This window comes from Waltera intestinalis (assembly GCF_009695995.1).
In the GTDB taxonomy this organism is placed as follows: domain Bacteria; phylum Bacillota; class Clostridia; order Lachnospirales; family Lachnospiraceae; genus Acetatifactor; species Acetatifactor intestinalis.
On the sequence record NZ_VUMU01000002.1, the window covers coordinates 57,672 to 115,342 of the forward strand.

Annotated in this window: 54 protein-coding genes, 2 tRNA genes and 2 pseudogenes (2 of these 58 cut by a window edge); 56 read left to right on the plus strand and 2 right to left on the minus strand. The window is 47.5% G+C overall.

The window, feature by feature from the left end:
* The 7 genes from nifS to FYJ59_RS02030 all read left to right on the plus strand — a co-directional run.
* Positions 1-63, plus strand: partial view of a cysteine desulfurase NifS gene (gene nifS / locus FYJ59_RS02000; RefSeq protein ID WP_022154151.1) — the final stretch only. 1,116 nt of this gene lie to the left of the window's left edge; the window shows 63 of its 1,179 coding nt (coding positions 1,117-1,179); its start codon lies beyond the left edge, outside the window; the stop codon is at positions 61-63.
* 26 nt (positions 64-89) lie between these two features.
* Positions 90-527, plus strand: a complete 438-nt coding sequence (gene nifU, locus FYJ59_RS02005; protein WP_022154150.1) for a Fe-S cluster assembly scaffold protein NifU — start codon at positions 90-92, stop codon at positions 525-527.
* Positions 528-532: 5 nt separating this feature from the next.
* Entirely contained in the window at positions 533-1,612 is a 1,080-nt protein-coding gene (gene mnmA, locus FYJ59_RS02010) for a tRNA 2-thiouridine(34) synthase MnmA (protein WP_154495064.1), read from the plus strand.
* 116 nt (positions 1,613-1,728) lie between these two features.
* Positions 1,729-2,268, plus strand: coding sequence for a hypothetical protein (locus FYJ59_RS02015; RefSeq protein WP_154495065.1), 540 nt, complete (start codon positions 1,729-1,731; stop codon positions 2,266-2,268).
* 376 nt (positions 2,269-2,644) lie between these two features.
* Positions 2,645-4,225, plus strand: coding sequence for a cardiolipin synthase (cls, locus tag FYJ59_RS02020; protein ID WP_154495066.1), 1,581 nt, complete (start codon positions 2,645-2,647; stop codon positions 4,223-4,225).
* Positions 4,226-4,256: 31 nt separating this feature from the next.
* Complete coding sequence (locus FYJ59_RS02025) at positions 4,257-4,673, plus strand: DUF523 domain-containing protein (protein WP_154495067.1); 417 nt, start codon at positions 4,257-4,259, stop codon at positions 4,671-4,673.
* A complete protein-coding gene (locus FYJ59_RS02030) occupies positions 4,673-5,041 on the plus strand; it encodes a DUF3783 domain-containing protein (protein ID WP_154495068.1) in 369 nt (122 codons plus the stop codon). Before FYJ59_RS02025 ends, FYJ59_RS02030 begins: the two co-directional genes overlap by 1 nt.
* Positions 5,042-5,054: 13 nt before the next feature.
* On the opposite strand, the gene FYJ59_RS02035 is transcribed toward FYJ59_RS02030, so the two are convergent.
* Positions 5,055-5,876, minus strand: a complete 822-nt coding sequence (locus FYJ59_RS02035; RefSeq protein ID WP_154495069.1) for a histidinol-phosphatase HisJ family protein — start codon at positions 5,874-5,876, stop codon at positions 5,055-5,057.
* A 251-nt stretch (positions 5,877-6,127) separates the two neighbouring features.
* Here FYJ59_RS02035 and gap point away from each other — a divergent pair, with 251 nt between their 5' ends.
* The 7 genes from gap (at position 6,128) to FYJ59_RS02070 (ending at position 13,640) form a co-directional block, all read left to right on the plus strand.
* Positions 6,128-7,141 (plus strand): type I glyceraldehyde-3-phosphate dehydrogenase, encoded by a 1,014-nt coding sequence (gap, locus tag FYJ59_RS02040; RefSeq protein ID WP_022154143.1) that lies wholly within the window; start codon positions 6,128-6,130, stop codon positions 7,139-7,141.
* A gap of 93 nt (positions 7,142-7,234) precedes the next feature.
* A complete protein-coding gene (locus tag FYJ59_RS02045) occupies positions 7,235-8,458 on the plus strand; it encodes a phosphoglycerate kinase (RefSeq protein ID WP_154495070.1) in 1,224 nt (407 codons plus the stop codon).
* 124 nt (positions 8,459-8,582) lie between these two features.
* Positions 8,583-9,332: a triose-phosphate isomerase gene (gene tpiA, locus FYJ59_RS02050; RefSeq protein WP_022154141.1), complete on the plus strand. Its 750-nt coding sequence runs from the start codon at positions 8,583-8,585 to the stop codon at positions 9,330-9,332.
* A 277-nt stretch (positions 9,333-9,609) separates the two neighbouring features.
* On the plus strand, positions 9,610-10,908 hold the full coding sequence (locus tag FYJ59_RS02055; protein ID WP_154495071.1) for an amidohydrolase family protein: 1,299 nt from the start codon (positions 9,610-9,612) through the stop codon (positions 10,906-10,908).
* An 11-nt stretch (positions 10,909-10,919) separates the two neighbouring features.
* On the plus strand, positions 10,920-11,456 hold the full coding sequence (locus FYJ59_RS02060) for a DUF3877 family protein (RefSeq protein ID WP_154495072.1): 537 nt from the start codon (positions 10,920-10,922) through the stop codon (positions 11,454-11,456).
* Between the two features lie 132 nt (positions 11,457-11,588).
* Entirely contained in the window at positions 11,589-12,683 is a 1,095-nt protein-coding gene (locus tag FYJ59_RS02065; protein ID WP_154495073.1) for a hypothetical protein, read from the plus strand.
* Between the two features lie 27 nt (positions 12,684-12,710).
* Complete coding sequence (locus FYJ59_RS02070; protein ID WP_154495074.1) at positions 12,711-13,640, plus strand: TPM domain-containing protein; 930 nt, start codon at positions 12,711-12,713, stop codon at positions 13,638-13,640.
* A 112-nt stretch (positions 13,641-13,752) separates the two neighbouring features.
* Here the strand turns inward: FYJ59_RS02070 and rpsT are convergent, their stop codons facing one another.
* Complete coding sequence (gene rpsT, locus FYJ59_RS02075; RefSeq protein WP_205839428.1) at positions 13,753-14,031, minus strand: 30S ribosomal protein S20; 279 nt, start codon at positions 14,029-14,031, stop codon at positions 13,753-13,755.
* A gap of 172 nt (positions 14,032-14,203) precedes the next feature.
* On the opposite strand from rpsT, the gene gpr reads away from it, so the two are divergent.
* From gpr to flhF, 42 genes and pseudogenes are all read left to right on the plus strand, one after another.
* The gene (gene gpr, locus FYJ59_RS02080; RefSeq protein WP_022154135.1) at positions 14,204-15,127 is read left to right on the plus strand and encodes a GPR endopeptidase; all 924 of its coding nucleotides are present in this window, start codon (positions 14,204-14,206) and stop codon (positions 15,125-15,127) included.
* A gap of 43 nt (positions 15,128-15,170) precedes the next feature.
* Positions 15,171-16,343: a stage II sporulation protein P gene (locus tag FYJ59_RS02085; protein ID WP_154495075.1), complete on the plus strand. Its 1,173-nt coding sequence runs from the start codon at positions 15,171-15,173 to the stop codon at positions 16,341-16,343.
* Positions 16,344-16,437: 94 nt separating this feature from the next.
* Complete coding sequence (gene lepA / locus FYJ59_RS02090) at positions 16,438-18,255, plus strand: translation elongation factor 4 (protein WP_022154133.1); 1,818 nt, start codon at positions 16,438-16,440, stop codon at positions 18,253-18,255.
* Between the two features lie 23 nt (positions 18,256-18,278).
* A complete protein-coding gene (gene hemW, locus FYJ59_RS02095; RefSeq protein WP_154495076.1) occupies positions 18,279-19,433 on the plus strand; it encodes a radical SAM family heme chaperone HemW in 1,155 nt (384 codons plus the stop codon).
* Positions 19,434-19,511: 78 nt separating this feature from the next.
* A complete protein-coding gene (gene sigK, locus FYJ59_RS02100) occupies positions 19,512-20,147 on the plus strand; it encodes an RNA polymerase sporulation sigma factor SigK (protein ID WP_154495077.1) in 636 nt (211 codons plus the stop codon).
* A gap of 78 nt (positions 20,148-20,225) precedes the next feature.
* Positions 20,226-21,299 (plus strand): HD domain-containing protein, encoded by a 1,074-nt coding sequence (locus tag FYJ59_RS02105; protein ID WP_154495078.1) that lies wholly within the window; start codon positions 20,226-20,228, stop codon positions 21,297-21,299.
* A 16-nt stretch (positions 21,300-21,315) separates the two neighbouring features.
* Entirely contained in the window at positions 21,316-22,368 is a 1,053-nt protein-coding gene (locus FYJ59_RS02110) for a type IV pilus twitching motility protein PilT (RefSeq protein ID WP_154495079.1), read from the plus strand.
* Positions 22,369-22,595: 227 nt separating this feature from the next.
* Positions 22,596-24,140 (plus strand): YifB family Mg chelatase-like AAA ATPase, encoded by a 1,545-nt coding sequence (locus FYJ59_RS02115; protein ID WP_154495080.1) that lies wholly within the window; start codon positions 22,596-22,598, stop codon positions 24,138-24,140.
* A 15-nt stretch (positions 24,141-24,155) separates the two neighbouring features.
* Complete coding sequence (gene dprA, locus FYJ59_RS02120) at positions 24,156-25,304, plus strand: DNA-processing protein DprA (protein ID WP_154495081.1); 1,149 nt, start codon at positions 24,156-24,158, stop codon at positions 25,302-25,304.
* 61 nt (positions 25,305-25,365) lie between these two features.
* Positions 25,366-26,433, plus strand: a complete 1,068-nt coding sequence (gene ispG, locus FYJ59_RS02125) for a flavodoxin-dependent (E)-4-hydroxy-3-methylbut-2-enyl-diphosphate synthase (protein WP_154495082.1) — start codon at positions 25,366-25,368, stop codon at positions 26,431-26,433.
* A gap of 5 nt (positions 26,434-26,438) precedes the next feature.
* The gene (locus FYJ59_RS02130) at positions 26,439-31,040 is read left to right on the plus strand and encodes a PolC-type DNA polymerase III (RefSeq protein ID WP_154495083.1); all 4,602 of its coding nucleotides are present in this window, start codon (positions 26,439-26,441) and stop codon (positions 31,038-31,040) included.
* Positions 31,041-31,122: 82 nt separating this feature from the next.
* A tRNA-Glu gene (locus FYJ59_RS02135) sits at positions 31,123-31,194 on the plus strand.
* An 88-nt stretch (positions 31,195-31,282) separates the two neighbouring features.
* Positions 31,283-31,354: transfer RNA gene (locus FYJ59_RS02140), tRNA-Glu, on the plus strand.
* 208 nt (positions 31,355-31,562) lie between these two features.
* Positions 31,563-33,639, plus strand: a pseudogene (gene topA, locus FYJ59_RS14415) (type I DNA topoisomerase).
* Positions 33,640-33,762: 123 nt separating this feature from the next.
* Complete coding sequence (gene codY / locus FYJ59_RS02150) at positions 33,763-34,551, plus strand: GTP-sensing pleiotropic transcriptional regulator CodY (RefSeq protein ID WP_118546103.1); 789 nt, start codon at positions 33,763-33,765, stop codon at positions 34,549-34,551.
* A 182-nt stretch (positions 34,552-34,733) separates the two neighbouring features.
* Positions 34,734-35,123 (plus strand): flagellar basal body rod protein FlgB, encoded by a 390-nt coding sequence (flgB, locus tag FYJ59_RS02155; protein ID WP_022153890.1) that lies wholly within the window; start codon positions 34,734-34,736, stop codon positions 35,121-35,123.
* 11 nt (positions 35,124-35,134) lie between these two features.
* Positions 35,135-35,578: a flagellar basal body rod protein FlgC gene (gene flgC / locus FYJ59_RS02160; protein ID WP_022153891.1), complete on the plus strand. Its 444-nt coding sequence runs from the start codon at positions 35,135-35,137 to the stop codon at positions 35,576-35,578.
* A 63-nt stretch (positions 35,579-35,641) separates the two neighbouring features.
* On the plus strand, positions 35,642-35,989 hold the full coding sequence (gene fliE / locus FYJ59_RS02165; RefSeq protein ID WP_235897887.1) for a flagellar hook-basal body complex protein FliE: 348 nt from the start codon (positions 35,642-35,644) through the stop codon (positions 35,987-35,989).
* A gap of 43 nt (positions 35,990-36,032) precedes the next feature.
* Positions 36,033-37,637 carry a flagellar M-ring protein FliF C-terminal domain-containing protein gene (locus FYJ59_RS02170; RefSeq protein WP_154495084.1) on the plus strand — a complete coding sequence of 535 codons (1,605 nt, stop codon included), beginning with the start codon at positions 36,033-36,035 and terminating at the stop codon, positions 37,635-37,637.
* A 14-nt stretch (positions 37,638-37,651) separates the two neighbouring features.
* Positions 37,652-38,671, plus strand: coding sequence for a flagellar motor switch protein FliG (gene fliG, locus FYJ59_RS02175; protein ID WP_022153894.1), 1,020 nt, complete (start codon positions 37,652-37,654; stop codon positions 38,669-38,671).
* 103 nt (positions 38,672-38,774) lie between these two features.
* Positions 38,775-39,422: pseudogene (locus FYJ59_RS02180) on the plus strand (hypothetical protein); the annotation flags it as partial.
* 102 nt (positions 39,423-39,524) lie between these two features.
* Positions 39,525-40,847 carry a flagellar protein export ATPase FliI gene (gene fliI / locus FYJ59_RS02185; RefSeq protein WP_154495086.1) on the plus strand — a complete coding sequence of 441 codons (1,323 nt, stop codon included), beginning with the start codon at positions 39,525-39,527 and terminating at the stop codon, positions 40,845-40,847.
* A 5-nt stretch (positions 40,848-40,852) separates the two neighbouring features.
* Positions 40,853-41,308 carry a flagellar export protein FliJ gene (fliJ, locus tag FYJ59_RS02190; protein ID WP_154495087.1) on the plus strand — a complete coding sequence of 152 codons (456 nt, stop codon included), beginning with the start codon at positions 40,853-40,855 and terminating at the stop codon, positions 41,306-41,308.
* Between the two features lie 17 nt (positions 41,309-41,325).
* Positions 41,326-42,201 carry a MotE family protein gene (locus tag FYJ59_RS02195; protein WP_022153898.1) on the plus strand — a complete coding sequence of 292 codons (876 nt, stop codon included), beginning with the start codon at positions 41,326-41,328 and terminating at the stop codon, positions 42,199-42,201.
* 101 nt (positions 42,202-42,302) lie between these two features.
* Entirely contained in the window at positions 42,303-43,655 is a 1,353-nt protein-coding gene (locus FYJ59_RS02200; protein ID WP_154495088.1) for a flagellar hook-length control protein FliK, read from the plus strand.
* Between the two features lie 24 nt (positions 43,656-43,679).
* Positions 43,680-44,381, plus strand: coding sequence for a flagellar hook assembly protein FlgD (locus tag FYJ59_RS02205; RefSeq protein ID WP_154495089.1), 702 nt, complete (start codon positions 43,680-43,682; stop codon positions 44,379-44,381).
* Between the two features lie 39 nt (positions 44,382-44,420).
* Entirely contained in the window at positions 44,421-44,810 is a 390-nt protein-coding gene (locus FYJ59_RS02210; protein WP_118550918.1) for a TIGR02530 family flagellar biosynthesis protein, read from the plus strand.
* A gap of 78 nt (positions 44,811-44,888) precedes the next feature.
* Positions 44,889-46,595: a flagellar hook protein FlgE gene (locus FYJ59_RS02215; RefSeq protein WP_154495090.1), complete on the plus strand. Its 1,707-nt coding sequence runs from the start codon at positions 44,889-44,891 to the stop codon at positions 46,593-46,595.
* 144 nt (positions 46,596-46,739) lie between these two features.
* Positions 46,740-46,925, plus strand: a complete 186-nt coding sequence (locus FYJ59_RS02220; RefSeq protein WP_118546123.1) for a flagellar FlbD family protein — start codon at positions 46,740-46,742, stop codon at positions 46,923-46,925.
* Between the two features lie 22 nt (positions 46,926-46,947).
* Positions 46,948-47,745 (plus strand): motility protein A, encoded by a 798-nt coding sequence (locus FYJ59_RS02225; protein WP_328597191.1) that lies wholly within the window; start codon positions 46,948-46,950, stop codon positions 47,743-47,745.
* Positions 47,745-48,575: an OmpA/MotB family protein gene (locus FYJ59_RS02230; protein ID WP_154495091.1), complete on the plus strand. Its 831-nt coding sequence runs from the start codon at positions 47,745-47,747 to the stop codon at positions 48,573-48,575. The genes FYJ59_RS02225 and FYJ59_RS02230 overlap by 1 nt, the downstream gene beginning before the upstream one ends.
* Positions 48,576-48,603: 28 nt before the next feature.
* Positions 48,604-49,122 carry a flagellar basal body-associated FliL family protein gene (locus tag FYJ59_RS02235; RefSeq protein ID WP_154495092.1) on the plus strand — a complete coding sequence of 173 codons (519 nt, stop codon included), beginning with the start codon at positions 48,604-48,606 and terminating at the stop codon, positions 49,120-49,122.
* Between the two features lie 37 nt (positions 49,123-49,159).
* Positions 49,160-50,140 (plus strand): flagellar motor switch protein FliM, encoded by a 981-nt coding sequence (gene fliM / locus FYJ59_RS02240; protein WP_328597192.1) that lies wholly within the window; start codon positions 49,160-49,162, stop codon positions 50,138-50,140.
* 2 nt (positions 50,141-50,142) lie between these two features.
* A complete protein-coding gene (gene fliY, locus FYJ59_RS02245) occupies positions 50,143-51,594 on the plus strand; it encodes a flagellar motor switch phosphatase FliY (protein ID WP_154495093.1) in 1,452 nt (483 codons plus the stop codon).
* A gap of 35 nt (positions 51,595-51,629) precedes the next feature.
* Complete coding sequence (locus FYJ59_RS02250; RefSeq protein ID WP_022153909.1) at positions 51,630-51,992, plus strand: response regulator; 363 nt, start codon at positions 51,630-51,632, stop codon at positions 51,990-51,992.
* Positions 51,992-52,357, plus strand: a complete 366-nt coding sequence (locus FYJ59_RS02255; protein ID WP_022153910.1) for a flagellar biosynthetic protein FliO — start codon at positions 51,992-51,994, stop codon at positions 52,355-52,357. Before FYJ59_RS02250 ends, FYJ59_RS02255 begins: the two co-directional genes overlap by 1 nt.
* Complete coding sequence (gene fliP, locus FYJ59_RS02260; protein ID WP_118550922.1) at positions 52,338-53,213, plus strand: flagellar type III secretion system pore protein FliP; 876 nt, start codon at positions 52,338-52,340, stop codon at positions 53,211-53,213. The genes FYJ59_RS02255 and fliP overlap by 20 nt, the downstream gene beginning before the upstream one ends.
* A 20-nt stretch (positions 53,214-53,233) precedes the next feature.
* A complete protein-coding gene (fliQ, locus tag FYJ59_RS02265) occupies positions 53,234-53,506 on the plus strand; it encodes a flagellar biosynthesis protein FliQ (protein ID WP_154495094.1) in 273 nt (90 codons plus the stop codon).
* A gap of 12 nt (positions 53,507-53,518) precedes the next feature.
* Positions 53,519-54,301 carry a flagellar biosynthetic protein FliR gene (gene fliR / locus FYJ59_RS02270; RefSeq protein WP_154495095.1) on the plus strand — a complete coding sequence of 261 codons (783 nt, stop codon included), beginning with the start codon at positions 53,519-53,521 and terminating at the stop codon, positions 54,299-54,301.
* Positions 54,298-55,410, plus strand: a complete 1,113-nt coding sequence (flhB, locus tag FYJ59_RS02275; RefSeq protein WP_328597194.1) for a flagellar biosynthesis protein FlhB — start codon at positions 54,298-54,300, stop codon at positions 55,408-55,410. The genes fliR and flhB overlap by 4 nt, the downstream gene beginning before the upstream one ends.
* A 50-nt stretch (positions 55,411-55,460) precedes the next feature.
* Positions 55,461-57,494, plus strand: a complete 2,034-nt coding sequence (flhA, locus tag FYJ59_RS02280; protein ID WP_154495267.1) for a flagellar biosynthesis protein FlhA — start codon at positions 55,461-55,463, stop codon at positions 57,492-57,494.
* A 36-nt stretch (positions 57,495-57,530) separates the two neighbouring features.
* Positions 57,531-57,671, plus strand: the 5' portion of a protein-coding gene (flhF, locus tag FYJ59_RS02285; protein WP_154495096.1) for a flagellar biosynthesis protein FlhF. 1,089 nt of this gene lie beyond the right edge of the window; the window shows 141 of its 1,230 coding nt (coding positions 1-141); the start codon lies at positions 57,531-57,533; its stop codon lies off the right edge, out of view.

Below are 57,671 nucleotides of genomic sequence, written 5' to 3' on the forward strand. Positions count from 1 at the left end.
CAGAGACTGCGGGATATGTCTCCTTTATATGAAGATTTTCTGAAGAGTCAGAAGAACAACTAAGCAAGAAAGAAGAGGATAACAGATACATGTACAGTGAAAAAGTAATGGATCACTTTCAAAACCCCAGAAATGTCGGGGAGATCGAGGATGCCAGCGGCGTAGGTACTGTGGGTAACGCCAAGTGCGGAGATATTATGAGAATGTTCCTGGACATTGACGAGAACGGGATCATCAGAGAGGCAAAGTTCAAGACTTTCGGCTGCGGTGCTGCCGTAGCTACCAGCTCCATGGCTACCGAACTGGTAAAGGGCAAGACCATCCAGGAAGCTTTGCAGGTAACGAACAAGGCGGTAATGGAGGCGCTGGACGGACTGCCTCCCGTAAAGGTACACTGCTCACTTTTAGCAGAGGAAGCCATCCATGCAGCTCTGTGGGATTATGCGGAGAAGAACCACATCACCATCGAGGGCCTGCAGAAGCCCAAGAATGATATCAGTGAGGGCGAAGAAGAGGAAGACTATTAAGATCTATGAAGAAAAAAGTAGTGGTTGGCATGTCCGGAGGCGTGGATTCCTCCGTGGCAGCCATGTTATTAAAGGAACAGGGCTATGATGTGATCGGTGTCACCATGCAGATCTGGCAGGACGAGGAGGAAGCAGCGAAGGAAGCCAATGGCGGATGCTGCGGATTGTCTGCGGTGGATGATGCCAGAAGAGTGGCAGAGAGACTGGAAATTCCTTATTATGTCATGAATTTTAAAAAAGAGTTCAAATGTCATGTCATGGATTATTTTGTGGACGAGTATTTAAGAGGGCATACACCGAATCCCTGCATCGCCTGCAACCGTTACGTGAAATGGGAATCCCTGTTACAGAGGAGCTTAGAGATCGGCGCGGACTATATTGCCACGGGGCATTATGCGAGGATCGACAGACTGCCAAACGGCCGTTTTGCTATCCGCAATTCCGTTACGGCGGCGAAGGACCAGACCTATGCGCTGTATAATCTGACCCAGGATCAGCTTTCACATACTCTGATGCCGGTGGGAGAATACACTAAGGATGAGATCCGTGCCCTGGCAGAGGAGGCGGGACTTCCGGTGGCACATAAGCCGGACAGTCAGGAGATCTGTTTCGTGCCGGACAATGATTATGCTTCCTTTATTGACAGAGAAGCCGGAGAAAAGGTGCCGGGACCGGGCAATTTTGTCACGGAGGACGGCAGGATACTGGGGCATCATAAGGGGATTACTCATTATACCCTGGGGCAGCGCAGAGGACTGGATCTTCCCATGGGAGAGAGGGTGTTTGTTACAGCCATCCGCCCCGAGACCAATGAGGTGGTGATCGGTTCCAATCAGGAACTTTTCACGGATAAAGTATTATGTGAAAATGTGAATTATATGGCAGTGGAGAATATCACAGAACCCGTCAGAGTACTGGCTAAGATTCGCTATAATCATAAGGGCGAGCATGGAACACTTACAAAACAACCGGATGGCAGAGTACTCTGTACCTTCGATGTACCTGTGCGTGCCGCTACACCGGGACAGGCTATGGTGTTCTATCAGGGCGAACATGTACTGGGCGGCGGGACCATTGTCCTGTAGGAAAACAGGGATCACTATTTTACATAGTGGTCCTATATTTTTATCACGACACGTAACATCAATAGCGGGGGCGTGCATATAATAGAAGAAAGCTTTTATAATTCACAGGAGAGACTATGGATTATCGATTTTCGTTTCAGAGACCTATGAGAAGAAACAGCTTCTGTTCCATGAAGGGAACGATCGTGGATCTGGTGCCGGCAGGGCAGGGCGGTCGCAGAGCTGATGGATGCCTGCTATTTGCCGCTATCGAGGATACGGATGGCAATACCGTGAACTTTTTTATCAACCCCGATACCTATGTGGTGGATTTTACTACGTTGTCAGTGGGAATGATGGCAACCTTCTGGTATCGCAACGATGCGCCCATGCCCCTGATCTATCCGCCTCAGTATACGGCAGTGGTAGTGGCTGAAGAGAGAAGCGACCGGAATGTGGATGTGAGCTACTACAGCAATTCCCTGGTCAATGAGGAGCAGACATTGCAGCTGAATCTGGATGGCTCAGTGGATGTGCGTACCGTGAACAACCAGTATTTCCAGGCGAGTCCCGCGAACCATAATCTGGTGGTCATCTATTCCTCTTCCACGAGAAGCATTCCTGCCCAGACCACGCCGTCTACAGTGGTGGTACTGTGTGACAGAAACTGTGGTTAGGCAGACAAAAGAGGACAGTTGTAGTCCATAGACCTATTGAGATTTTTGCAAAAATGTTATACCATAAAACAATCCCCCATAGAATGATGTCGGGAGCAAAAGCCCCCGACTTTGATGCCTACGGATTGTTCCGTGCTGCGCACTCCCACAATCCACCCCAATATTCGCATATCGTGGGATTATCATCCCACTTTTATGCTCATATCGGGGCGGGTCCTAAGGTCTTTCGCCCACATATGAGCAAGCTCATGTGGGCTTAGACCTTTTGACCCTGGCATCATAGAATATACCCATGGCTGTCTGTGCGCAGTGCAGGCAGTCTGTGAGGGGGGAGATTACTTATGATCTGGCAGAACGAAAGAGAAAAGAGGACATTATGGGTAAGAAAAAGCAGATACGTTCTGAAGTAAAAGGGAATGTGAAAAACAGTATAGGAAGAATTGCGTTTGCAGCATTGGCTGTGCTCTTACAGATCGGTTGGATATTGATATTGATGATCAAACTGTATCAGTATTCTTCAGTGATCTCTCTGCTGACCAGCCTGTTTGCACTGGTAGTGGCGCTCAGGATTTATGGGAAACATACCAATGCCGCATTTAAGATGCCCTGGATCATTGTAATATTGGCATTTCCTGTGTTCGGTCTGTGTATTTACGGATTGTTCGGACATAAAGAGGCTATGCATAAAATCATCCGGAAATTTGAGGATGTGGATGCACAACTGATTCCTCTGAATGTTCAGGATGAGACAATATTGCAGCAGCTGGAGCAGGAAGATCCTTTGCTGGCAAATCAATGCCATTATATCTGGAAGTATGGTAATTATCCGGTGTATGACACGACAGCTGTGAAATTCTATCCGGAAGCTTATCTGGGATACGAGGAACAGCTTAAGGAGCTGGAGAAGGCAAAGCACTTTATATTCCTGGAATATCATGCCATAGAGGAGGCGGAGGCTTTTGCACGGCTGAAGGATGTATTGGCAAGAAAGGCTGCCGAGGGCGTGGAAGTCCGTATTCTGTACGACGATGTGGGCTGTATCGGCTTTTTGGATAAAAGCTTTATAGACCGCATGAATGCCATCGGTGTACAGTGCCGGGTATTTAACTATGTAGTGCCCTTTTTAAATATTTTCATGAATAACCGCGACCATCGTAAGATCATGGTCATCGACGGAAAAGTAGGATTCACCGGTGGATATAATCTGGCAGATGAGTATTTTAATATCACGCATCCTTACGGTTACTGGAAGGATACCGGTGTGAAGCTGACCGGCAGAGCGGTACAGAATTTTACCATGATGTTTTTGGAAATGTGGAACGTTATGGGACAGGCGGATACAGATTATGAAAAGTATCTGCAGGCATCGCAGGAAGGTGCGGAAGATGGAAATGTGCAGAAGGCATCCGGCTATGTACAGCCCTATGCGGATTCTCCACTGGACGGAGAGCCGGTGGGTGAGAATGTCTACCTGAACCTGATCAAGACGGCGAAGAAACGCCTCTATGTGGCAACTCCTTATCTGATCATCAGTGATGAGATGACGAGAGAGCTGGGACTGGCGGCAAAACGTGGCGTGGATGTACGGGTATTTACCCCGGGTATTCCGGATAAAAAAATCATTTACGGTGTGACCAGATCCTATTATTCCGGACTGGTGCGTCAGGGTGTGCGGGTTTATGAATATACCCCGGGCTTTTTGCATGCGAAGCAGATGCTGTGTGATGGGGATACGGCGACCGTCGGTACTATCAATATGGATTACCGGAGCCTGTATCATCATTTTGAAAACGGTGTGTGGATGCACGGCTGTGATGCCATCCGGGATATTGAGGCGGATTTTGATAAGCTGTTACAGGATAGTGAGGAAGTCACCGATAAATACCGGGATGGAAGGAAAAATAGGGCAGTGAGAGGCTGGCAGTGTATCATGCGCCTGATCGCGCCGTTGCTGTAACACACATAATAACGGAAAGCTGGAGATTACGATGAAAATACTGGTCAGTGCCTGTCTGCTGGGCGAAAACTGTAAATATAACGGGAAAAATAATTACAGCGAGCGTGTGGCAAAATATCTGGAAGGGCATGAGGTAATCCCGGTATGTCCTGAGGTGCTGGGAGGACTTCCGACCCCGAGGGATCCGTCGGAGATCGTGAGCGGCGAGGTCATAAACTGTAAAGGCATAAATGTGGACAGGCAGTTTCGGGAAGGCGCAGAGGAGGCTCTGCGGATCGCCAAAGAGAATGGCATCGATCTGGCAATCTTACAGTCACGAAGTCCCAGCTGCGGTGTAAAGCAGATTTATGATGGAAGCTTTACCGGTAAACTCATCCCCGGACAGGGGGTATTTGTACAATTGCTGGAAAAGAACGGCTTCCGGGTGATGGACTGTGAGGAAATATAATGGCAAAAATATTATTGTTTGGCGTGAGTACACAAAAAGACCGGGCTGTGCGTATGGCAGCGGAGAAAATAGGTGTGGATGTGACGGCGGTGAACCGCAGGGACTATGGACAGAAGATCGGAACACTGGCGGAAATCAGCGGTTTTCATAAGAATGGAAAAATATATAACGGTCCTGATTTTGCAATGGAAATGCTGGTGTTTTCCGGAATGGATTCGCAACAGGTGGATGCATTCCTGGCAGAATATAAGGCAACCGGCTTACCACCGGTTGCCCTGAAGGCGATTGTGACACCGTATAATGTCTCATGGACAGCGGATGCGTTGCTTCGCGAGCTGATGAAGGAACACATTCAGCTTGGAGGATAGGGAATAAAGAAAATTACAGCTTGTGATATTCCGGGCTGCGTTTTTCATAGATCGTATAATATTTGAAACCGCACAGCTGCAGAATCTCGGAGGCGAGATCCAGATAGGATCCTACATCCTGTGCTTTGTGTGCATCGCTGCCAACGGTAATGATCTCACCGCCAAGCTCGTGATAGCGGCGCAGAATATCGGTACAGGGATGGGGCTGTCTGAGACCGTAGCGGAAGCTACCGATGTTTAATTCCAGACCTTTGCCGCTGTGAACCAACAGCTCCAGAATCGGATCAATGGCATCCTTATATTTGTCATAGGAATAATTTTTATCTTTGTTCGGCGCCACACGGACGATATAATCCAAATGCCCTAAGACGTCATAATCGTCATGGCATTTCAGATTTTCCAGCGTCTCTGCAAAATAAGCACGGATGGCTTCCTCCTCGGAGGAAAACTTCTCAAAATATTCGGGGTAATAGGGATCCATTCCCCGGCACAGGTGGGTAGAGCCAATGACGAAATCAAAATCATAGGCGGAAGTAAAATCTTCGTCTCGGTCGGCCAGATGCGGCTGCAAGCCTAATTCCACACCGAAGAGAACCCGCATTTTCCCTTCGTATTTGGCGCGACAGCGGAGGATGTCATACAAATAAGAATCTGTATTCAGCAAAAAGATGCTGCCGGGTCCCTCCTCAGTATTTGGATAATCAAAATCGTTATGCTCGGTGAAACACATGGTTTCCAGTCCCAGAGAGATCCCTTTATCGATCATCTCCGGCATGGGAGCCTTTGAATCCCCGGAAAAAGAAGAGTGAAGATGACAATCTGCTTTGATAGACATATTTTTTATCCTTTCTGGTTATCATTCTGTTGTAAGTCATTTACAGGGTACAGTATAGCAAAAAACGGAGCAAAAACCATACCATTTCTAAACAAACTGTAAAATTTACCACAAAATCACAAATATTTTTCATTTACATCTTGAATTATAATCAGGAATTAGGTAAAATGTTTTTGCTGATAAAATTTTGACAATCTGTGAATCACAGTAAGTCAAAAGATATAAAATTAATATTTTAGGAGGAAACTAAAATGGCAGTAAGAGTAGCAATTAATGGTTTCGGCCGTATCGGTCGTCTTGCATTCAGACAGATGTTCGATGCAGAAGGATATGAAGTAGTAGCAATCAACGATTTAACCAGCCCTAAGATGCTGGCACATCTGTTGAAGTATGATTCTTCTCAGGGTGTTTACAAGTATGCAAGCACCGTTGAGGCTGGCGAGGACAGCATCACCGTTAACGGCAAGACCATCACCATCTACAAAGAGGCTGACGCAAGCAAGCTTCCCTGGGGTGAATTAAAGGTTGATGTAGTTCTGGAGTGTACCGGATTCTACACCTCTAAGGAGAAGGCTTCCGCACATATCACTGCCGGTGCCCGTAAAGTTGTTATTTCTGCTCCCGCAGGTAACGACCTTCCTACCATCGTATACAATGTTAACCACAAGACCCTGAAGCCCGAAGATACCGTTATCTCCGCAGCTTCCTGCACCACCAACTGCTTAGCACCTATGGCTAAGGCTCTGAACGATTGCAGACCTATCATGAGCGGTATCATGACCACTGTTCACGCTTATACCGGTGATCAGATGATCCTTGACGGACCTCAGAGAAAGGGTGATCTGAGAAGAAGCCGTGCAGGCGCTTGCAACATCGTTCCCAACTCTACCGGTGCTGCTAAGGCAATCGGTCTGGTAATTCCCGAACTGAACGGCAAGCTGATCGGCTCCGCTCAGCGTGTTCCGACCCCTACCGGTTCTACCACCATTCTGGTAGCAGTAGTTAAGGGCGCTGTAACCAAGGAAGAGATCAACGCAGCAATGAAGGCTGCTTCTACCGAGTCCTTCGGTTACAACACCGATGAGATCGTATCTTCCGATATCGTAGGCAGCACCTACGGTTCCATCTTCGATGCAACTCAGACCATGGTTGCTCCTATGGAAGATGGCAATACTCAGGTACAGGTTGTATCCTGGTATGATAACGAGAACAGCTACACCTCTCAGATGGTTCGTACCATCAAGTACTTCAGCGAGTTAGCATAAGCCGACAGGCGTTAACGCGTAAAGACCTATCAGGGTCCGGTCTTACAAGGACCGGGCCCTTTTTAGATACTAAAATAATTGGAGGTTAATACCATGGGATTAAATAAGAAATCTGTAGATGACATTAACGCAAAAGGAAAGAGAGTCCTGGTAAGATGCGACTTTAATGTTCCTTTAAAGAACGGTGAGATCACTGACGATACCCGTATCGTTGCAGCTCTGCCTACCATCAAGAAGCTGATCAATGATGGGGGCAAGGTAATTCTTTGTTCTCATCTGGGTAAGGTAAAGAACGGCCCCAACGAAGGCGAATCTCTGGCACCCGTTGCCAAGAGACTGTCCGAGAAGCTGGGCAAAGAGGTTACTTTCGTAGCTGACTACAATGTAACCGGCGAAGCAGCTACCAAGGCTGTTGAGAACATGAAGGAAGGCGACGTTGTTCTGCTTCAGAATACCCGTTTCCGTGGCGCAGAAGAGACCAAGAACGGTGAGGAGTTCAGCAAAGAGCTGGCTGACCTGGCTGATTTGTATGTATGTGATGCATTCGGCTCTTCTCACAGAGCGCATGCTTCCGTAGCAGGCGTTACTAAGTTCATCACCGCTAAGGGTGGTCAGAACGTAGTAGGTTACCTGATGGAGAAGGAGATCAACTTCTTAGGTAAGGCTGTAGAAGATCCCGTAAGACCTTTCGTAGCTATCCTGGGTGGCGCTAAGGTTGCTGATAAACTGAACGTTATCTCCAATCTGTTAGAGAAGTGCGATACCCTGATCATCGGTGGTGGTATGGCTTACACCTTCTTAAAGGCAAAGGGATATGAAATCGGTAAGTCTCTGGTAGATGATACCAAGATCGACTACTGTAAGGAAATGATGGAAAAGGCTGAGAAGCTGGGCAAGAAGCTGTTACTGCCTGTTGATTCCGTAACCATCGCTGATTTCCCTAACCCGATCGATGCTCCTGTTGAGGTTCAGGCATATGATGTTACCAACATGCCTGCAGACAGAGAGGGATGTGATATCGGACCCAAGACTGCAGCTCTGTATGCTGAGGCTGTTAAGACTGCTAAGACCGTTGTATGGAACGGACCTATGGGCGTATTCGAGAATCCTACCCTGGCAGCAGGTACCATCGCTGTAGCGAAGGCTCTGGCTGAGACCGATGCAACTACCATTATCGGTGGTGGTGACTCCGCAGCAGCTGTTAACCAGCTTGGTTTCGCTGACAAGATGAGCCACATCTCTACCGGTGGCGGAGCTTCCCTGGAGTTCCTGGAAGGCAAAGAGCTTCCCGGCGTGGCAGCAGCAGACGACAAATAAGAATAAAGAAATACTAAGGCGTCAAAAGTACGCCGCCTAAGTATTTCTAAGTTATTCTGAGGAGAATGCCTCAGGCATTCTCCGGTATACGATAAGAACGATAAAAAATAAGAGGTGTATGGTTATGGCAAGAAAGAAGATCATTGCCGGCAACTGGAAGATGAACATGACTCCCAGCCAGGCAGTAGAACTGATCAATACTTTAAAGCCCCTCGTAGCAAATGATGAAGTAGACGTACTGCTGTGCGTTCCCGCAATCGACATCATTCCCGCTATGGAGGCAGCAAAGGGTTCCAATATCATGATTGGTGCCGAGAATATGTACTTCGAGGAGAAGGGTGCTTTCACCGGCGAGATTTCTCCCGCAATGTTAGATGATGCAGGTGTGAAGTATGTGATCATCGGTCACTCCGAGAGAAGAGAGTACTTTGCAGAGACTGACGAGACCGTGAACAAGAAAGTCCTCAAGGCTTTCGAACATGGCATTACTCCCATCATCTGCTGTGGTGAGACTTTGACGCAGAGAGAGCAGGGTGTTACCATCGACTTCATCCGTCAGCAGATCAAGATCGCATTCCTGAATGTAACTGCCGCACAGGCAGCAACCGCTGTGATCGCATACGAGCCCATCTGGGCGATCGGTACCGGCAAAGTAGCTACTACCGAGCAGGCACAGGAAGTATGTAAGGCAATCCGTGAGTGCATCGCTGAGATCTATGATGATGCAACCGCAGCAGCTATCCGTATCCAGTATGGCGGATCCGTATCTGCTTCCAGCGCTCCCGAACTGTTTGCACAGGCAGACATCGACGGTGGTCTGGTAGGTGGCGCTTCCCTGAAGGCTGACTTCGGACAGATCGTAAACTATAAGTAATAGAACAATTGCACAAAAAATAAGGGCTCAAAACCCTTGAAAAAAGAGGATTCTTTGTTGAAAGCCAACAATGGAATCCTCTTTTGTTATGTTATATAATCTAATAAGTATCACCCTTTTCTATCACTAAACTATCATCAGGAATGGCGGGTTATGCCATTTTCTTACGTAGATTACGGCAGATAGATTAAAATGAATGTGGTTGCGGCTGGGGATTAATACGGTATAATTTCAGTATCTGGAAGTCTGAGACACATGGAAAGGCAGGGAACGCTTTATGAAATATGTATTTACAAATGGAAAAATCTTAAACGGTACAAAAGACATGCAGGTACAGGAGGGGCAGGTCATTCTGGTGGAAAATGAGAGGATTACAGAAATTCTGCCAGCGGAAGAAGGCGGGAAACGAAACCTGAAGGCTTCCGGGTATGAAGAGATCGACCTGCAAGGAAAATATATCCTGCCAGGACTGATCAATATGCATGTACATCTGGCGGGTAACGGAAAGCCGCAGAAGAAGCAGAGAGACAATGAAGCGTTGGTGAAAAAGATCATGAGCAATGGTCTGACCAAAGCGATCGCCTATAACATGGTCTGTGGCTTTGCCAAAGACGAGCTGTACAGTGGTGTGACCACGATCCGTACCGTGGGAGGCCTGGGAGATTTTGATACCAGACTGCGGGATGACATTGCCGCAGGCAAAAAGCCAGGGCCCAGAATCCTCGCAGCGAACGAAGGCATCTCTGTCCCCGGCGGACATATGGCCGGCTCCGTGGCAATCGCGGCAGGCAGCATCGAAGAAGCTTTGCAGCATTTGGAAATTGTCAAAGCACAGAAGGTGGATCTGGTAAAACTCATGATCACCGGCGGCGTACTGGATGCGAAAGAAAAAGGGGTGCCCGGTGAATTAAAAATGGCTCCCGAAATGGTAAAGGCAGTCTGCGATAAAGCGCATGGCATGGGATATAAGGTAGCGGCTCATGTGGAGTCTCCGAAGGGCGTAAAAGTTGCTCTGCAGAATGGGGTAGACTCTATCGAACACGGTGCAAAAGCGGACGAAGAGATGATAGCGCTTTTCAAGGAACACAATGCATTTCTGTGCACTACATTGTCTCCGGCGCTTCCTTATGCACTGTTCGACCGTTCCATTACTAATGCTTCCGAAGTGGAACAGTTTAACGGCAATGTGGTATTTGAAGGTATCATTGACTGTGCGAAGGCGGCGATTGCCAACGATATTCCTGTGGTACTGGGCAATGATGTGGGATGCCCCTGGATCACCCAGTATGATTTCTGGAGAGAATTATACTACTTCCACAAGTATGTGGGAGTCTCCAATACTTTTGCACTGTACACCGCTACCTGCCGGGGCGCCGAAATGGCAGGCATCGGAGATATCACCGGTACACTGGAACCCGGTAAATGCGCAGATATGATCGTGGTGGAGAAGAATCCTTTGGAGGACATAAGGGCACTTCGTAATGTGGATATGGTTGTGTCGCAGGGGAAAGTGCTCCGTTCCCCGAAGGTGAAGAAAAAGCAGATCGTAGAGACGGAACTGGACAAATTTTTATAAGGAAATAGCATATGACTTTTGATAAATTAGAGAAAAATCTTATGGATGTGATCCAGGAGGAACAGGCTAAGTTAGGGTTTCGCAGAGAGAAAATCCGCCTGTATTATCCTTTAACTACATTGAATCATTTACTGGATACTGAGGATACGGCCGAACAGATGGAAATCACACTTGCCAGACAGCCGGAGAGTATGACGCGGAAGCTTGGAAACCTCGATGTTACCCGCAGAGGAGACCGCTTCTGTCTCTGTATTCCGGAGGAGGGCAGTGCTTATGTCCATGAGCATTTTGCGGAGACAGGATTTATCTATGAATTGATCCGGCTGATTGGTGAACATGATTGTAAGCTCGAGGATATACGACGGTTATTTTTAAGTCACTCCGAGAATATTTATGTGGAAGAGATGCAGGGTGAGGATTTTGATGTTATGATCCGTTTCCCGGAAGGGATGGGGGACCCTTATTGCTATTGCTTTCGTGACGAAGGGTGTCATGTGATCTATCACCGTTTTCTGCCGGAAGATTATGCGGAGCTGATGAAAGCGTGAGATAGCAGGGGAGCGAACGATAAGAAAAGATTAAGTGCAATTTTAGCATATGGAAATACGTCAGAATGTATGGTAAGATATAGGAAGTTCCATTAAGAAAAATGTCGTAAAAGGCAGAAAGCGGGGGGTAAGATGATCTTTAAGTGTAAAAACTGTGGCGGTAATGTGGTCTACAGCCCGGAGAGAAAGAAAATGTTCTGTCCTTTCTGTGAGAGCGAGGACAGTGAAGAACGCCAGGATGGCGTGATCGAGACGAGCGGTGACGAAAACAGTATTGCGTCGGAAGCGTCCCAGGCAGCAGGAGCAGATCAACCGGAAGGAAAGCTGTCGGCAGCCGAAGGGGAAGCTCTGAAAAAGGTGAATAAGGTATGTCCAAACTGTGGTGGTGAAATACCAATGACAGCGAGTACCTCCGCAACTCAGTGCCCCTACTGCGACAACTATGTGATCGTAGACGATCAGATAGCCGGAAGCTATACACCGCATATGCTGATACCGTTCCGTATGGGTAAGGAAGGCTGCAAAAAGCTGATCCGTGATAAATTTGAAAAATGTATTTTTGCACCGACAGATTTTCTGTCTGAGGTGAGACTGAATGGTATCCACGGTGATTATGTACCATTCTGGTTTTATGATTATGATACCAATTGTACATTCCACGGAGAAGGTACCAAGGTGCGTAGCTGGACTACCGGTAATACCCAATATACCGAGACTTCTTATTATGATATTGTCCGGGATATGGATATTAATTTTGACAAGATTCCGGTGGATGCATCCATCGGAATGCCGGATGATGTCATGGATCTGATGGAGCCTTTTGATTATAAGGAACTTCAGGAGTTCAAACCGGAGTACCTGTCCGGATTTTACAGTGAGCGTTACAATATGACCTCCGATCTGGTGGAGAGCCGGGCGAAGGCGAAGATGCAGGAAGATGCGCAGAAGATGCTGCATGACAGCTATTCCGGTTATTCCAGCGTCCGCAAACTGGGAGAAAATATCAGCGTAACAGGCAGTGAGGTAAATTATGGACTTCTGCCGGTATGGAAGTATGATTATACCTATAAAGGGAAAGAGTATCCTTTCTATGTGAACGGACAGACCGGTAAACTGGTAGGTACCGCACCGATTTCCAAAGCAAAGGTGTGGGCTTACGCAGGAACACTTGGTGTGACACTGGCGGCAATTTTATGCATGGTAAATGCGATTGCCAGTCTGCTGTAGAGATTATGAGGGAAGGATAACGGGACAATGGAAAAAGATATTAAGAGAGAAGCACTGAGACAGTACTTCATATATTTTAAAATATGGTTTATCATTGCCGGAATATTGGCAGTGATCACTATCGGAGCGGCAGTTGTTCATGCACTTACGCCTAAGCCCGTACGGGGCAACAGTCAGGAGCCCACAGAGCGTGTATATGACTATGCGGATATGTTGACGGATGAAGAGGAGCAGAGTCTGCGGGAATATATTGCGGAGTGTGAGGAGAAGATTCAGGCAGATATCGTCATCGTAACAATCTCCGAATCGGTAGAATATGATCTGCAGGATCCGGATCTTCCGGAGGCATTTCATGCGAAGGAGGTCGGCAGCACCGACTGGAGCACTGCTATGAGAGATCTGGCAGATAACTTCTATGATTACAATAATTACGGCTATAACAAGGTACATGGCAACGGCGTTCTGCTTCTGGATAATTCCTATGAGGGACAGAAGGGAAGCTGGCTGTCCACCTGCGGAAATGTCTATGATTATTTTGGTGATTATGAGATCGACCAGGCATTGTATGCAGTGGATGACTACATAGACGAAAGCCCCTACAGAGCATATAAGAATTGTATCAGTTATGTGACCCGGACCATGGAGGAGAGCCAGGAAAGCATGCCTATGACATTTGCTCCCTGGATCCTGGTAGGACTTGTGGTCGCTCTGATCTATGCAGTGGTGAATCTGCATCAGAACAAAGCAAAGGATACTACCGCAACGAACCAGTATGTTGAAGGTAAAAAGCCAAAGATCAACGATACCAGAGATCAGTATCTGCGTAAGAATGTGGTTACCAGAAGAATCGAGACCAGCAGTAGCAGCGGAGGAAGCAGCCACCGCAGCGGAGGTCATGGCGGAAGCCACAGAAGCAGCAGCGGCGTCAGCCATGGTGGCGGTGGACACAGAAGATAAGAAATATGTGCGGGCTTATCGCCCGCACATATTAAATTGCACAATAAAAGCACCTACATGACGGTATAGGTGCTTTTTGTATGCCTTAAATTCTGTATCAGTTCAAGAAAAATTAAGCCATTCCGTTAACAGCTTTGCTCAGACGGGAAATCTTTCTCGCCACGTTGTTCTTGTGGTAAACGCCCTTAGAAGCAGCCATCTCGATGGTCTTGGTAGCAGCGGTCAGTTCAGCCTTTGCAGCTTCCTTGTCGCCGGATTCAACTGCGGCGTATACCTTCTTGATAGCAGTCTTAACGCCGGAACGGATAGCTTTGTTTCTGTCAGCTCTTGTGCGGGATACTAAAATTCTCTTTTTTGCAGATTTAATGTTAGCCAAGTCGTACACCTCCATAATGTATACAATAAAATTATAATTTACAAGAAATGTTTCACTTTAGCCAGACACGGAAGACTAACGTAAACATACTATTGTAGTTTAGACAATCTGCCGCCTTTTGTCAATACATATTTTGCGTTTTTTTGTAAAAAATATATTGCCAAGAAAGGCAGGCAGAGAGTGTAAAATGGATAATTTTCAGATCAGAACGGACCTTGCCCTGGAGGCAAGAGAAAGCGTCAACGAGGAAGAAAGTAAATTACGGGGTGTGTCGGTGGAAGAACACTACGAGGAAGAGGCGGATCTTCGTATCACTAAGGTTACGATCGATACGAAAAATGCAGAGAAAATGCTGGGAAAACCCATGGGAGTCTATGTGACGATGGAGGCTCCGGCGATGGTGGAGCCGGATGATGATTATCATCGGGAGATTTCAGAAGCACTGGCGGAAGAACTTCTGAAAATGATGCCGCAGGAACAGGAAGAACAGTCGGTACTGGTGGTGGGCCTGGGCAACAGAGAAGTGACTGCGGATGCACTGGGACCTCAGGTGGTAGATAACCTCCTGATCACCAGACATGTAGTGAAAAATTATGGTAAGGCAGCATATAACTGCACCCGGATGAATCTTGTCAGTAGCATTGAGCCGGGAGTCATGGCCAAGACCGGCATGGAGACAGCGGAAATCATAAGCGGAGTTGTAAAAGAGACCGGACCGGATGTACTGATCGTTGTGGATGCGCTGGCTGCCCGCAGTACCAGAAGACTGAACCGAACGATCCAGATTACCAATACTGGGATCCAGCCGGGCTCCGGTGTGGGAAATCATCGTAATGCACTGACACAGGAAACACTGGGAGTGCCGGTGATAGCTATAGGAATTCCTACGGTAGTGGATGCAGCTACCATTGTAGGGGATGCCCTGGAAAAACTGATGAGTGGCGAGAAGGAATTTGATGCGGTGAAATATATGGGACAGCATAGAATGGCATTTGCGGAACTGAACAATATGTATATGACGGGAAAAGATATTGATTCTGTAGTGAAGAGGGTCAGCTATACTGTGTCCGAAGGAATCAATATAGCCATGGAAAAATCATTTGTGGTATAACGAATCAAAGAAAACGTGCCGGCATATATATAGGGGAGAACGTATGGGAAGGGGAGTGGCGGCGGTAAAAATGAGTCAAAGGAACATGCATCGGACGGCGTTGCTCCTTATGGTCGGAAGCGGCATTTTGCTGACGACCGGAAACGGAACGGATGCTTATCCGATCGTTGGGTATTCTCAGGCGGTTGCAGCCTCTGAAGACAGCACGGGAATATTGCTGGAACAGTCGGTACAGGGACTGGTGCCCCTGCTGGGATACGGAGATATTCGGAAAACGCGGACACAGCCGCCGGAGGATGAGTCTACGTGGCATACACTGACAACGGAAGAATTGTTGGGAGCAGATGGAATTCTTCCGCAATCCGGTGGAAAGGAAACACAGGAGGTGGAGGAACCGGCGGAGAGTACTTCCGCAACAGCCGGCGGAGAATTTGTTCCGGCCGGCAGACAGATGCAGATTGACCTTGCACAGTTAAAGGACTACGAATCACTGGTAGGAAATTTTTATGCAATTGATGCCAATACCATGATAGGAAGCGATCAACTATCCGTGGATAAGTTTATGGAAATCGATATGACCATGGCGAAACAGGAGGGAGAAGGCCCACAGATCCTGATCTATCACACCCATTCCCAGGAGGCATTTGCAGATTCTGTGCCGGGAGATGTGAACACAGGTATTGTGGGAGTGGGAGAATACCTGACACAGGTGCTTACAGAACAATACGGCTACCGGGTACTTCATCATACCGGACAGTATGATGTGGAAACCAGAGACAATGCTTATTCCAGGGCGCTTCCGGAAGTGGAACAGCTACTTGCAAAGAATCCGTCCATTCAGGTGGTGATAGATCTGCACCGAGATGAAGTGGCGCAGGACACCAGACTGGTGACGGAACTGCAGGGCAGACCCACCGCTAAATTTATGTTCTTTAACGGACTCAGCCGCACGCGCAAGACAGGAGATATCGATTATCTCCGGAATGATAATCAGGAGGCAAATCTGGCATTTTCTTTTCAGATGCAGCTGAAGGCAGCGGAGTATTACCCGGGTCTGACCCGCAGAATCTATTTGAAGGGATACAGATACAATATGCATCTGTGTCCCAGGACGCTTCTGGTGGAACTGGGAGCGCAGAATAATACATATGAGGAAGCCATCAATGCCTGTGATCCGCTGGCACATATTTTGGATATGGTCCTTGGAGGGGAATGATCTGATTTACGAATCGAAGCAAAAACATAGACAAGAATGCGGATTTTATGCTACAATCGTTAGATGCAAGAATATGTCAGGAATGGAGAGTAGTATGACAGCGATAGATCAGAGCAAGATCCGCAATTTTTGTATTGTGGCACATATAGATCATGGAAAATCCACTTTGGCAGACCGCATTATTGAGAAGACCGGTCTGCTGACCAGCAGAGAAATGCAGGCACAGGTTCTGGATAATATGGATCTGGAGAGAGAGCGTGGCATCACCATCAAGGCACAGGCAGTACGCACGGTATATCAGGCGCAGGACGGAGAAGAGTATATCTTTAACTTGATCGATACTCCGGGACATGTGGACTTTAACTACGAAGTCAGCCGTTCTCTGGCGGCCTGCGACGGCGCGATCCTGGTGGTGGATGCGGCACAGGGCATTGAGGCACAGACACTGGCGAATGTTTATCTGGCACTGGATCATGACCTGGATGTCTTCCCGGTCATCAATAAGATCGACCTGCCCAGTGCGGATCCCCAGAGAGTGATTGAGGAGATCGAGGATGTTATCGGCATCGAGGCACAGGATGCACCGCTGATATCCGCAAAAAACGGTATCGGCATTGAGGAAGTGTTAGAACAGATCGTGAAGAAAATTCCCGCACCAAAGGGCGATCCGACGAATCCTCTACAGGCGCTGATCTTTGATTCCGTGTATGATTCCTACAAGGGTGTCATTATTTTCTGCCGTGTCATGGAAGGTACCGTGAAAAAGGGCACTGTCATCCGCATGATGGCTACCGGAGCCAGGGAGGAAGTAGTGGAGGTCGGATACTTCGGCGCCGGTCAGTTTATTCCCTGCGAAGAGCTTTCCGCGGGAATGGTAGGTTATATTACCGCTTCCATTAAAAATGTAAAAGACACCGCAGTGGGTGATACGGTGACAGACGATAACAATCCCTGTGCAGTGCCCCTGCCCGGTTATAAAAAAGTCCAGTCCATGGTGTATTGCGGTCTGTATCCCGCAGACGGCTCCAAATACCCAGATCTGAGAGATGCCCTGGAAAAATTACAGTTAAACGATGCGTCCCTGTTTTATGAACCGGAGACCTCCGTGGCATTGGGATTTGGTTTCCGCTGCGGATTCCTGGGACTGTTGCATTTGGAGATTATTCAGGAGCGTCTGGAACGAGAGTATAATCTTGATCTGGTGACCACTGCTCCCGGAGTAGTCTATAAGGTACACAAGACCAATGGGGAAGTGATCGAGCTGACCAATCCGTCCAATCTGCCGGATCCTTCCGAGATCGAATACATGGAGGAGCCTGTGGTAAATGCGGAGATTATGGTAACCTCTGAATTTATCGGATCTATTATGGAATTGTGCCAGGAGCGTCGCGGCAAGTATCTTGGCATGGAATATATCGAAGGCACCAGAGCATTGTTAAAATACGAATTGCCTTTGAACGAGATTATTTACGATTTCTTTGATGCACTGAAATCCCGCTCCCGCGGTTATGCTTCTTTTGATTATGATCTGAAGGGTTATGAGAGATCCAATCTGGTGAAGCTGGACATTCTGATCAACCGCGAGGAAGTGGATGCACTGTCCTTCATTGTCTGTGCGGACTCCGCCTATGAGAGAGGCCGTAAGATGTGTGAGAAATTAAAGGATGAGATTCCGAGACACCTCTTCGAGATTCCCATTCAGGCAGCTATCGGCGGCAAGGTGATCGCCAGAGAGACCGTAAAGGCTATGCGTAAGGATGTGCTGGCAAAATGCTACGGCGGTGATATTACCCGTAAGAAAAAGCTGCTGGAGAAGCAGAAAGAGGGTAAAAAGCGTATGCGGCAGTTCGGTAACGTAGAAATCCCGCAGAAAGCATTTATGAGCGTTTTGAAACTGGATGACAAGAATTAACCATAATTTATTGAAGGAGTAATATGAATCAGAAGGAACTGGAAATATATATTCATATTCCCTTTTGCATAAAAAAGTGCAGCTATTGTGACTTTCTGTCTGCTCCTGCTACGGAGCAGACGGTAGAGTCCTATATGGCTGCACTTTTTGCCGAAATCGAAGGGAAGTCCGGTAAATATCGGGATCGCAGAGTGGTGTCAGTGTTTATTGGTGGAGGAACGCCGTCGCGGCTTACCGGAGAGCAGATGGGGAAGCTGATGGCGTGTATCAGACGGAATTTTTCCCTGGACCCGGCGGCAGAGATCACGACGGAAGTAAATCCGGGAACCGTGTCAGAGGAAAAGTTACGTACCTTTCGTAAGGCAGGGATCAATCGCCTGAGCATCGGAATGCAGTCCGCACAGGATGAAGAACTACGTGAACTCGGCAGGATCCATGATTTTGCCGGATTTCTTGAAGCATATGAAGCAGCGGTGCAGGCAGGATATACGAATATCAATGTGGATGTTATGAGCGGATTGCCGGGACAGACGCTTGAAAGTCTACGGGATACCCTGGGGAAACTATTGGCACTCCGGCCTATGCCACAGCATGTTTCGGCATATAGTCTGATCGTGGAGGAGGGAACCCCTTTTGCGAGGATGGCGGAGCGGGGAGAATTACAGCTGCCGGAGGAAGATACGGAGCGGGCAATGTATGAGGAGACCAGGGAGATACTGGCAAAATATGGCTTTCATCGTTATGAGATATCCAATTATGCCAGGGATGGGTATGAGTGCCTTCATAATGTCGGTTACTGGATCCGCAGGGATTATCTGGGCTTTGGTATTGGCGCGGCATCGCTGGTTGATAATGTGAGATTCCAGAATGGACGGGATCTTATCACATATTTGGAGAATCCGCAGGATTGCCGGGAAGAAGAACAGGTGCTTACGGAGCAGGAGCAGATGGAGGAGACCATGTTTTTGGGACTGCGTCTGATCCGGGGAATCTCCTATGAACAGTTTGAAAAACAGTATGGCAGAAGTCTTCCCGAGGTATATGGACCGGTGATCACGCAGAATATTGCAGACGGCTTACTCCGGGAATACACAGAGGAGTCAGGGGAGAGATTTCTGGCACTTACGGAAAAGGGACTGGATGTAAGCAATTATGTGATGGCACAGTTTTTATTCTGAGGTCTGTGAGGACTGACAGGCACTTGTGGACAGAACAACACATAAAATAACATAAGCAACTGTCCACGGAGGTGCTTTTTGAAGACCTTTCAGCAACCCTTAACTGCAGGAGAAGAAGCTTATTATATCCGTTTACTCAGGGAAGGTACCGTGGAAGAATCCATACAGGCGAAAGAAATTCTGGTGGAGAGGAATTTACGCCTGGTGGCGCATATCGCCAAAAAATACCAGAATGTGGAAGAGGATATGGAGGACCTGATCTCCATCGGATGTATCGGACTGATCAAAGCAGTGAATTCTTTCGATTCCGGAAAAGGCAGGCTGGCTACGTATGCCTGTCGTTGTATCGATAATGAACTTCTGATGATGCTGCGAAGCCGTAAAAAGCTGTCCAGGGAAGTATCTCTATATGAACCGATCGGTCAGGATAAGGAAGGCAATGCTATTCACCTCCTGGATGTGATCGAAGAGAAACAGAAGGATATCGTGGAGGATATGGAGCTCGGAAGAAATATCAGACGCCTGTTTTCGGCCCTTGATCACTGCCTGTCAGACAGAGAATACCGGATTCTTGTAATGCGTTATGGCCTGCGGGGGCAGAAAGAACATACGCAGCAGGAGGTCGGGGATATTCTTGGAATCTCCAGAAGCTATGTGTCCCGTATGGAAAAACGAGCGCTGCATAAGCTTGCATCTAAGCTTCGGGAAGACTAAACACAATCTTGTCAATTATTAGACACTGTGATATATTTTTTTTGTAAGTACGTTTGGATAAGAGGGGGAATATCGGGGATGCGTTTTGTGAAAACGGAAGAATTAAAGACGGGAATGCGTCTTGCCAGACCTATATATAATAAGAAAAGTATTCTTTTGTTTGATAGGAATTCTCTTCTGTCGGTACAGGCAATAGAGAGCATACGCAATTTCGGCCTGATCGGTGTCTATGTTTTAGAGCCTGCGGAACCGCTACCTCCCATGACGCAGGAGGATCTGGAATTTGAGCGGTTCCAGATCAAGGCGGTCAGTGCGATCGAAGAAGAGCTGTATCGCATTCTGAAGACCAGAAAACAGAGCAGGATCCAGACGATTGCGGATATGGTTATCCGCAGCTACGGACATTTGGATGAGAAGATTAATTTTTATCAGAATCTGAGAAGCCTGGAAGATTATGTTTTCAGACATTCCCTGAATGTGGCAATACTCTGTGCCATGATTACCCATGTAATGAATATTCGAAGAGAGGAACAGTATCATACCGTATGTGCGGCCCTTCTTCATGATATGGGAAAACTGAAAAAACATGAGGATGTATATTTCGGAGCTCCTTATTCCAGAGAAGACGCGATCAGAAATTGTGAGACCCAGGAAGAGGCTTACAGCGTGATCGAAGATGCATTTGCGACGGAGGGAGCCGCTATACGCCGGATCTGCCAGCAGGCGGCGGGAAAGCAGCTGGATCTTTTCCCGGAAGAAGGAAAAGAAAGCAGATATAAAATGCTGGAGGGATCCAATGTATTGCTGGTGGCGAACCGCTATGATGAGATTACCGCGATGACACTGCAGGGAACGGCCCAGTCAGAAGTGAAGGCAGTCCAGGAACTACTGGAACATCCGGAAGTGTACGACCCGGAGACGGTGCAGGCATTATTAAGATCCATTAATATTCTGCCGCCCGGGGCAAGCGTAGAACTCAGTACCGGAGAAAAGGCGCTTGTTTTGAGAGAAAATGAAGAGAATGTGCTGTGTCCCACAGTGGTAAGCTTCCGTGACAACAGTATTTTGGATCTTGCTTTGCCACAGAATGAGGATATACAGATCGTTGATGTCATGAAGACAATGGATAACAGATATATACTGAAGAAATAAGAAATGAGGAAAAAATATGCCGACAATCGAAGAAATACTCAGAGCTGCCAAAGAAGCCGGAGCAAGTGATGTGCATCTTACGGTAGGTATTCCTCCCAAAATGCGGGTGAACGGTAATCTGATCACAATGGATTATCCCAAAATGCTGCCTGCGGATACCCTGGAGGTGCTGGTCAACATCATGACAGAAGTGCAGAGGGAGCGTTTTGAGGAACGGGGAGAATATGATATGTCGTTCTCTATTCCGAACTGTGGACGTTATCGTGTCAATGCGTATAAGCAGAGGGGATCTGTTGCCCTGGCATTCCGTCTGGTGGGAACCAAGGTACCTTCACCGGAAGAACTGGGAGTACCGGAATCGGTGATTGATCTGTATCAGCGCAAACGTGGACTGGTGTTGGTCACCGGTCCTACCGGAAGCGGTAAATCTACCACACTTGCTGCCATTATAGATAAGATCAATAATAACAGGGATGCTCACGTGATTACCCTGGAGGACCCCATCGAGTACCTGCACCAGCATAAAATGTCCATGGTCAATCAGCGTGAGATCGGTATTGATTCCAACAATTATGCCAATGCCTTAAGGGCAGCTCTCCGTGAAGATCCGGATGTTATCCTCGTGGGAGAAATGCGTGATTTTGAGACGATCAGTGTAGCGATCACCGCGGCGGAGACGGGACATCTGGTATTGTCCACATTGCATACCATCGGTGCAGCCAGCACGGTAGACCGTGTCATTGATGTATTCCCGCCGCACCAGCAGCAACAGATCCGGGTACAGCTGTCCAATACACTGGAAGCCGTTATTTCCCAGCAGCTGATACCTACGGCAGACGGAAAACATCGTGTAGCGGCGTTTGAGGTCATGCATGCGAACCATGCAGTACGCAATCTGATCCGTGAGGGAAAGTCCCATCAGCTGGCAAGTGTCATGCAGACCAACCGCAAGCTGGGGATGATCACCATGGACGAGGCAATTGTCCAATTGTATTTTGAAGGCAAGATCGACAGAGAGCATGCCATCCAGTTCGCACAGGATCCGGACAGCATGGAAAATAAGATCTGATCCTGAGGATCATAAAATGATAATCACCGTTAACGATTCAGAGTCCCGATTCATAGGAATGAGAAGAGTCTCTGAATCGTTGCGAAAATCAAATTTCGAAAAGCTAATTTCCAAGGAAAATTTCTAATACAAAATTCTTTTATTGCCCATCGGGCATTTCGCAGAGTTTCCGCATTTCGTTGGTTACCCAATTTTTATCACAAAATTTATATACAAGGAGGTAGTTTATGTTTTCGACAATTGATTCCGGTGCAGTCTGCGGATTGCAAGCGTATCTGGTCCGCGTGGAGGTGGATCTGGCTGGGGGATTGCCCTCTTTTCAGATGGTGGGTTCTTTGGGGAGTGAGGTGAGAGAATCCCGGGAGAGAGTGTGTGTCGCCATGAAAAATTCGGGGTTTCAGATTCCGCCCTGCCATATAACAGTGAATCTTGCACCGGCAGGCAGGCGTAAGGACGGAACGGCATTTGATCTGCCTATTGCCGTAGGCTTGTTAAAAGATATGGAGCTTCTCACGGAGGAGGCGGTACGGGATACGCTGTTCTTGGGAGAACTGGGACTGAACGGTGAGATCAAAAGGGTCAAAGGAGTGCTACCTATTGTTCGGGAAGCAGCAGACAAGGGAATCGGCAGAGTGATCGTTCCCCGGGAAAACGCATTGGAGGCAGCGGTGATCCCGGGGATTACGGTATGGGGTGTCGGGGAACTGGGAGAGCTTATTATGGCTCTGCTGCATCCGGATGCGGAAAATGAAAAAATATACAAACCCAGGATCCGGGCAGAAGAATTGTTGCAGAAAAAGAAAGCAGACAGAAGAGGAGACTTTAAAGAGGTGTCGGGGCAGGAGAGTGCCAGGAGAGGTGCAATGATCGCGGCAGCGGGATTCCATAACCTGCTGATGATGGGACCGCCGGGGGTGGGGAAATCCATGATTGCCGGGAGAATTCCGGGGATATTACCGCCCCTTACACTGGAGGAGAGTCTGGAGGTAACCAGTATTTACAGTGTGGCGGGGTTGCTTACTCCGGAACAGGCGCTGATCACGGAGAGACCTTTTTACGCACCTCACCATACAGTCACTGCAGCGGCACTGATCGGCGGCGGAAATGCCTATCCCAGACCCGGAATGGTATCTCTGGCACATCGGGGTGTGTTGTTTTTGGACGAGCTTCCGGAATTTCAGCGGACGGTGCTGGACAGTATGCGGCAACCGTTGGAAGAACGCAGGGTACAGATTGCCAGGGCGTCGGGAGTGGTAACTTTTCCGTCGGATTTTATGCTGGTGGCTGCCATGAACCCCTGTCCCTGCGGATATTATCCGGATCGGAACAAATGCCGCTGCACACAGCCGCAGATAGAAAAATATCTTGGAAAAGTATCGGGACCGCTATTGGACCGTATTGATCTGTGCGTGGAACTGCAACCGGTGGACATTTTGCATTTACAGACAAAAATCACAGGAGAAAGCAGTGAACAGATGCGGGAGAGAATCGAAAGAGCCAGAAAAATGCAGGAGAAGAGGTATGCGGGAACAGAGTATCGCTTCAATGGGGATGTATCATCGGCAGATGTGGATCATTATTGTAGTCTGGGAGAAACGGAGAAAAATGTCATGGAACAGCTGTACCATGCGTTGGAACTGAGCGCCAGGGCATATCATCGGATTTTGAAGACCGCCAGAACGATTGCGGATCTGGAGGAACAGGAAAACATTGCAAAAGAACATCTTCTGGAGGCAGCCTGCTATCGCCCCTCCGGAGAGTACTGGGGATAGAAGGGAGAGCCGGAGATGACAGAGATGGAGAGAATGTATGCTTATTTTATATGCAGTATTCCCATGATCGGCGGGGTAAGAGCCGGTCAGTTGCTAAGCAGATTCGGGGACCCGCAGGGAGTCTATGAAGCAGGTACCGCCGGCTGGAGGGAGATATTGAGTGATTCTGTTGTGGAGTATATGGACAGACAGAAAAAAAGCGGCAATCTTGAAGAAGAATATCACAGCTTAAGAGAAAAACAGATCGGACTGGTATTACAGGAGGAAGAGGGATTTCCACAGAAACTGCTGGAAATACCGGACCCACCATACGGCTTGTTTTATAAAGGAAAATTACCGGAACAGAAACAGCCGTCGGTGGCGGTCATTGGAGCCAGAGAGTGTTCGGAATACGGACGTTTTGTGGCGGAAGAACTGGGCAGATACCTCGGTAGTCAGGGAATACAGGTCATCAGCGGAATGGCAAGGGGAATCGATGGGATCAGCCAGCAGACAGCGCTTTTGGCAGGAGGGACATCCTACGGAGTGCTGGGATGCGGAGTGGATATCTGTTATCCCAGCCAGAACAGGAAATTGTACGAGGAACTGATACAAAAAGGGGGTCTGTTGTCCACTTATGCGCCGGGGACAAAGGCACTGCCGGCATATTTTCCTCCGAGGAACCGTATCGTCAGCGGGTTGGCGGATGCGTTGATCGTTATAGAAGCCAGACAGAAAAGCGGGACGTTAATTACCGTGGATATGGCGCTGGAGCAGGGGAAGGATGTTTATGTGGTCCCCGGCAGAATCACGGACAGACTCAGTGACGGCTGTAACCGCCTACTGACACAGGGGGCGGGGGTGTTCCTGTCACCGGAGAGCTTTACGGAGGAATTTTTGAGGAACTGGGAAGAAAAGCAGGAGCTTTCATCGCCGGATCCGGCGCAGAAAATAAGAGGCAGACGAAAGAGCCGGAAACGTATAGAAAAGCTGGAGGAGCCTTTGCGTCAGGTGTACAAATTGTTGGATTGTGTGCCGAAATCGACGGAGATTATTTTGCAGGAGGCATGGAAGAAAGGAGAATATATAGATATTGTCACGTTGCACCGGAGACTGATGGAATTGGAACTGATGGGATATGTAAAGCAGAATACCCCGGGGTATTTTGGTACTTCTGCGAATTGACAAGGGTTTTAGATCGGGGGTATAGTTAAGAATACAGACGCAAGAAAGGCAGGGTAACCCTATGAACGATAAAGATACTTACAGAATGCATACAAAAGTCATACAGATCGGAGACCGTAAGATCGGCGGCGGCAATCCTATCGCCATCCAGTCCATGACCAATACGAAGACGGAAGATGTGAAAGCTACGGTGGAACAGATCCTGCGACTGGAAAAGGCAGGTTGCGAGATCATCCGTTGTACGGTACCTACCTTAGAGGCGGCAGCAGCCATCCGTGAGATCAAGAAGCAGATTCATATTCCTCTGGTAGCGGATATTCATTTTGACTACCGTATGGCTCTGGCTGCCATCGAGAACGGTGCGGACAAGATACGTATTAACCCCGGCAATATCGGAAGTACGGAGCGGGTGAAGGCTGTGGTGGATGCGGCGAAGGAGCGGAATATCCCCATACGTGTCGGTGTCAACAGCGGCTCCCTGGAGAAGCCGTTAATAGAGAAATACGGTGGTGTGACAGCTGAGGGCATTGTGGAGAGCGCACTGGATAAGGTGCACATGATCGAAGACTTAGGATATGACAATCTGGTCATCAGTATCAAGTCTTCGGATGTATTAATGTGCGTGAAAGCCCATGAACTGCTGGCAGGGAAGACTGTATATCCGCTGCATGTGGGCATTACCGAGTCCGGTACAGTCAACAGCGGCAATATTAAATCTGCCATTGGTCTGTCCCTGATCTTAAGCCAGGGCATCGGGGACACGATCCGTGTATCCCTGACCGGAGACCCTGTGGAGGAGATCAAGTCCGCGAAGCTGATCCTGCGTACCCTGGGACTCAGAAAGGGCGGCATCGAAGTCGTATCCTGCCCTACCTGTGGCAGAACCCAGATCAATCTGATCGACCTGGCGACCAGGGTGGAAAAGCTGGTGGAAGATTATCCGTTGGATATTAAGGTGGCAGTCATGGGCTGCGTGGTAAACGGTCCCGGAGAAGCAAAAGAAGCGGATCTGGGAGTAGCGGGAGGCATCGGAGAGGGTCTACTGATCAAACGCGGAGAGATTATAAAAAAGCTTCCGGAGGATCAGCTGCTCCCCGCCTTAAAAGAGGAATTGGATCATTGGAGTTAAAATAGATGAGTAAACCTTTTTTTGAAGTATTTCCGAATTTACAGTTGAATACGGATATTCATGACCTGATGGGTCAGACAGAAGTAGAGAGAGTCTCGGCGACAAAGCGCAGAGACTTTCTTCGGGTGTATTTAAAAAGTACCCGTCTGATTCAGAAAACAGATATCTGGACCGCGGAACAGGAGATTAAAAAGCAGTTGTTTCCGGATGCCAACCTGACGGTAAAAATATACGAAAAATTTGAACTTTCTTCCCAATACAATCCGGAAAAGCTGATGGATATCTATAAAGAAAGTATTCTGGAGGAATTTCGGGAATACAGTCATATTCAGTACAATGCCCTGAAGACGGCCAGAATCGAGTATCCTGCGGACAATGAAATGCTGATAACGATGGAGGATACGGTGCTGAACCGCAGTATGGAAGGGGAGATATTACAGATCCTTGAGAAGATACTGGTGGAACGCTGTGGATTCTCTGTGAAGCTCCATGCAGCCTATGTGGAAAAAGAGACCGGAAGATTCAAGGAGGAAGAGGAAGCTAAGATCCGCATGAAGGTAGATGCCATCTACAGCCGCACCAGAGGCAGGAAGGAAGAGGCTGTGGACAGCACAGTGCCTGCGCAGGACACAGAGCAGGAAAATACCCAGAGCCCGGAGACGAAAAAGTCAGACGATTCCAGCAAGGCAAAAAGCGAACCGACAGGTGGCGTAACCAAGAGTTTCCAGGGTGGCGGTCGTGGCGAATTCAAGCGTGGAGAGTTCAAAAAAGGAGAGTTTCGTAAGGGGGGCAATTTTGAAAAGGGCGCCCTGAAGAGATCAGACAATCCCGATGTGATCTACGGCAGAGATTTTGAAGAGGAAGCCATGAAGATCGAGGAACTGATCGGCGAGATGGGTGAAGTGACCATCCGCGGAAAAGTACTGTCCGTGGATACCAGGGATATTAAGAACGAGAAGACCATCATTATCTTCAATATGTCTGATTTTACCGATACCATGACCATCAAGATGTTCGTACGTACCGAACAGGTGAAGGAAGTGACCGGGGATATCAAGCCGGGAGCTTTCTTAAAAGTCAAGGGTATCTGTATGATGGATAAGTTCGACCATGAACTTGCCATCGGCTCCATCGCGGGAATCAAGAAGATCCCTGATTTTACCAATACGAGAATGGATACTTCCGCCAGAAAACGTGTGGAGCTGCACTGCCATACCAAAATGAGTGATATGGACGGTGTCTCCGAGGCAAAAGATATCGTAAAACGTGCCTATAAATGGGGGCATCGTGCCATTGCCATCACAGATCACGGCGTGGTACAGAGTTTCACCGATGCCAATCATGTCTGGGACGATCTGTGGAAGGCGGAAAAGGGCAAACGTAAGGAAGCCGGAGATGAAAATCCGGACAAGCAGGATTTCTTTAAGATCATTTACGGTGTGGAGGCCTATCTGGTGGATGATCTGAAGGAAATCGTGACCAATGATAAGGGGCAGAGTCTGCATGAGGACTATGTGGTATTTGATATCGAGACCACGGGATTCTCCCCAGTGAATAACCGGATCATCGAGATCGGTGCGGTGAAGGTGTCCGGCGGCGAGATCGTGGATCGGTTCTCCACCTTTGTCAATCCGGATGTGCCCATTCCTTTTGAAATCGAGAAGCTGACCAGTATCCGGGACGAGGATGTCATGGACTCTCCGCAGATCGATGTGATCCTGCCGCAATTTTTGCAGTTCTGTGAGGGCTGTATCATGGTGGCACACAATGCCAGCTTCGATATGAGCTTTCTCATGGAGAACTGCAGAAGACTGGGATATCCGCAGGAGTTCACTTATGTGGATACCGTGGGCATCTCCAGAGTACTGTTAAAAAATCAGTCAAAGCATACCCTGGATGCGGTGGCGAAGACTTTGGGGATATCCCTGGAGAATCATCACCGTGCCGTGGATGATGCGGAATGTACGGCACATATTTTTGTGAAATTTATTAAAATGCTGGAGGAGCAGGATATCCATAATCTGACGGAAGTCAATGCACTGGGGGCATCCAGTGTGGATGCCGTGAAAAAAATGCCCTCCTACCATGCCATTATTTTAGCAAAAAATGATCTGGGGCGCATCAACCTCTACCGGTTGGTGTCACAGTCACATCTGACCTATTTTAACAAGCATCCCCGGATTCCCAAGAGCCTGATCCTGAAATACAGAGAAGGTCTGATCCTGGGAAGCGCCTGTGAGGCGGGAGAGCTGTACCGGGCATTGCTTGACGGGCAGTCGGATGCGCAGATCGCCAGACTGGTAAAATTCTATGATTACCTGGAGATCCAGCCCTGCGGCAACAATAAATTCATGATCGCTTCGGAGAAAATCCGGACGGTCAATTCCATAGAGGATATCCAGAATATCAACCGCAGGATCGTGGAACTGGGAGAACAGTTCCACAAGCCCGTAGTGGCTACCTGTGATGTACATTTTCTGGATCCCGAGGATGAAGTATACCGTCGTATTATTATGGCGGGCCGAGGATTTGATGATGCGGATGAACAGGCACCGCTGTATTTACATACCACGGAGGAGATGTTGGAAGAGTTCTCCTATCTGGGCAGTGACAAGGCGGAAGAGATCGTCATTACCAATACGAATATGATCGCGGATATGATCGAGACCATTGCACCGGTGCGCCCGGACAAGTGTCCCCCGGTCATTCCGGACAGTGATAAGACACTGACGGAGATCTGTTACAACAGGGCCCATGAGATCTATGGACCGGATCTGCCACAGATAGTAGAGGCAAGACTGGAGAAGGAATTGAACTCCATTATCAAAAACGGATTTGCCGTAATGTACATCATTGCGCAGAAGCTGGTATGGAAGTCAGTGGAGGATGGATACCTGGTAGGTTCCCGTGGATCCGTAGGAAGCTCCTTTGTGGCAACCATGGCGGGAATCACGGAGGTCAATCCCTTAAGTCCCCATTATTATTGCAGCAAGTGTCATTATGTGGATTTCGACAGTGAAGAGGTCAAAGCCTACGCCGGTAAAGCGGGAATCGATATGCCGGACAAGGTCTGTCCGGTGTGTGGAGAGAAGCTTCATAAGGATGGCTTCGATATTCCTTTCGAGACGTTTCTGGGATTCAAAGGAGATAAGGAGCCGGATATCGACCTGAACTTCTCCGGTGAGTACCAGTCCAAGGCGCATAAATACACGGAGGTTATCTTCGGCGCGGGTCAGACTTTTCGTGCCGGAACCATTGCAACCCTGGCGGATAAGACCGCTTTCGGTTATGTGAAGAATTATTTTGAAGAACGTGGCATTCATAAGCGGACCAGTGAGATCGACCGTATTGCTTCCGGATGTACCGGAGTACGACGCAGTACCGGTCAGCATCCCGGCGGTATCGTTGTATTGCCTCTGGGGCAGGATATTAACTCCTTCACCCCGGTACAGCATCCGGCGAATGATATGACCACGGATACCATAACCACACACTTTGACTACCATTCCATCGACCATAACCTGCTGAAGCTGGATATTCTGGGACACGATGATCCCACCATGATCCGTATGCTGCAGGATCTGACGGGGAGAGATCCCTTGACGATCCCGCTGGATGGACAGGATGTTATGAGTCTGTTCCAGAACACGGACGCGTTAGGCATCACCCCGGAACAGATCGGTGGAACAAAGTTAGGAGCATTAGGCATTCCGGAGTTCGGTACAGACTTCGCTATGCAGATGGTTATTGATGCGAAACCCAAGGCGTTTTCCGATCTGGTGCGTATCTCCGGTCTGTCCCACGGTACCAACGTATGGCTGGGCAATGCGCAGGATCTGATCATGAGCGGCGTGGCGACTATTTCCACGGTAATCTGTACCCGTGATGATATCATGCTGTATCTGATCCAGATGGGCGTGGAGCCGGAGAAGTCCTTCAAGATCATGGAGGCAGTACGTAAGGGTATGGTGGCGAAGGGAAAATGTGCCATGTGGGAAGAGTGGAAAGCGGATATGCTGGCGCATGACGTACCCCAGTGGTATATCGAATCCTGCCAGAAGATCGAGTATATGTTCCCGAAGGCACATGCGGCGGCGTACGTTATGATGGCATGGCGTATCGCTTATTGCAAGATCCATTATCCGTTAGCTTATTACGGTGCGTTTTTCAGTATCCGCGCCAAGGCATTTTCCTATGAGATCATGTGTCAGGGGCAGAGGCACTTGGAGAGCGTGATGGCAGAGTACAAAAAACGACAGGATACTCTTTCTAATAAGGAAAAAGATGCTATGGGTGATATGCGTATCGTGCAGGAGATGTATGCAAGAGGCTTTGAATTTGAACCCATCGACATCTTCCGTGCACAGTCCAGATCGTTCCAGATCGTGGATGGAAAATTAATGCCGTCCTTAAACAGTATCGACGGACTGGGAGAGAAGGCGGCAGATGCCATTGTGGAAGCTGCCAAGGACGGCCCGTTCCTCTCCAAAGATGATTTTCGTCAAAGAACTAAGGTTTCCAAGACGATAATTGACCTTATGGATTCGTTAGGATTATTAGGAGACCTGCCCGAGTCCAATCAGATCAGCATCTTTGATCTGGTGTAACAGCTCAGCTGCGTAAAAATTTTTAAAAAACCTCTTGCATTTTTTCGACAACTCCATTATACTATGCAAGTACGGTTTTTTTGGCTGATTGGTCAAGCGGTTAAGACGTCGCCCTCTCACGGCGAAAACAGGGGTTCGATTCCCCTATCAGCTGCTCTTTGAAAATTGTAGAAATTTTTCAAAAAATACTTGCAATTTTCAAATTAATGTATTATACTGAACAAGGTTCGTAAGTAACCTATGGCTGATTGGTCAAGCGGTTAAGACGTCGCCCTCTCACGGCGAAAACAGGGGTTCGATTCCCCTATCAGCTGCTTATTCTTTAATAGAATAGCCCAACCCTGAAAAGTGTCGAAGAGCAGAAATGATTGCTTTTTGGCTCTTTTTTTTATAAATTTTTCTTGCCATTCCCATTTTTTTGTTGTATAGTGGTTCACGATTACTCAAATCATGGGGAAAAAGCGGCAAAGAGGCGGGAACCGAAAGCCGTATATCCGCGAAAACGGATGGATGGGAGCATATATGGCAAAATATTTAGTAATTGTAGAGTCACCGGCGAAGGTGAAGACAATCAAAAAATTTTTGGGAGCGAATTATGAGGTTATGGCCAGCCAGGGGCATGTGAGGGACCTGCCCAAGAGTCAGCTGGGAATTGATGTGGAACATGACTATGAACCGAAATACATTACGATTCGCGGCAAGGGAGATCTGCTGGCATCCTTACGTAAGGAAGTGAAGAAGGCAGAGAAGATATATCTCGCAACCGACCCGGACCGTGAGGGAGAGGCCATTTCCTGGCATTTATACTATGCCTTGAAACTGGAAGATAAAAAAGTATATCGTATCACCTTTAACGAGATCACCAAAAGTGCGGTGAAGGAATCCTTAAAGCATGCCAGAGAGATCGATATGAATCTGGTGGATGCCCAGCAGGCGAGACGTGTGTTAGACCGCGTGGTAGGCTATCGGATCTCCCCTATTCTGTGGGCGAAGATCAAGAGAGGCTTAAGTGCCGGCCGCGTACAGTCTGTGGCTCTGCGGATCATCTGCGACAGAGAGGATGAGATCAATGCCTTCATTCCGGAGGAGTACTGGTCCCTGGATGTGAACTTGAAAGTAAAGGGCGAGAAGAAGCCCATCTGCGCAAAATATTACGGAACTACGGAGAAAAAGCAGGGGATCGGCAGCAAGGAAGAAGCTGATGAGATCATGAATTCCCTGAAGGGTGCCAAATACGAAGTGAAGGAAGTTCGACACGGCGAGCGTGTGAAGAAGGCACCCCTTCCTTTTACTACCTCCACCTTACAGCAGGAAGCCAGCAAGGTGCTGAATTTTTCCACACAGAAGACCATGCGTCTTGCACAGCAGTTATACGAAGGTGTGGATATCAAGGGAGAAGGTACGGTAGGTCTGATCACCTATTTACGTACGGATTCCACCCGTGTATCGGAAGAAGCGGAAGCACAGGCTGCGCAGTTCATCGACGCACATTACGGTGAAAAGTACAAGGCTGCCGTAAATACAGAAAAAAAGAACGGTCAGAAGATCCAGGATGCCCACGAGGCCATCCGTCCTACGGATTTAAACCGCATGCCCATTGCCATCAAAGAACAGCTGCCCAGAGATCTGTTCCGTCTGTATCAGCTGATCTGGAAACGGTTTTGTAGCAAGCCGCATGAGTGCAGCACAGTATGATACGACTTCAGTGAAAATTCAGGCGAAGGATCAGATCTTTACGCTGGCAGCCTCCAAAATGCGCTTTGATGGTTTCATGAGTGTCTATACCCAGGAGGAAGATAAGGACGAGGAAAATGTACTGGGCGGCAACCTGGATGAGAACAGTGTACTGGAATTTATAAATTTTGATCCGAAGCAGCACTTTACCCAGCCTCCCGCACATTATACCGAGGCAAGTCTGGTGCGTGCCCTGGAAGAACTGGGCATCGGACGTCCCAGTACCTATGCACCTACCATCACCACGATTCTCGCCAGAAGATATATTACCAAGGAGAATCGTAATATCTATGTGACGGAGCTGGGTGAAGTGGTCAATCATATGATGAAGGAAGCCTTCCCGGCCATCGTGGATGTAAATTTTACCGCTAATATGGAGACCTTGCTGGATGGTGTGGAAGAAGGCACTGTGAAGTGGAAGACCATTGTGGAGAACTTCTATCCGGACCTGGATGCAGCAGTGAAAAAAGCTGAGAAAGATCTGGCAGAGGTGACGATCGCGGATGAAGAATCCGACGAAGTCTGTGAACTGTGCGGCAGACGCATGGTGATCAAATACGGACCTCACGGCAGATTTCTGGCATGCCCCGGATTCCCTGAGTGCCGCAACACCAAGCCTTATTTCGAGAAGATTGGCGTGGCATGTCCCAAGTGCGGCAAAGATATTGTTATGAAGAAGACCAAGAAGGGCAGAAAATATTACGGCTGTATCGATAATCCGGAATGTGATTTCATGGTATGGCAGAAGCCTTCGGGAGAGAAATGCCCCCGCTGCGGTAAGCTGCTGCTGGAAAAAGGTAACAAACTGGTCTGCATGGACGAACAATGCGGTTATGTGAAGAATAAACCGACGGAAGAGAAGTAGTTTTATATACTGTCAGAATTTTCTCATAAATTAGCGCCATTTCCATTGTAATCTGAAATTACATGTGCTACAATGTGCATAACATCTTGTGGTTTCGTAGTATGTGTAAACGGAGGAAGATAGATGAGTAGCGTACAATTGTTGGACAAGACACGTAAGATCGGTAAATTGTTACACAATAATAACTCCAGCAAAGTGGTATTCAGCGATATCTGTAAGGTAATGCGTGAGATCCTGAATTCCAATGTACTGGTGATCAGCAGGAAGGGTAAGGTGCTGGGTGTAGGTAAATCCGACGGAATCGAACCTATCACAGAGCTTTTGGATGACAGTATTGGCGGATTTATCGATCCGATGTTAAATGAGAGACTGCTTGGTGTGTTGTCCACGAAGGAGAATGTCAACTTGGAGACTCTTGGTTTCGAGAATATCGACACGAGAAAGTTCCAGGCAATCATCACTCCCATCGAGATCGCCGGTGAGAGGCTGGGAACACTCTTTATTTATAAGTGTGACGAACAGTATGACATCGATGATATTATTCTCTGCGAGTATGGAACTACAGTGGTGGGACTGGAAATGCTCCGGGCAGTAAATGAAGAGAGTGCGGAAGAGAGCCGTAAGGTAGCGGTTGTGAAATCCGCAGTCAGCACCCTGTCATTCTCAGAGATGGAAGCTATTACCCATATTTTTGATGAATTAAACGGTATGGAAGGAATCCTGGTAGCGAGCAAGATCGCTGACAGAGTCGGCATTACCAGATCCGTCATTGTCAATGCCTTAAGGAAGTTTGAAAGTGCCGGCGTTATCGAGTCCAGATCCTCCGGCATGAAGGGAACGTATATCAAGGTATTGAACGATGCCGTGTTTGATGAGATTGAAGAATTAAAGCGCCAAAATGGCAGAAATTAAGTAAAAAGTACAAAAATAACGACAGATTAGGAAGAAGAGACTATTGCGAAAAATAGTCTCTTCTCTTATTTTAGTATTGTGTTTTTGTCGAAATACTTTATAATAAAGTAGAGTAGGTATGGTAAAAGCGGTTCCTGTGCGATTTTATCGATTTTTTAAGGAACAGTAGAATGTGAGGTAGTATGATACAGACAAATGCGTTTGATTATATTAATGTTTTAAATCGTGCCGCGGATGCTGCATGGCAACGGAATGAAGCTATTTCCAATAACATTGCCAATGTAGATACACCGGGGTATAAGAGACAGGATGTGGCTTTCGAGTCGGTACTGCAGCAGGCTCTTGGCAATAATCGCTATCAGTCCATGGATGATAAAGTAGCCAATGTCAATCTGAGCAGACTCCGCGGCAGGGCGTATGTGGATTATGCCAATTATTCCTACCGTCTGGACGGTAATAATGTGGATATCGAGAATGAAAATGTGATGCTGGCAGAGAATCAGCTGAAATACCAGGGACTGATCAGCAGCATCAATCAGGAATTTACCAATTTACAGACTGTGATGAAGTGAGGGATTAGCGTATGAGTATGTTTTCAGCATTTGATGTTACGGCATCCGGACTGACAGCACAGAGACTGCGTATGGACGTGATCTCCGAAAATGTTGCCAATGCCAATACCACAAGAACCGAGGATGGTACGCCGTATCGCCGCAAAATCGTTACGTTCCAGCAGAAGAATCCGCAGCAGACCTTCAGCCAGGTGCTGCATAATGTAAGCAGCGGCTACTCCGGAAGCGGTGTTAAGGTCAGCCAGATCTTTGAGGATACCACTACGGAGATGAATATGGTATACGATCCTTCCCATCCGGATGCGGACGAGAATGGATATGTGACATATCCGAATGTGAATATTGTCACGGAAATGACGGATCTGATCGATGCCAGCAGATCTTACGAGGCGAATTCCACGGCGTTTAATGCCAGCAAATCCATGGCACTGAAAGGACTGGAGATCGGTCAGTAAGCTGACGGATCCGGATAACGGCCCATTGCATAACGGACCGGAATATACGACGTAAGGAAGGATATGGTCTATAAAATGGATATTTCTGCGATTACTGCTTTAAATAATGTAAACGGAACAGCCACGGTGTCTCCCACCTCTCTGACAGGAATGCTTGCGGAGAAGGAGAAGAAGGCGGAAGGAACGATGTTCGAGACTTTTCTCAACACAGCAATCGACAATGTGAAGACGACCAACAGCTATCTCTCAGATGCCGAAAATGAGAAGATCCGGTTCGCACTGGGTGAGACGGACAACACACATGACCTTACCATTGCCATGGAAAAGGCTTCTACGGCACTGCAGTATACCGTAGCCATCCGCGATAAGGTGATGGAAGCCTACAAGGAATTGATGCAGATTCAGATCTAAATCATACCTTTTTATACTTGACGCGTAAGAGGAGAGAGCTGCAATGGCAGACAAATTAAAAGAAATACCTGCGAAAATACTGGAATGGTGGAATAAGTTCACAACCAGACAGAAGAGCATCATTATCGGAGCTGCTGCGGTTGTGATCTTTGCATTTGCGATCATCATGTATGTCATGAGCAAACCACAGTATGTACGATTGGTTACCTGCGAGACTACCGCACAGGCGTCAGAAATCATAGATACGCTGGACAGTGCCGGGATCGCACATAGAGAATCCAATGACGGACTGAAGATCGATGTAGAGAGCAGCCAGCAGAGTGCGGCTAACCTGGCTCTCGGATCTGCCGGATATGTACCGGATGCCCTGAATCTGAATGATTATCTGGGGAACAGCATGTCTACGACCGCTACCGATAAGGAGAGACTCTACAATTCCTATCTGGAGCAGTATATTACACAGACGATCGAGGCACAGAGCGCTGTAAAATCGGCCAAGGTACATTTAAGCTTCCCGAAGGATAATGGAACGCTGGCGGCACAGAACGAAGAAGCATCTGCGTTCATCCAGCTGGAGTTGGATGGTACGTTTACATCCGCGAATGCAGCAGCGTTGGCAAAGTGTGTTGCTACATGGCTGCGGAATGATACCACGGCGAATATTACCATTATGGATACTGATTCCAATCTGCTGTTTGCAGGCGGTGACGATTACACATCCGCAGGCATTGCCAATTCCATGCAGGAATTACAGAACCAGGCAGAATCCATGATCGCCAATCAGGTAAAAAAGGTGCTGTTGGGAACCAAGCAGTATAACGATGCGGCAGTGACCAGCCATCTGAGTATGGATTTCTCCGATTATAAGGAGACAGTAAAAGAATATTATGCAAATTCCGGAAGAGATGAAGGTATGCTTTCTCATGAGGAGACTTATGAGAGTGAGAACACCAATGATGGAGGAGGTGTTCCGGGTACCACCTCCAATGGGGAAAGCGGGAATACCACTTATGTATCCCCGGACAGCAATAACAGCTCTTCCTCGACTTCTGAGACCAGCAGGGATTATCTGCCGAATGAGTCCATTACCGATAAGGTGACACCGGCGGGAGGGATCAATTATACCAATTCCTCCATATCCATTGCTGCAATTACCTATAAAGAGATCCATTATGAGGATGTCAAGAGACAGGGACTTTTGGACGGTACTACTTGGGACGAATACAAAACCCAGAACAGTGCGGATACCAAACTGGATGTGGATTCCGATATGTACAGTCTGGTAGCCAATGCTACGGGGATCAGTGAGAGCAATATTACGATCATTGCTTATGAAAGTCCGATCTTTTATGATAAGGAGAGCACACCGGTCAGCTGGCAGAATGTGCTGAGTGTGGTGATGCTGATCCTGATCTTGGGATTACTCGTATTTGTAGTATTGCACAGTATGCGTACCAGACAGACAGTACAGCAGGAAGAGGAGGTATCTGTGGAGAATATGCTGCAGTCCACTCCTGAGACAGAGCTGGAAGATATTGATGTGGAATCTAAGTCCGAGACACGTAAAATGATTGAGAAATTCGTAGATGAGAATCCGGAGTCGGCAGCGGCGCTGTTGCGTAACTGGTTGAACGAAGACTGGAACTAGGAAACGGAGTAAACATGGCAAGAACAAAAGCAGAAGGCGGAATATCGGGATTGCAGAAAGCGGCAATTCTTCTGATCGCATTGGGACCGGAGAGATCGGCCGGGATTTTTAAACATCTAAAAGAAGAAGAAATTGAAGAACTGACACTGGAGATTGCTAATACCAGGAGTGTCACACCTCAGGTAAAAGAAGAAGTGATCAATGAATTCTACGAGGTGTGTCTGGCACAGCAGTATATTGCCGAGGGCGGTATCAACTATGCAAAAGAACTGCTGGAAAAGGCATTGGGTTCCGACAAGGCGATGGATGTTATCGGAAAACTGACTGCGTCCCTGCAGGTGAAGCCTTTCGAATTTGTGCGTAAGACCGATGCCAGCCAGCTGATCAACTTCATCCAGGATGAGCATCCGCAGACCATCGCGCTGATTTTGTCCTATCTGTCTCCCAGTCAGGCAGCATTGATCATATCTGCACTGCCTCCCGACAGTCAGGCAGAAGTGGCAAGACGTATTGCTGTCATGGACCGTACCAGTCCCGATGTTATCAAAGAAGTGGAAAAGGTACTGGAATCCAAGCTGGCAAGTCTGGTGAACCAGGACTACACCATTATCGGTGGTGTCGATGCAGTGGTAGATATTCTGAATACGGTAGACCGTGGTACCGAGAAACACATTATGGAGACTCTGGAGATCGAAGAACCGGAACTGGCAGACGAGATCCGCAAAAAAATGTTTGTGTTCGAGGATATCCTTTTACTGGACGACAAAGCAATTCAGCGTGTGTTGCGTGACGTGGACAACAATGATCTGGCAGTGGCACTGAAGGGTGCCAACGAGCAGGTACAGAATGCGATCTTCAACAATCTGTCCAAGCGTCTGGTGGTTATGATCAAGGAAGATATGGAATTTATGGGTCCTGTACGTATGAAGGATGTAGAAGAAGCACAGCAGAAGATTGTCAATATTATCCGTAAGCTGGAGGATTCCGGTGAGATCATCATTTCCAGAGGCGGAGGTGACGAGATCGTTGTCTAGTAATCTTTTAAAAAAGGGATTTACAAAGCTTTCGGAAGACGATGCAAGAGTGATAGATACCAATGAATTGGTAGCAAAACGTATCAGGGAGCTGTCTGCCAAAATGCAGAAGGAAAGTAATACGGGGTTTGTGTCCGGCCTGGCATCGGACAAAGTGGAAGCACCGGTGACAGATCCGGAGGAAGAGGAAACAGATTTCACTCCTTCCGGCAATGTGATCAAAGCAGGAGAAGATCTTCAGAAGCTTAAGGAAGATGCGGAGGCGGAAGCACAGAAGATCGTAGAAGATGCCAGGGCACAGGCAGAAAGTATTTTGCAGGATGCCAGATCACAGGCGGAAGCAGAGCGGGCAGACATACAGGAAGCGGCCAGAAGACAGGGACAGCAGGAAGCACAGGCGGAAGCGGATCGTACAGAGGCTGCACGAGAAGCAGAATATCAGAAGAAAACGGCGGGACTGGAAGCAGAATACCAGAAGCGGCTGGACGAGCTGGAACCTGAATTTGTGGACACGATCACCGGAATTTATGAGCATATTTTTCATGTAGACCTGCATTCCTACCGGGAGGTTCTGTGTTATCTGATCTCCACTACCATGCGGAAATCAGAGGATAACAGAAGCTTTCTGATTCATGTGTCCAAAGAAGATTACCCTTATGTCAGTATGCAGAAAAAGCAGATTTCCGCCGGTGCGGTTGCGCCGAATGCAACCGTGGAGATCGTGAAAGACATTACCCTCGGAAAGGGCGAGTGCCTGATCGAGACAGAGGGCGGTATTTTTGACTGCGGACTGGGAACGCAGCTGTCCGAACTGCGTCAGAAATTAAAATTATTATCCTACGAAGGCTGATAAATGGTCATTAAGAACATAGATTTTGAAAAATATAATAAATTAGCAGATAAGACTTTTTACCGGAAACTGGGAAAAGTGGTAAATGTGGTAGGTCTGACGATTGAGTCGGCCGGTCCGGATTCCAAGCTGGGGGATCTGTGCAGGATCCTGCCGGAAACGGAAGGGGCAAAACCCATTATGGCTGAGGTTGTGGGATTTCGTGATAAGAAGACTCTTCTTATGCCCTACGATTCGGTAGATGGCATCGGTCTCGGCTGTGTGGTGGAAAATACGGGAGACCCCCTGACAGTTACGGTAAGTGAGAAGCTTTTGGGCAAGACGGTAAACGGACTGGGAATCCCCATTGATGGAGACATGATTACAGGCGTGGCATATCCGGTAGAGGCGGCACCGCCGGACCCTATGTCCAGAGCGATTATCGACCAGGTATTACCCCTGGGGGTAAAGGCAGTGGACGGTATGATCACGGTTGGTAAGGGGCAGAGAATCGGTATTTTCGCCGGTTCCGGTGTCGGAAAGTCTACGTTGATGGGTATGTTTGCCAGAAATACCAAGGCAGATATTAATGTCATTGCGCTGATCGGTGAGCGCGGCAGAGAGGTCCGGGAATTCATAGAGAGAGACTTAGGTGAGGAAGGTATGCGCAGATCGGTAGTAGTCGTGGCGACTTCCGACAGACCGGCATTGGAGCGGAACAAGGCTGCCAAGACGGCCACTGCTATTGCGGAATATTTCAGAGACCGGGGAAAGGATGTCCTGCTGATGATGGACTCATTGACCCGTTTTTCCATGGCACAGCGAGAGATCGGACTGGCCAGCGGAGAACCTCCGGTGACCAGAGGCTATCCCCCCAGCGTGTACTCGGAAATGCCTAAGCTGTTGGAGCGGGCGGGCAGAGCTGCGGTGGGATCCATTACGGGATTGTATACCGTCCTGGTAGATGGCGACGATTTCAACGAACCTATCACGGACACAGCGAGAAGTATTTTGGACGGTCATATTATGCTGGACAGAAAGCTGGGACACAAAAATCATTACCCGGCGATTGACATTTTACAGAGCATTTCCAGATGTATGAGCCAGATCGCAGCCAAAGAGCATAAGCAGGCGGCCAACAAACTCAAAAATGTACTGGCCACCTATAATGAAGCGGAAGATCTGATCAATATCGGCGCTTATAAAAAGGGCAGTAACCCGAACATTGACTATGCCATCTCGAAGATCGATGATGTGAACAGCTTCCTGTGTCAGGGCACGGAGGATAAATTTACCTTTGAAGAGACGGTACAGATGTTGGAAGACCTGTTCGCAAATCAGGAGTGAGATAAATGGCAAAGTTCAGATATTCCCTGCAGAACATCCTGAATATCAAAGAAAAAATGGAAACACAGGCCAAACAGGAATTTGGTATGGCACAGACTGCATTGAATGTGGAAATCGAACATTTGGAACGTCTGAAGGTGCGAAAACGGGAATACGAAGAAGAATCCGGTGGTCTGTTGCAGGGAAAACTGGATCTGCTGGCCATTGAAGAGAACAAGGAAGCACTTTTAAAAATGGACAGTCTGGTGGCTGCGCAGTGCATCCGGGTGGATAAAGCCAAAGAAAATGTGGAGGCTGCCAGAGAACGAATGACAGAAGCCATGAAAGAGAGAAAAATGCATGAAACCCTCAGAGAAAAAGCATTCGAGGCTTTTTTGCAGGAAGAAAATCATGCGGAAAGTAAAGCAATCGATGAACTGACCAGTTATACTTACGGACAGAAAAGCCGGCAGGCGGATTGAGACAACGGGAGGACATAATGGCAAGAGAAAAGACTCCGGAAGAGCAGACAACGGATAACGAGAGAAAACAGCTGGCGGAAGAAAAGAAAAAACTGAAGAAAGAACAGCAGGCACAGCGCAAGGAAGCAAAGCGCCGGGCAAAAGAAATCGCAAAACAGGAAGATGCTCTGGATGATGGGAGCGAAGGCAACAGCCTTCTGACCTTCGGAGCGACCATACTGATCGTGGTACTCTGGATGGCTGTAATCTGCGCGATCATCAAGCTGGATATCGGGGGATTCGGAAGCTCTGTGGTGACTCCCATTCTCAAGGATGTGCCTGTGCTGAACAAAATTCTCCCGGCTAACTCCATAACAGAGACTACGGATGGCAGTGCCTACGGTGGCTATACCAGTCTAGAGGATGCGGTGGATCAGATTAAGAGTCTGGAGCTGCAGTTGGAGCAGGCGCAGACGGCATCTGCAGCAAAGGAGGAAGAACTGGATCAGCTGAAAGCTGAGGTGCTGAGACTTAAGGAATTCGAGAATCAGCAGGTGGAATTCCAGCGGATTCAGAAAGAATTCTATGATGAGGTAGTCTATTCCGATAAGGGACCGGGTGCGGAAGAATATAAAAAATATTATGAATCCATGGATCCCGCTACTGCCGAATATATTTATAAGCAGGTAGTGACGCAGTTGGAAGAGAGTCAGGAGATACAGGATTATGCGGCAGCATATTCTGCAATGAAACCGAAGCAGGCAGCGGCTATTTTTGAGCAGATGACTAATAATCTGGATCTGGCGGCCCGTATTCTGAAAGTGATGAGTGCGGAGGACAGGGGTAAGATCCTGGGTGCCATGAATTCTGAAGTGGCAGCAAAGATCACGAAAATTATGGACCCTGAGTCTTAAGAAAAAAGCGGAAAGATCCGATAAAAGATTTGTAGTATCATTACAGGGTTAAGACTGCCATCCGGCAGCCAAAGGATCTGGGAAAGGAGGGAGAAAAGAACATGGCAGGCACAACGATTAAAGGTGTGGGCAACGACGGCAATGTACAGATCCGGGATATGGTCACAGTAGCGAAACAGAATGCCGGAACCGGTTTCCAGGCAGTGTGGAATAAGACCCAGAACAATGCGCAGACGACCGGAAACGGTGGACGCACGACCGACGGACGTAACGATGTCAGACGCGGTCAATCATTACGGGCCGGTGACAGACAGCGGGATCACCTCGCCGGAACACAGGAAAAGTCAGATGTCAAAGCAGAGGATGGTGACGCCAAAGATCTGGAAAAAGTCCAGGAAGTCCTGGGAACCATCGTACAGAACCTGATCGGACAGATCACAGATACCTTTTCGGTCAGTGAAGAAGAATTACAGGGAGTCATGGATGAACTGGGTATGACAGAGACAGACCTGATGGATCCTGTACAGCTGAACGAATTGTTGATGGCGGTCAGCGGAGCGGAGGATTCTTTTGCATTGCTTACCGATGAAGAGCTGTATGGAAATGTAAAAAACATCCTGGATCTGCAGAAGGATCTGACGGGACAGGCACAGGAAGAACTGCAGCTGACACCGGGAAAATGGCAGGATGCAGTCACTAAAGTAGTGACAGAGGAACCTGTGATCACGGTGGAAGTGGAAGAGCATGCCACAGATGCGGCAGAGAGATCACAGAGTGATGTGGAATTTCCGACAGTGGAGCAGGAACCGGAGGAGAAAATACAGGCACCGGTACAGAATACACAGGAAGAGAAAACAAAAGATTCGGGGAACAGACATGAGAGCCAGACAGCGGGACAGCAGGGCAATCTGTTGTTACAGAATCTGAAGGAAGAGAATTTCCTCTCCGGATTGCAGCAGGCATCACAGACAGAAGGAACACAAACAACGGATACACAGGATATCATGCGCCAGATCATGGATTACATGAAAGTCTCTGTAAAGGCGGACAGCTCCGATCTGGAAATGCAGCTTCATCCGCAAAGTCTGGGAACGCTTCACGTACAGGTAGCATCGAAGAACGGTGTGGTTACGGCGAACTTTATTACACAAAATGAAACCGTAAAAGCTGCACTGGAAAGCCAGATGGTTCAGCTGAAGGAAAGCTTCGCGGAACAGGGCGTAAAAGTAGAGGCTATTGAAGTGACGGTACAGACACATTCGTTTGAACAGAACCTGGAACAGGGTAGAGACAATCAGAGTGATCAGGAGAGCGGAGCCGGGGTAAGCAGAAGACGCACCCGCAGAATCAACCTGAACACAGCATTCGCAGAGGACGAGCCTCAGACGGAAGAAGACCGGATCGCAGCGGATATAATGTCGGCGAACGGCAATACGGTTGATTTCACCGCATAAAAAATAACAGAAAGGAGAAAGAAAATGGCATTGGTTGCACCCGTGGAAAACGGTAAGATCGTAGAGACTGCATCGCAGACTTCTGTAAAAAATTCCACAAAATCAAGCAATAGCGGGATGGACAAGGAAGCATTTTTACAGCTCCTGGTAGCGCAGATGAAGTATCAGGATCCTCTGGAACCCACATCCAACACCGAGTACATATCCCAGTATGCACAGTTCTCACAGGTAGAGCAGATGCAGAATATGTCCAGCAGCATGGATCTGCAGAGGGCAAGCGCACTGGTAGGCAAGGAGGTCTACATCAAGACAACTACATCCTCCGGAGAGACCAAGCTGGTACAGGGAAAGGTGGATTATGTAGCATACGAGAACAATAAGGCGTATCTCTATATTAATGAACAGAAATATTCCATTGATGACCTGGATTCCATTGTGGACGCGGATTACCTGGATGCGTATAACAAGGCTTATAACTTTACGGTAAAGCTGAACAAGCTTCCTAATGTAAACGGCATTGATTCTACGGATGGTGAGAATATTGATGAGCTGGAGAAGGAATACAACAAGATGAGTGATTATGAGAAATCCTTCCTGGCCAAAGATACCGTAACCAGTCTGAATAAGTACATCGAGAGACTGAAGGAGATCCGTGAGGCGGAAGAAAAAGCCGAAGACAAGGATCCCGAGAGTACGGAGAAGACAGAGGGTACCGAAGAAGCATAGAACAGTAAGTAAGCGGCTGACGCAGAGGAGTGTTTGAATATGGATATTCAGAAAAACAGTTTTCTGTCCATTGACCAGCTGGCAAATCAGTATTTAAACAACAGTCGTAAGACCGTAAAAGCAGCACAGGAAAATCTGGTATCATTTCAGGAAATCTTACAGAGCAAAAGTAACGAGCAACTGAAATTTTCCAAACATGCTACGGTGCGGCTGGCAGACAGAGGCATTGAATTGACCGATGCACAGCTGGAACGCTTGAACGACGGAGCGCAAAAAGCGGGACAGAAGGGAATCAGGGATTCTCTGGTGATCGTAGACAATCTGGCATTTATTGTGAATGTACCCAATAAGACCGTAGTCACTGCGATGGATAGCAGAGAAACCGAAGAAAATGTATTTACAAATATTAACGGAGCCGTAATTATGTAGACCGGACCTTAACGGAGGTTACACTCTTTTGAATGACAGAGAAAGAGTACGGTTCCGAACACAGGAGGAACAAGCACTATGATGAGATCATTGTATTCTGGTGTAGCAGGACTGAAAACACACCAGACCAGAATGGACGTAATCGGTAATAATATTGCCAACGTCAACACAACAGCTTACAAATCCAGTTCCATGACTTTCAGTGAACTGATGAGCCAGACCACACAGAAGGCCAGCGGTGCCAACGCTACCACCGGCGTCGGCGGTACCAATGCCAAACAGATCGGTCTGGGCGTTAAGGCAGGTGCTATCAATACTGCCATTACCACGCAGGGTTCTGCGCAGTCTACCGGTAACCCCTTTGATATCATGATCACCGGAGACAACTTCTTCGTAGTCAGCAACGGCTCCGAGAATTTCTTCACCAGAGACGGCTCTTTCTATGTAGATGGTGCCGGCAACCTGGCAATGACCAGCACCGGTTACAATGTTATGGGTTGGAGCGTGGATGAGACTACAGGCAACATCAAGCAGGATACCGTAACTGCACTGCGTATTATGAGTGCTGCGAATATGACCTATCCCCCTGAGGCTACCACAAAAGCAAATATCTCCGGAATCCTGGATCAGAATGACAAGGATGTTACCAGCGCCAACGGCAAGACCGTGAACCTGAATTTCTTCGATGCAAGAGGTTACAGCTACACTGCAAAGTTCACCTTTAAGCAGTCCGGCGGTGATAAAACCAATGAGTACAGTATGGAATTGAATAAGATTCTGGATTCCACCGGAAAGGAAATGGATATCTCAGGTATTACATTCGGAGAGCAGAACCTGGAACAGACCTTAAGCTCTAAACTTTCATTAAATACAGACTCCTATAAATGGGATGATGCTACAAAAACGCTGCAGACAACAGCGACACCTCCGGAGACAGTAGCAGAACTTGATAAAATATTTAACAACGGTGCACTCATAACTGATCAAGATAAAGCAGAAGAAGTACAAAAGAATCTTGATGCCATTGCCAAGGCATATGGTTATGAAGGCTCTACGGATGAATTTTTAAAATTGTATACTACGGGAAATGCCGGTCAGGTCACTGTGCAGAAAATGCTGGAAAATATGTCCAAGAACATGACGGGAGATGATATTCTGCCGAAAGTCAAGAACGAAGAACTTACGATGACCGGAAGAAAGTTTGACGGTGCAAAGGTTGTATTTGATAAGGATAGTGGTAAATTACAAAGTATCAATAACAGTACGACAAATCTTTCCACGACATTGAATTTTCCGGCTACCATGGGCAATTTCTCCAATATTACCATCGACTTGTCCGAATGTACCAACTACGACAACAAGGGTACTTCCACCATTGGTGCCACCAGCGGTGATCTGGATGGTCTGGGAACCGGACGTCGTCTGGGAGATATGATCGGTGTATCCATCCAGAAGGATGGCATGATCTACGCAAGCTATGACAATGGTATGACTAAGCTGCTCGGACAGATCGCCACAGCAGCCTTTGCCAATGCTTCCGGCCTGGAGAAGGAGGGCGATAATCTCTACTCCGCAACACTGAACTCCGGTGAATTCGACGGTATCGGCGTAGATATCACTGCAGGCGGCGGATACATGTCCACCGGTCAGCTGGAGATGAGTAACGTAGATCTGTCGTCTGAGTTTACCGAGATGATCACCACACAGAGAGGATTCCAGGCGAATAGCCGTATCATTACCGTGTCCGACACACTGCTTGAGGAACTGACCAATCTGAAGCGTTAAGAAATCGTAAAAAATAATTTGACTGCATAAGGGGATAGGATAGAAGCCTGTCCCTTTTGTGTATATAAAACATCAAGGGAAAAAAGTACTACATCATTACAAATAATCCTGTTAAATCCGCAGGGCAGAATAGGAGACGGTAATATGATCGAAGTCACGAAGATCAATGGAATCAAGGTATTGGTGAATCCGGACCTGATCGAACTGGTAGAAGAGACCCCTGATACAGTGCTGACACTGACCACCGGGAAGAAAATTATTGTAAAAGAAAGTAGACAAGAAATAAAAAATCTTGTAATATTATACAGAAAGGATATTTTTGCAAGATAAGGCAGAATGTCAGGTGATTTAAGTGGATATAGCTTCTTTAGCCGGTATATTGCTGGCATTATTTATGTTGGTATTTGGTATCATAAGTTCCGCAGGTGTGGGGGGATTCGGTGAATATCTGGATCCGGCTTCTGCAATCATCACCTTTGGCGGAGCATTTTCCTGTACCCTCATGTCCGTGAGTTTGCAGAATTACATAGCTGGTTTGAAATCTTTCACACTGATCTTCAAAGCGCCCATACTGAATACTTCGGATATGATCGGTAAGATCATAGAGCTTTCCAATGTGGCACGTAAGGAAGGCCTGCTTTCGTTGGAAGAAGCAGCAGCCGACCTGGATGAACCTTTTCTGAAGAAAGGAATTCTTTTGATCGTCGATGGAACCGATCCCGAATTGGTACGTGCGATTATGGAGACGGAACTGGTGAGCGTGGAAGGCAGACATAAGGATACGATTGGCTTTTGGGATACGTTGGCGGCCATGGGCCCTGCATGGGGTATGATCGGTACCTTGATCGGTCTGGTAGATATGCTGTATCATATGGATGATCCGTCCACACTGGGACCTGCCATGGCGGTTGCACTGATCACTACATTGTACGGATCCCTGCTGGCTAACTGGATCTGTACGCCGGTATCCAATAAATTAAAAGCGGATAATGCGATAGAGATGCAGCAGAAGGAAGTCATGATCGAGGGACTTTTGTCCATACAGGCAGGTGAAAATCCCCGTGTCATTGAGGAGAAATTAAAGTCATTCCTTCCTCCGAAGGACAGAACAAGTGCAGATGAAGAAGGAGAAGCGGGGGGTGAAGCTTAATGGCAAAACGTAAGCCTGAAGATCCACCTGCTGGTTCACCGGCATGGATGGCCACTTTCAGTGACCTGATGAATTTGCTTCTGTGCTTCTTTGTCATGCTGTTTTCCATGTCATCTATTGATGCCAACAAATGGGATGAAATGGCTGCGGCAATGTCTAACAGTGCTTTTAGTATTTTTAACGCCGGCTCTACGGCCATAGGTGAAGGAATATTGATCAGTAACGGCGTCAGCCAGCTGAATGATCTGGATGAGTATATCAGTAATGCCGGAAGAAATGCGGACAGTGAAACGGATTCCGACAATTATGAGAAATATGACAGCACAGAGGCACTGCAGGAGGCACTGAATGAGAAAAATCTTCAAAGCAATGAAGAACTGTCTGAAATGGTACAGGAAGCTGTAAATGAGGACAGCCTGGCGGATCAGGTGGATGTATCTTTCACAGCGCAATATGTACAGCTTTCTATGAAGGGAGCTCTTTTATTTGATTCCGGAAGCGATTCCCTGAAGGAACAGTCCAAGACAGTATTGGACAAAGTGGGAGTGATCCTGGAACGATATGGCAGTGATTCTGTAATTGAAATTGAGGGACATACGGATAATGTTCCGATACATAGTGCGAGGTTCGCTGATAACGAAGAATTGAGCAGTGCACGTGCACTATCTGTATTTTATTACCTTGTGGACAATACTTCACTGAATCCTGCAAATCTCCGACATGCGGGAATGGGAGACCGCACCCCCGTGGCAGACAATTCCACAGAAGAGGGCAGAAGTAAGAATCGAAGGGTAGAAATCAGAATATATAATCCTTCTGCGGCAAATTAAGTCAGACAGGGAAAGGAAGCAGAATAACATGAAGAAAAATCTGATGACAGTGCTGATCCTGGCACTACTTATCGTGAATATTGCGTTGACCGGTGTTATGCTGGTAAGCATTGTGGGAACGAATAAGAAGACGGCACAGCTGGTGGATAATATTACGACAGCCATGAATCTGGAATTGACGGTTCCGGGAGCAGAGGGAACGACGAGTGTTGCTCTTACGGATACAGAAGTATATAATATTTCGGATTCTATGACGATCCCTCTGAAGAGTGAGGCGGGAGCTGAGCAGGATTATATTATTTTTGATGTTTCGCTGTCTATCAATAAAAAGAGCAAGGATTATAAGACCTACGGAAACAGTGAGACACTGTCCGGCTATGAAAATCTGATCAAGGATGCCATTACCGCTACGGTTTCCGCACATACGGAAGATGAGTGCAGAGAGGATATGGAAAGTTTAAAAGAGGAAATCCTGAAGTCTGTGCAGGATCTGTTCCAATCCGACTTCATCTATAAGGTTGCAATCAGTGGAGTGAAATTCGGCTGATGAACCACAAAAATAAGATGACAGGAGGTGGGGGCCTGTGAGTGATATACTTTCACAAAGCGAAATTGATAATCTCTTGAAACAATTGTCGGACGGAGATCTGGATGTGGATCAGATTCAGGGTGAGGATGAGAAGCAGGTTAAAAATTATGACTTCAGTCGTCCCACCAAATTCTCCAAAGAACACTTAAGAACATTGGAGATTATATTTGAACATTACAGCAGACTGGTATCGACAAACCTGCCGGTATATCTGCGTAAAAACGTACAGGTATCGGTTGCAAGTTCCGAGACGGTTACTTTCAGTGAATTCTCCAATGCACTATCAAATCCGTCGGTACTCGGTATTATTAATTTTGCACCACTTAACGGCAATATCATTATTGAGATAGCAACCAATCTGTGCTATGCCATGCTTGACCGTATGCTGGGAGGCAGCGGACAGCCTTTGGAAAAAAGCAGGGAATTTTCAGATATAGAGTTGACAATACTGCAGAAGCTGCTGATCATGTTCACACAGTTACTGCGGGAACCCTGGAAGAATGTCCTTGATATCTCGCCGGTTTTAAGCAGGCTAGAGACGAATCCCCAGTTTGCACAGGTGATCGCTCCCAGTGATATGATCGCCATTGTAACCCTGAATATGAAAATCGGGGATGTAGAAGGAATGTTAAATATCTGTCTTCCTTTCTTTACACTGGAAGATGTGATGGATAAACTGAACACCAAATATTGGTTCTCCACAATGCAGGAGAACCATGATGAACACTACGAGGAGTACATTGAATCCATGATCCGCAGAGTGGATGTTCCCATTAAAGCGGTGTTGGGCAAGAGCGCAATTTCAGTAAGCGATTTTCTGAATCTGCAGGTTGGAGATTGTATTCGACTGGATTCCAGAGTGGATACCGATATGGAAGTGTATGTGGGCAATATTAAGAAGTTCACAGCATTACCGGGTACAGAGAAAGATTCGTATGCTGTTCAGATCACATCGGTGATCAGAGAGGAGGAGTAACGATGGATGGGATGTTATCTCAGGATGAGATAAATGCCCTGCTGCAAGGCATGGATCTGTCGGACACCGCGGACAGCGGTGCATCGCCGGAGACACCTCAGGACAGCAGCTCGGCTGAAAATACGGATAATGGATATGTGAAAGATGTGGCACCGACTGTCGGAGACGAAGAGGGACTGACGGATGTGGAGAAGGATGCCATTGGTGAAGTAGCCAATATCAGCATGGGTTCTTCCGCCACTACATTATATTCACTGGTAAACCGCAAAGTAAATATTACCACTCCGGTGGTTACACTGGCCACATGGAAGACCCTGCTGGATACTTACGAGAAGCCCTGCGTATTTATTCAGATCAAGTATACACAGGGGTTGGACGGCACCAATATTCTGGTTTTAAAAGAGCATGATGTAAAAGTGATCACCGACCTGATGATGGGCGGTGACGGTACCAATACAGAAGGAGAACTGGGAGAGCTGCATCTGAGTGCAATCTCCGAGGCAATGAATCAGATGATGGGATCAGCAGCCACCTCACTATCTACGCTGCTGCAGACGGTGATCGACATCAGCCCGCCTGAGTCTTCCCTGTTCGACCTGACAGAAGTAAAAGACGGCAAAGAAATTTCTCCATTTTTGGGCGGTACTTTTGTAAAGATCTCTTTTCGCATGCAGATTGATGATCTGGTGGACAGCACTATCATGCAGCTGTATCCCATAGATTTTGCCCGTAAGCTGGTAGAGACATTTATCAATACGCAGATGGCTAACATTGATGAAGTGACAGAGAAAAAGCCTGCACAGCCGGAGAATGATACCGATACCACAGCGCAGATTCCTGCACCGGGTACTGATAATCAGACGCAGATGAACAATACGAATCTGAACGGCATGAACCGGATGGGTAACATGGGCATGAATGACATGAACCAGATGAACAACATGGGCATGAATGACATGAACCAGATGAACAACATGGGCATGAATGGCATGAACCAGATGGGTAACATGGGCATGAATGGCATGAACCAGATGGGCAGCATGGGCATGAACGGCATGAACCAGATGGGCAATATGGGCATGAACGGCATGAACCAGATGGGCAACATGGGCATGAACAGCATGAACCAGATGGGCATGATGGGAATGCCGGGACAGAATGTGAATGTACAGCCTGCGCAGTTCCAGAGCTTTTCGAATGACAATATGGGCACTACCGGACAGGAGAATATCGGACTGATCAAAGATGTTCCACTGGAAGTAACGGTGGAGCTTGGCAGAACGACAAAATCCATATCCGATATTCTGGACTTCTCTCCGGGAACGATCATAGAGCTTGACCGTATTGCCGGTGAGCCGATCGACGTATTGGTGAATGGCAAGTTCGTAGCCAAGGGAGAAGTTGTTGTAATTGAAGAGAGTTTTGGCGTACGAATTACGGAGATTATAAAGTAGGCAGAGAACAGACCAAATAAACGGAGGAAAATTAAATGGCTAAAAATATTTTAATCTGTGATGATGCAGCATTTATGAGAATGATGATCAAGGACATTCTGACCAAGAACGGTTATAATGTGGCAGGAGAAGCAGAAAACGGATTGAAGGCAGTGGAAAAGTTCAAAGAGGTAAATCCTGATCTGGTACTTATGGATATCACTATGCCTGAGATGGATGGAATCCAGGCATTGAAAGAGATCAAAAAGATTGACGGCGGAGCAAAAGTAATTATGTGTTCCGCTATGGGACAGCAGGCAATGGTTATTGAGTCCATTCAGGCCGGAGCCAAGGACTTCATTGTAAAGCCTTTCCAGGCTGAGCGTGTTATTGAAGCAGTGAAAAAGGTAGTGGGCTAATGATCATACTTACCGGAAAAACAGACAGTTATGCGCAATTCATCACAGTGCTGTTGATCTTTGTGGCGGTACTGGCGGTGACTGCGCTGGTGACAAAATGGATTGCCGGATATCAGAAGCAGCAGGGTGCAGCGGGGAATATTGAAGTATTGGAGACCGTCCGGATCGCCAACAACAAATATATCCAGTTGGTTCGCATTGGCGAAAGCTATTTTGCGATTGCGGTCTGCAAAGATACCGTAACAAATCTGGGAGAAATTCCTGCCGGGCAGCTGAAGGACAAGACAACAACAGATAATACTTCTGGCTTCCGGGAGTTATTGAAACGTGCGGCTAAGAAAGAGAATGAAGAACAAGATCATTAACTGGAGTAATAAATTTAAGATTGCAACGTATATGGTATGCCTGCTGGTCACGGTGGGCATATTGTGTATTTGCGTACCGATAAAGGCACAGGCTTCGGAAAGACATCTTACGGGAGACACGGAGGTCTCCACAGTGATCAATCCTGCCGGAACGGCGACTACCCATGAGGAAGTAGGGTCGTTGAATACAGCCAATACGGTCAGCATTACCTACAATAATGGGAACGGTCAGATCAATGGAGCACTGAGAATTCTGATCACTCTGACACTGATTGCACTGGCACCGACCATTATCATTATGATGACCTCTTTTACCAGGATCATCATTGTGCTGCACTTTACCAGATCGGCATTGAATACGCAGACGGCACCGCCCAATCAGATCCTGATCGGTCTGGCATTGATCCTGACATTTTTTATTATGGAGCCTACCATTACGAGAATCAATGAAGAGGCGATCCAGCCGTTTGAAGCGGGAACCATCGACCAGAGTGAAGCACTGGAAAAAGGAATGGCTCCCTTGCGGGAGTTCATGTATCCGCAGACACAGGTAAAGGACGTAGAACTTTTTATGGATATCGCCGGACTGGAGTGGGATGGAACCCTGGAGGATATTCCCAATTCCGTGCTGGTACCGAGTTTTATGATCAGTGAATTGCGTACTGCATTCTGGATCGGATTTATGATTTATATTCCTTTCATTGTGATCGATATGGTAGTGGCGTCGACCTTGATGAGTATGGGTATGATGATGCTGCCGCCTACGACGATTTCCATGCCCTTCAAAATACTGCTGTTTGTTCTGGCAGATGGATGGGCACTGATCATAGGTCAGCTGGTGCAGACGTTCTATTAATCGGAAGGTGAGGTGTTACTATGACGATTGATGCAGTATCTGAAATGACTAATAATGCACTCTATGTGATCATCAAGGTATCGATTCCTGTACTTCTGGTGTCTTTGATCGTGGGTCTGATCATCAGTATTTTTCAGACGGTGACATCCATTCAGGAACAGACATTGACATTTGTACCTAAAATCATAGCGATCTTCCTGACGCTGATCCTGCTGGGCAGCTGGATGATGAATACTATGGTAGAATACACAGTACAGCTTTGGTCGAGTTTCAGCCAGTATGTACACAGGTGACGGGATGACTTCATGATAGATTTTTCGTTTTCGATATATGATCTTGAATATTTTTTATTGATTTTTGTCAGGGTATCCTGTTTTGTATACATAGCACCGTATTTTGGAATGAACGATACTCCTGCCAGGATTCGGATCGGTATCAGCTTTTTTACATCGATCCTGCTGTATGAAACACTGACACCGGCAGATGCGGTTGTATTTGATACGGTGATGGAGTATGCCGTGATCGTCATGAAAGAGGCAATTGCCGGACTTCTGATCGGATTCGGCGCGAATATCTGCATGGCGATCGTGAATTTCGCCGGATCCATTGCGGATATGGAGACCGGCCTGTCCATGGCAACCCTGATGGATCCGGCTACCAGAGAGAGTACCAGTATCACCGGTGTGTTATATCAGTATTCTTTTATGTTGATGCTGATCGCTTCCGGAATGTACCGCTATCTGTTTGGAGCGCTGGCAGACAGCTTTACGCTGATCCCCATAAACGGTGTGACTTTTCATGCGGACAGTCTGCTGAACTCCATGATAGAATTTATGAATGATTATATTCTGATCGGCTTTCGCATTGTATTGCCGATTTTTTGTGTGACATTGCTGTTAAATGCCATTTTAGGTGTGCTGGCCAAGGTGTCACCGCAGATGAATATGTTTGCGGTGGGAATTCAGCTGAAGGTGCTGGCGGGATTGTCTGCCCTGTTCCTTACGGCCGGAATGTTGCCTGGGGCAGCGGATTTTGTGTATCAGGAAATGAAGAAGATGGTAGTATCTTTTATCGGAGGTATGATGTGAGCTTAGAATATAATCTGCAATTCTTTGCCGCAGAAGGCCAGGGCGGGGAGAAGACAGAACCTGCTACCGAGAAAAAATTAACAGATGCCAGAAAAGAAGGACAGGTTGCCAAAAGCCGTGAGGTTGCTAATGGGCTTGGATTACTGGCGGTGTTCCTGGTACTGAAACTATGGGTAGGAAATATGGGATATCAGTTCATGAATGTTTTTACGGTTATTTATGAGAAGATTCCCGAGGTGGTAACGTTCTGGCATGGCAATATGCCGCAACAGGATACCACACTGGTATTCCGAAAAATGATGCTGGAAGCCGTAGTGATCATGGCACCGCTTATGCTGATCGGTTTCCTGATTGCTTTTTTAAGTGATGTGGTCCAGGTAGGATGGCATCCCACCGGAAAAACATTGCAGCCGAAGTTTTCCAAAATGAGTCCGGTGTCCGGATTTAAGAGAATATTTTCAGTCAACTCAGTGGTAGAACTGATCAAATCCCTCCTGAAGATTGGACTGATCGTTTACATATGCTATAATTATCTGAAGAATAAATGGCCCCTGTTGTATCAGCTATATGATCTGGATCTGATGCAGGCGATCGAACTGATCGGGAATACGGTGACGGATCTCGGAATCAGAATATCACTGATCTACATGATCATTGCGGCAGCTGATTTTATCTATCAGAAGGTAAAATTCAGCAGGGACATGAGAATGACCAAGCAGGAAGTAAAAGAAGAATATAAGCAGCAGGAAGGAGATCCGCAGATCAAAGGCCGTATCCGGCAGAGAATGCGGGAAGCCTCCCAGCGCAGAATGATGCAGAATCTTCCCCAGGCAGATGTGGTTATTACGAACCCCACGCATTATGCGGTTGCCATAAAATACGATCCGGAGGTGGCGGATGCTCCCATTGTGATCGCTAAAGGAGAAGATTATCTGGCGGCTAAGATCAAAGAGATCGCCAGAGACCATCAGATAGAAATCGTAGAGAATAAACCCCTGGCCAGAATGCTGTATGCCAATGTGGATGTGGGACAGGCAGTCCCTCCGGAGCTTTATCAGGCAGTGGCGGAAGTGCTGGCATTTGTATATCATCTGCAGGGGAAGATATAACTTAAGAAGAATTTACAGAAAGACAGAAAGGAGGTCAGGTGCATATGAAAATGAAAAAAGCGGATGTGGGTGTAGCAATTTATATCATGGCTGCCATTATCATGTTTATTGTACCGATTCCGGCCTGGCTTCTGGATATACTGCTGGCTATCAATATTTCCATTGCGTTGACGGTTCTGTTCGCTACCATGTTCAGCAAGGAAGTGCTGGATATGTCGTTCTTCCCCACCATGCTGTTGTTTACAACAATTTTCCGAATAGCACTGAACACCTCATCCACCAGACTGATCCTGCGGGACGGTAATGCCGGTAATGTCGTGGAGACTTTCGGTGAATTTGTAGGCGGCGGAGACCTGGTCATCGGTGTTATCATCTTTATTATTCTGATATTGATCCAGTTCATGGTAATCAATAAAGGTTCCGAGCGAGTGTCTGAAGTAACCGCAAGATTTACTCTGGATGCAATGCCCGGTAAGCAGATGGCAATTGATGCAGATCTGAATACCGGAGCCATCACGGATGCGGAAGCCAAGAGACGCAGAGAGAAGATCCAGGAAGAGGCAAGCTTTTTCGGTTCCATGGATGGTGCTGTAAAATACGTAAAGGGAGATGCGGTAGCGGGTCTTCTGATCACCACGATCAATATCGTGGGTGGTATTATCACGGGAATGACCAGGCAGGGAATGGATATTACAGCGGCCCTGAACAAATATGCGATCCTGACCATTGGTGACGGTCTGGTAAGCCAGATCCCTTCTCTGCTGATTTCACTTTCCACCGGTATTCTTGTGACCAAAGGAAGCAAGGATGCTGACTTTGGCACTACGTTGGTAAGCCAGCTGTTCGGTGTGCCGAAAGCACTGTACCTGGTAGGGACCATGCTGGCTGTTTTAGGATTTGTGACACAACTGAACACGATCCTGTTCGTGGGTCTTGGCCTGGTATTTATCATTGTGGCGAGAAATATTGAGGGCACGATTGAGACGGCAAAGATTGAACAGGAAGTAGACAGTGAGGAAGCAGCTGCGGAGGAGATACGACAGCCGGAAAATGTCAACAGCCTGCTGCAGGTGGATCCGATCGAATTGGAATTCGGTTACGGAATTATCCCTTTGGCGGATGTGAACCAAGGTGGTGACCTGCTGGATCGTGTCGTGATGATTCGAAGACAGATAGCATTGGAACTTGGTACGGTGGTACCTATTATCCGACTGCGGGATAATATTCAGCTGAACCCGAATCAGTATATTATTAAAATCAAGGGAATTCAGGTCAGTGAGGGAGAGATACTGTTTGACCATTATATGGCCATGAATCCCGGGTATGTAGAGGAAGAGATCACCGGAATCCCTACCTTTGAGCCTTCTTTCCACCTGCCGGCGATCTGGATCACGGAAGGACAGAGAGAACGTGCGGAGAGTCTGGGATATACAGTAGTAGATCCTCCCTCGATCATTGCTACGCACCTGACAGAGATCATTCGTCAGCATATTGCAGAGCTGCTTACCAGACAGGATGTTCAGAACCTGATCAACAACGTAAAAGAGAACAATTCTTCTCTGGTGGAAGAACTGGTACCCAAGCTGCTTGGACTGGGTGAAATACAGAAAGTGTTGCAGAATCTGTTAAAAGAAGGAATATCCATCAGAGATCTGCTGACAATACTGGAAACCCTGGCCGATTATGCGCCAACGACGCGGGATACGGATATCCTTACGGAATATGTAAGACAGAGCCTCAAGAGAGCGATTTCTACGAAATATTTCCCTTACCATGAGACGACAAGTGTGTTGACACTGGATCCGAAGATCGAACAGGAAATTATGGGCAGCGTAAAACAGACGGAGACGGGAGCTTTCCTGAATCTGGATCCTGCCAGAAGCAAGGCGATACTGAACGCTGTGGGTGAAGAGATCAAAAAGCTGGAAAATATGGGAAAAACCCCAATTATTATGACATCACCCATTGTGAGAATGTATTTCAAACGACTGACGGAAGACTATTATCCGGATCTGGTCGTGGTATCTTACAATGAAGTGGAATCAAATGTAGAATTACAATCTGTGGGAATGGTCACAGCATAACAGGAAGAGTGAACCGACGCAGGAGTGAGGAGTAATATGATCATCAAGAAATACACGGGGAAAACGGAAGCAGAAGCTACAGAAGCTGCGAAAAAAGAACTTGGAAGCGGTCTCGTGATCATGAATGTAAGGAAAGTAAAAAAGAAGGGATTTTTTGCATTTCTGTCTCCGAAGCAG

What these genes read in the sequence shown, in the direction of transcription:
- nifU (WP_022154150.1), top strand. Translation starts at nt 90, where the DNA reads ATGTACAGTGAAAAAGTAATGGATCACTTTCAAAACCCCAGAAATGTC.
- mnmA (WP_154495064.1), top strand. Translation starts at nt 533, where the DNA reads ATGAAGAAAAAAGTAGTGGTTGGCATGTCCGGAGGCGTGGATTCCTCC.
- FYJ59_RS02015 (WP_154495065.1), top strand. Translation starts at nt 1,729, where the DNA reads ATGGATTATCGATTTTCGTTTCAGAGACCTATGAGAAGAAACAGCTTC.
- cls (WP_154495066.1), top strand. Translation starts at nt 2,645, where the DNA reads ATGGGTAAGAAAAAGCAGATACGTTCTGAAGTAAAAGGGAATGTGAAA.
- FYJ59_RS02025 (WP_154495067.1), top strand. Translation starts at nt 4,257, where the DNA reads ATGAAAATACTGGTCAGTGCCTGTCTGCTGGGCGAAAACTGTAAATAT.
- FYJ59_RS02030 (WP_154495068.1), top strand. Translation starts at nt 4,673, where the DNA reads ATGGCAAAAATATTATTGTTTGGCGTGAGTACACAAAAAGACCGGGCT.
- FYJ59_RS02035 (WP_154495069.1), bottom strand. Translation starts at nt 5,876, where the DNA reads ATGTCTATCAAAGCAGATTGTCATCTTCACTCTTCTTTTTCCGGGGAT.
- gap (WP_022154143.1), top strand. Translation starts at nt 6,128, where the DNA reads ATGGCAGTAAGAGTAGCAATTAATGGTTTCGGCCGTATCGGTCGTCTT.
- FYJ59_RS02045 (WP_154495070.1), top strand. Translation starts at nt 7,235, where the DNA reads ATGGGATTAAATAAGAAATCTGTAGATGACATTAACGCAAAAGGAAAG.
- tpiA (WP_022154141.1), top strand. Translation starts at nt 8,583, where the DNA reads ATGGCAAGAAAGAAGATCATTGCCGGCAACTGGAAGATGAACATGACT.
- FYJ59_RS02055 (WP_154495071.1), top strand. Translation starts at nt 9,610, where the DNA reads ATGAAATATGTATTTACAAATGGAAAAATCTTAAACGGTACAAAAGAC.
- FYJ59_RS02060 (WP_154495072.1), top strand. Translation starts at nt 10,920, where the DNA reads ATGACTTTTGATAAATTAGAGAAAAATCTTATGGATGTGATCCAGGAG.
- FYJ59_RS02065 (WP_154495073.1), top strand. Translation starts at nt 11,589, where the DNA reads ATGATCTTTAAGTGTAAAAACTGTGGCGGTAATGTGGTCTACAGCCCG.
- FYJ59_RS02070 (WP_154495074.1), top strand. Translation starts at nt 12,711, where the DNA reads ATGGAAAAAGATATTAAGAGAGAAGCACTGAGACAGTACTTCATATAT.
- rpsT (WP_205839428.1), bottom strand. Translation starts at nt 14,031, where the DNA reads ATGGAGGTGTACGACTTGGCTAACATTAAATCTGCAAAAAAGAGAATT.
- gpr (WP_022154135.1), top strand. Translation starts at nt 14,204, where the DNA reads ATGGATAATTTTCAGATCAGAACGGACCTTGCCCTGGAGGCAAGAGAA.
- FYJ59_RS02085 (WP_154495075.1), top strand. Translation starts at nt 15,171, where the DNA reads ATGGGAAGGGGAGTGGCGGCGGTAAAAATGAGTCAAAGGAACATGCAT.
- lepA (WP_022154133.1), top strand. Translation starts at nt 16,438, where the DNA reads ATGACAGCGATAGATCAGAGCAAGATCCGCAATTTTTGTATTGTGGCA.
- hemW (WP_154495076.1), top strand. Translation starts at nt 18,279, where the DNA reads ATGAATCAGAAGGAACTGGAAATATATATTCATATTCCCTTTTGCATA.
- FYJ59_RS02105 (WP_154495078.1), top strand. Translation starts at nt 20,226, where the DNA reads ATGCGTTTTGTGAAAACGGAAGAATTAAAGACGGGAATGCGTCTTGCC.
- FYJ59_RS02110 (WP_154495079.1), top strand. Translation starts at nt 21,316, where the DNA reads ATGCCGACAATCGAAGAAATACTCAGAGCTGCCAAAGAAGCCGGAGCA.
- FYJ59_RS02115 (WP_154495080.1), top strand. Translation starts at nt 22,596, where the DNA reads ATGTTTTCGACAATTGATTCCGGTGCAGTCTGCGGATTGCAAGCGTAT.
- dprA (WP_154495081.1), top strand. Translation starts at nt 24,156, where the DNA reads ATGACAGAGATGGAGAGAATGTATGCTTATTTTATATGCAGTATTCCC.
- ispG (WP_154495082.1), top strand. Translation starts at nt 25,366, where the DNA reads ATGAACGATAAAGATACTTACAGAATGCATACAAAAGTCATACAGATC.
- FYJ59_RS02130 (WP_154495083.1), top strand. Translation starts at nt 26,439, where the DNA reads ATGAGTAAACCTTTTTTTGAAGTATTTCCGAATTTACAGTTGAATACG.
- codY (WP_118546103.1), top strand. Translation starts at nt 33,763, where the DNA reads ATGAGTAGCGTACAATTGTTGGACAAGACACGTAAGATCGGTAAATTG.
- flgB (WP_022153890.1), top strand. Translation starts at nt 34,734, where the DNA reads ATGATACAGACAAATGCGTTTGATTATATTAATGTTTTAAATCGTGCC.
- flgC (WP_022153891.1), top strand. Translation starts at nt 35,135, where the DNA reads ATGAGTATGTTTTCAGCATTTGATGTTACGGCATCCGGACTGACAGCA.
- fliE (WP_235897887.1), top strand. Translation starts at nt 35,642, where the DNA reads ATGGTCTATAAAATGGATATTTCTGCGATTACTGCTTTAAATAATGTA.
- FYJ59_RS02170 (WP_154495084.1), top strand. Translation starts at nt 36,033, where the DNA reads ATGGCAGACAAATTAAAAGAAATACCTGCGAAAATACTGGAATGGTGG.
- fliG (WP_022153894.1), top strand. Translation starts at nt 37,652, where the DNA reads ATGGCAAGAACAAAAGCAGAAGGCGGAATATCGGGATTGCAGAAAGCG.
- fliI (WP_154495086.1), top strand. Translation starts at nt 39,525, where the DNA reads ATGGTCATTAAGAACATAGATTTTGAAAAATATAATAAATTAGCAGAT.
- fliJ (WP_154495087.1), top strand. Translation starts at nt 40,853, where the DNA reads ATGGCAAAGTTCAGATATTCCCTGCAGAACATCCTGAATATCAAAGAA.
- FYJ59_RS02195 (WP_022153898.1), top strand. Translation starts at nt 41,326, where the DNA reads ATGGCAAGAGAAAAGACTCCGGAAGAGCAGACAACGGATAACGAGAGA.
- FYJ59_RS02200 (WP_154495088.1), top strand. Translation starts at nt 42,303, where the DNA reads ATGGCAGGCACAACGATTAAAGGTGTGGGCAACGACGGCAATGTACAG.
- FYJ59_RS02205 (WP_154495089.1), top strand. Translation starts at nt 43,680, where the DNA reads ATGGCATTGGTTGCACCCGTGGAAAACGGTAAGATCGTAGAGACTGCA.
- FYJ59_RS02210 (WP_118550918.1), top strand. Translation starts at nt 44,421, where the DNA reads ATGGATATTCAGAAAAACAGTTTTCTGTCCATTGACCAGCTGGCAAAT.
- FYJ59_RS02215 (WP_154495090.1), top strand. Translation starts at nt 44,889, where the DNA reads ATGATGAGATCATTGTATTCTGGTGTAGCAGGACTGAAAACACACCAG.
- FYJ59_RS02220 (WP_118546123.1), top strand. Translation starts at nt 46,740, where the DNA reads ATGATCGAAGTCACGAAGATCAATGGAATCAAGGTATTGGTGAATCCG.
- FYJ59_RS02230 (WP_154495091.1), top strand. Translation starts at nt 47,745, where the DNA reads ATGGCAAAACGTAAGCCTGAAGATCCACCTGCTGGTTCACCGGCATGG.
- FYJ59_RS02235 (WP_154495092.1), top strand. Translation starts at nt 48,604, where the DNA reads ATGAAGAAAAATCTGATGACAGTGCTGATCCTGGCACTACTTATCGTG.
- fliY (WP_154495093.1), top strand. Translation starts at nt 50,143, where the DNA reads ATGGATGGGATGTTATCTCAGGATGAGATAAATGCCCTGCTGCAAGGC.
- FYJ59_RS02250 (WP_022153909.1), top strand. Translation starts at nt 51,630, where the DNA reads ATGGCTAAAAATATTTTAATCTGTGATGATGCAGCATTTATGAGAATG.
- FYJ59_RS02255 (WP_022153910.1), top strand. Translation starts at nt 51,992, where the DNA reads ATGATCATACTTACCGGAAAAACAGACAGTTATGCGCAATTCATCACA.
- fliP (WP_118550922.1), top strand. Translation starts at nt 52,338, where the DNA reads ATGAAGAACAAGATCATTAACTGGAGTAATAAATTTAAGATTGCAACG.
- fliQ (WP_154495094.1), top strand. Translation starts at nt 53,234, where the DNA reads ATGACGATTGATGCAGTATCTGAAATGACTAATAATGCACTCTATGTG.
- fliR (WP_154495095.1), top strand. Translation starts at nt 53,519, where the DNA reads ATGATAGATTTTTCGTTTTCGATATATGATCTTGAATATTTTTTATTG.
- flhA (WP_154495267.1), top strand. Translation starts at nt 55,461, where the DNA reads ATGAAAAAAGCGGATGTGGGTGTAGCAATTTATATCATGGCTGCCATT.